The sequence below is a fragment of the Paractinoplanes polyasparticus genome, from assembly GCF_019710575.1.
GTDB lineage: Bacteria > Actinomycetota > Actinomycetes > Mycobacteriales > Micromonosporaceae > Actinoplanes > Actinoplanes polyasparticus.
Genome location: NZ_JAHWFK010000057.1, coordinates 1 through 54,377 on the forward strand (window position 1 = coordinate 1; position 54,377 = coordinate 54,377).

At 69.8% G+C, this 54,377-nt stretch carries 66 protein-coding genes (1 of these 66 running past the window's edge); 38 read left to right on the top strand and 28 right to left on the bottom strand.

All coding sequences use genetic code 11. The features are described from left to right. Both KXC43_RS42570 and KXC43_RS42575 read right to left on the bottom strand, forming a co-directional pair. The coding region (locus KXC43_RS42570) for an SPFH domain-containing protein (RefSeq protein ID WP_438870952.1) at positions 1–211 on the bottom strand (211 nt) is incomplete at its 3' end. A 74-nt stretch (positions 212–285) separates the two neighbouring features. Next, positions 286–741 (bottom strand): NfeD family protein, encoded by a 456-nt coding sequence (locus KXC43_RS42575; protein WP_221381967.1) that lies wholly within the window; start codon positions 739–741, stop codon positions 286–288. A gap of 597 nt (positions 742–1,338) precedes the next feature. Here KXC43_RS42575 and KXC43_RS42580 point away from each other — a divergent pair. The 3 genes from KXC43_RS42580 (at position 1,339) to KXC43_RS42590 (ending at position 4,570) form a co-directional block, all read left to right on the top strand. Beyond that, a complete protein-coding gene (locus KXC43_RS42580; RefSeq protein WP_221381968.1) occupies positions 1,339–2,292 on the top strand; it encodes a universal stress protein in 954 nt (317 codons plus the stop codon). Between the two features lie 134 nt (positions 2,293–2,426). Then, the gene (locus tag KXC43_RS42585; protein WP_221381969.1) at positions 2,427–3,560 is read left to right on the top strand and encodes a PP2C family protein-serine/threonine phosphatase; all 1,134 of its coding nucleotides are present in this window, start codon (positions 2,427–2,429) and stop codon (positions 3,558–3,560) included. Then, complete coding sequence (locus KXC43_RS42590; RefSeq protein ID WP_308129515.1) at positions 3,557–4,570, top strand: potassium channel family protein; 1,014 nt, start codon at positions 3,557–3,559, stop codon at positions 4,568–4,570. Before KXC43_RS42585 ends, KXC43_RS42590 begins: the two co-directional genes overlap by 4 nt. A 78-nt stretch (positions 4,571–4,648) precedes the next feature. On the opposite strand, the gene KXC43_RS42595 is transcribed toward KXC43_RS42590, so the two are convergent. Continuing rightward, positions 4,649–5,065, bottom strand: a complete 417-nt coding sequence (locus KXC43_RS42595; RefSeq protein ID WP_221381970.1) for a PRC-barrel domain-containing protein — start codon at positions 5,063–5,065, stop codon at positions 4,649–4,651. Between the two features lie 104 nt (positions 5,066–5,169). On the opposite strand from KXC43_RS42595, the gene KXC43_RS42600 reads away from it, so the two are divergent. The 4 genes from KXC43_RS42600 (at position 5,170) to KXC43_RS42615 (ending at position 9,233) form a co-directional block, all read left to right on the top strand. Continuing rightward, positions 5,170–5,850 carry a type 2 periplasmic-binding domain-containing protein gene (locus tag KXC43_RS42600; protein ID WP_221381971.1) on the top strand — a complete coding sequence of 227 codons (681 nt, stop codon included), beginning with the start codon at positions 5,170–5,172 and terminating at the stop codon, positions 5,848–5,850. A 652-nt stretch (positions 5,851–6,502) separates the two neighbouring features. Then, a complete protein-coding gene (locus KXC43_RS42605) occupies positions 6,503–7,786 on the top strand; it encodes a hypothetical protein (protein ID WP_221381972.1) in 1,284 nt (427 codons plus the stop codon). A gap of 39 nt (positions 7,787–7,825) precedes the next feature. Then, positions 7,826–8,476: a DUF6461 domain-containing protein gene (locus KXC43_RS42610; protein ID WP_221381973.1), complete on the top strand. Its 651-nt coding sequence runs from the start codon at positions 7,826–7,828 to the stop codon at positions 8,474–8,476. 598 nt (positions 8,477–9,074) lie between these two features. Continuing rightward, positions 9,075–9,233 (top strand): hypothetical protein, encoded by a 159-nt coding sequence (locus tag KXC43_RS42615; RefSeq protein WP_221381974.1) that lies wholly within the window; start codon positions 9,075–9,077, stop codon positions 9,231–9,233. Between the two features lie 810 nt (positions 9,234–10,043). On the opposite strand, the gene KXC43_RS42620 is transcribed toward KXC43_RS42615, so the two are convergent. Then, positions 10,044–10,334: an STAS domain-containing protein gene (locus tag KXC43_RS42620; protein WP_498370581.1), complete on the bottom strand. Its 291-nt coding sequence runs from the start codon at positions 10,332–10,334 to the stop codon at positions 10,044–10,046. Between the two features lie 62 nt (positions 10,335–10,396). On the opposite strand from KXC43_RS42620, the gene KXC43_RS42625 reads away from it, so the two are divergent. Then, positions 10,397–10,624: a hypothetical protein gene (locus KXC43_RS42625; RefSeq protein WP_221381976.1), complete on the top strand. Its 228-nt coding sequence runs from the start codon at positions 10,397–10,399 to the stop codon at positions 10,622–10,624. Between the two features lie 100 nt (positions 10,625–10,724). Here the strand turns inward: KXC43_RS42625 and KXC43_RS42630 are convergent, their stop codons facing one another. The 7 genes from KXC43_RS42630 to KXC43_RS42660 form a co-directional block, all read right to left on the bottom strand. After that, positions 10,725–10,994 carry a GlsB/YeaQ/YmgE family stress response membrane protein gene (locus KXC43_RS42630; RefSeq protein ID WP_221381977.1) on the bottom strand — a complete coding sequence of 90 codons (270 nt, stop codon included), beginning with the start codon at positions 10,992–10,994 and terminating at the stop codon, positions 10,725–10,727. Positions 10,995–11,162: 168 nt separating this feature from the next. Next, entirely contained in the window at positions 11,163–12,131 is a 969-nt protein-coding gene (locus KXC43_RS42635) for an alpha/beta fold hydrolase (RefSeq protein WP_221381978.1), read from the bottom strand. An 80-nt stretch (positions 12,132–12,211) separates the two neighbouring features. Beyond that, positions 12,212–12,385, bottom strand: coding sequence for a CsbD family protein (locus KXC43_RS42640; RefSeq protein WP_221381979.1), 174 nt, complete (start codon positions 12,383–12,385; stop codon positions 12,212–12,214). A gap of 90 nt (positions 12,386–12,475) precedes the next feature. Beyond that, entirely contained in the window at positions 12,476–13,792 is a 1,317-nt protein-coding gene (locus KXC43_RS42645; protein WP_221381980.1) for a hemolysin family protein, read from the bottom strand. Positions 13,793–13,841: 49 nt separating this feature from the next. After that, a complete protein-coding gene (locus tag KXC43_RS42650) occupies positions 13,842–14,000 on the bottom strand; it encodes a hypothetical protein (protein ID WP_221381981.1) in 159 nt (52 codons plus the stop codon). Positions 14,001–14,039: 39 nt separating this feature from the next. Further along, on the bottom strand, positions 14,040–14,318 hold the full coding sequence (locus KXC43_RS42655; protein WP_221381982.1) for a GlsB/YeaQ/YmgE family stress response membrane protein: 279 nt from the start codon (positions 14,316–14,318) through the stop codon (positions 14,040–14,042). A gap of 45 nt (positions 14,319–14,363) precedes the next feature. Then, entirely contained in the window at positions 14,364–14,693 is a 330-nt protein-coding gene (locus KXC43_RS42660) for an STAS domain-containing protein (protein ID WP_221381983.1), read from the bottom strand. A 143-nt stretch (positions 14,694–14,836) separates the two neighbouring features. Between KXC43_RS42660 and KXC43_RS42665 the strand changes: the two genes are divergently transcribed. The 3 genes from KXC43_RS42665 to KXC43_RS42675 are packed head-to-tail and all read left to right on the top strand — an operon-like array spanning position 14,837 to position 17,426. Next, positions 14,837–15,514, top strand: a complete 678-nt coding sequence (locus KXC43_RS42665) for a response regulator transcription factor (RefSeq protein ID WP_221381984.1) — start codon at positions 14,837–14,839, stop codon at positions 15,512–15,514. Continuing rightward, positions 15,511–16,863, top strand: coding sequence for a HAMP domain-containing sensor histidine kinase (locus KXC43_RS42670; RefSeq protein ID WP_221381985.1), 1,353 nt, complete (start codon positions 15,511–15,513; stop codon positions 16,861–16,863). Before KXC43_RS42665 ends, KXC43_RS42670 begins: the two co-directional genes overlap by 4 nt. Next, positions 16,860–17,426: a GerMN domain-containing protein gene (locus KXC43_RS42675; RefSeq protein WP_221381986.1), complete on the top strand. Its 567-nt coding sequence runs from the start codon at positions 16,860–16,862 to the stop codon at positions 17,424–17,426. Before KXC43_RS42670 ends, KXC43_RS42675 begins: the two co-directional genes overlap by 4 nt. Before the next feature lie 665 nt (positions 17,427–18,091). Here KXC43_RS42675 and KXC43_RS42680 read toward each other — a convergent pair. Together KXC43_RS42680 and KXC43_RS42685 are read right to left on the bottom strand one after the other, a co-directional pair. Beyond that, positions 18,092–18,733, bottom strand: coding sequence for a DUF7002 family protein (locus tag KXC43_RS42680; protein ID WP_221381987.1), 642 nt, complete (start codon positions 18,731–18,733; stop codon positions 18,092–18,094). Between the two features lie 584 nt (positions 18,734–19,317). Further along, positions 19,318–19,842 carry a TetR/AcrR family transcriptional regulator gene (locus KXC43_RS42685; RefSeq protein ID WP_221381988.1) on the bottom strand — a complete coding sequence of 175 codons (525 nt, stop codon included), beginning with the start codon at positions 19,840–19,842 and terminating at the stop codon, positions 19,318–19,320. Positions 19,843–19,979: 137 nt separating this feature from the next. Here KXC43_RS42685 and KXC43_RS42690 point away from each other — a divergent pair, with 137 nt between their 5' ends. Beyond that, positions 19,980–20,351: a nuclear transport factor 2 family protein gene (locus KXC43_RS42690; RefSeq protein ID WP_221381989.1), complete on the top strand. Its 372-nt coding sequence runs from the start codon at positions 19,980–19,982 to the stop codon at positions 20,349–20,351. Here the strand turns inward: KXC43_RS42690 and KXC43_RS42695 are convergent. The 3 genes from KXC43_RS42695 to KXC43_RS42705 form a co-directional block, all read right to left on the bottom strand. After that, positions 20,340–20,594 carry a DUF1800 family protein gene (locus tag KXC43_RS42695; RefSeq protein ID WP_308129516.1) on the bottom strand — a complete coding sequence of 85 codons (255 nt, stop codon included), beginning with the start codon at positions 20,592–20,594 and terminating at the stop codon, positions 20,340–20,342. The genes KXC43_RS42690 and KXC43_RS42695 overlap by 12 nt on opposite strands. Continuing rightward, the gene (locus KXC43_RS42700) at positions 20,533–21,294 is read right to left on the bottom strand and encodes a tyrosine-type recombinase/integrase (RefSeq protein ID WP_221381990.1); all 762 of its coding nucleotides are present in this window, start codon (positions 21,292–21,294) and stop codon (positions 20,533–20,535) included. The genes KXC43_RS42695 and KXC43_RS42700 overlap by 62 nt, the downstream gene beginning before the upstream one ends. A 93-nt stretch (positions 21,295–21,387) precedes the next feature. Next, the gene (locus KXC43_RS42705; protein WP_221381991.1) at positions 21,388–21,621 is read right to left on the bottom strand and encodes a hypothetical protein; all 234 of its coding nucleotides are present in this window, start codon (positions 21,619–21,621) and stop codon (positions 21,388–21,390) included. 18 nt (positions 21,622–21,639) lie between these two features. Between KXC43_RS42705 and KXC43_RS42710 the strand changes: the two genes are divergently transcribed. The 3 genes from KXC43_RS42710 to KXC43_RS42720 all read left to right on the top strand — a co-directional run bounded on the left by KXC43_RS42710 (position 21,640) and on the right by KXC43_RS42720 (position 22,654). Then, complete coding sequence (locus KXC43_RS42710) at positions 21,640–21,855, top strand: hypothetical protein (RefSeq protein WP_221381992.1); 216 nt, start codon at positions 21,640–21,642, stop codon at positions 21,853–21,855. 379 nt (positions 21,856–22,234) lie between these two features. Then, complete coding sequence (locus KXC43_RS42715) at positions 22,235–22,486, top strand: RNA polymerase sigma factor (RefSeq protein WP_221381993.1); 252 nt, start codon at positions 22,235–22,237, stop codon at positions 22,484–22,486. 3 nt (positions 22,487–22,489) lie between these two features. Continuing rightward, the gene (locus KXC43_RS42720; protein WP_221381994.1) at positions 22,490–22,654 is read left to right on the top strand and encodes a hypothetical protein; all 165 of its coding nucleotides are present in this window, start codon (positions 22,490–22,492) and stop codon (positions 22,652–22,654) included. A 302-nt stretch (positions 22,655–22,956) separates the two neighbouring features. Here KXC43_RS42720 and KXC43_RS53390 read toward each other — a convergent pair whose 3' ends face one another. After that, a complete protein-coding gene (locus KXC43_RS53390; RefSeq protein WP_221382066.1) occupies positions 22,957–23,217 on the bottom strand; it encodes a CU044_2847 family protein in 261 nt (86 codons plus the stop codon). Positions 23,218–23,368: 151 nt separating this feature from the next. Here KXC43_RS53390 and KXC43_RS42730 point away from each other — a divergent pair, with 151 nt between their 5' ends. Next, positions 23,369–24,460 carry an IS630 family transposase gene (locus KXC43_RS42730; RefSeq protein ID WP_308129517.1) on the top strand — a complete coding sequence of 364 codons (1,092 nt, stop codon included), beginning with the start codon at positions 23,369–23,371 and terminating at the stop codon, positions 24,458–24,460. 374 nt (positions 24,461–24,834) lie between these two features. Here KXC43_RS42730 and KXC43_RS42735 read toward each other — a convergent pair whose 3' ends face one another. Continuing rightward, entirely contained in the window at positions 24,835–26,193 is a 1,359-nt protein-coding gene (locus KXC43_RS42735; RefSeq protein ID WP_221381995.1) for an AbiJ-related protein, read from the bottom strand. Between the two features lie 113 nt (positions 26,194–26,306). On the opposite strand from KXC43_RS42735, the gene KXC43_RS42740 reads away from it, so the two are divergent. Then, complete coding sequence (locus KXC43_RS42740; RefSeq protein WP_221381996.1) at positions 26,307–26,537, top strand: hypothetical protein; 231 nt, start codon at positions 26,307–26,309, stop codon at positions 26,535–26,537. A 54-nt stretch (positions 26,538–26,591) separates the two neighbouring features. Beyond that, the gene (locus KXC43_RS42745) at positions 26,592–27,305 is read left to right on the top strand and encodes a hypothetical protein (protein ID WP_221381997.1); all 714 of its coding nucleotides are present in this window, start codon (positions 26,592–26,594) and stop codon (positions 27,303–27,305) included. A gap of 27 nt (positions 27,306–27,332) precedes the next feature. Here the strand turns inward: KXC43_RS42745 and KXC43_RS42750 are convergent, their stop codons facing one another. Then, on the bottom strand, positions 27,333–28,040 hold the full coding sequence (locus tag KXC43_RS42750; RefSeq protein ID WP_221381998.1) for a hypothetical protein: 708 nt from the start codon (positions 28,038–28,040) through the stop codon (positions 27,333–27,335). A 553-nt stretch (positions 28,041–28,593) separates the two neighbouring features. Beyond that, positions 28,594–29,418, bottom strand: coding sequence for a His-Xaa-Ser system radical SAM maturase HxsC (gene hxsC, locus KXC43_RS42755; protein ID WP_221381999.1), 825 nt, complete (start codon positions 29,416–29,418; stop codon positions 28,594–28,596). A gap of 171 nt (positions 29,419–29,589) precedes the next feature. Here hxsC and KXC43_RS42760 point away from each other — a divergent pair, with 171 nt between their 5' ends. Further along, positions 29,590–29,799, top strand: a complete 210-nt coding sequence (locus tag KXC43_RS42760) for a hypothetical protein (protein ID WP_221382000.1) — start codon at positions 29,590–29,592, stop codon at positions 29,797–29,799. Between the two features lie 256 nt (positions 29,800–30,055). Here the strand turns inward: KXC43_RS42760 and KXC43_RS53005 are convergent, their stop codons facing one another. From KXC43_RS53005 to KXC43_RS42800, 8 genes are all read right to left on the bottom strand, one after another. Continuing rightward, a complete protein-coding gene (locus KXC43_RS53005) occupies positions 30,056–30,745 on the bottom strand; it encodes a TIGR02391 family protein (RefSeq protein WP_308129519.1) in 690 nt (229 codons plus the stop codon). Next, complete coding sequence (locus KXC43_RS42770) at positions 30,742–31,560, bottom strand: sugar-binding domain-containing protein (protein ID WP_221382001.1); 819 nt, start codon at positions 31,558–31,560, stop codon at positions 30,742–30,744. The genes KXC43_RS53005 and KXC43_RS42770 overlap by 4 nt, the downstream gene beginning before the upstream one ends. A gap of 77 nt (positions 31,561–31,637) precedes the next feature. Further along, complete coding sequence (locus KXC43_RS42775; RefSeq protein WP_255645788.1) at positions 31,638–32,402, bottom strand: class F sortase; 765 nt, start codon at positions 32,400–32,402, stop codon at positions 31,638–31,640. Then, complete coding sequence (locus KXC43_RS42780; protein ID WP_221382002.1) at positions 32,402–32,887, bottom strand: hypothetical protein; 486 nt, start codon at positions 32,885–32,887, stop codon at positions 32,402–32,404. Before KXC43_RS42780 ends, KXC43_RS42775 begins: the two co-directional genes overlap by 1 nt. A 60-nt stretch (positions 32,888–32,947) precedes the next feature. Next, positions 32,948–33,154 (bottom strand): hypothetical protein, encoded by a 207-nt coding sequence (locus KXC43_RS42785; protein WP_221382003.1) that lies wholly within the window; start codon positions 33,152–33,154, stop codon positions 32,948–32,950. Between the two features lie 30 nt (positions 33,155–33,184). Then, the gene (locus KXC43_RS42790; RefSeq protein ID WP_221382004.1) at positions 33,185–34,321 is read right to left on the bottom strand and encodes a hypothetical protein; all 1,137 of its coding nucleotides are present in this window, start codon (positions 34,319–34,321) and stop codon (positions 33,185–33,187) included. A gap of 31 nt (positions 34,322–34,352) precedes the next feature. Continuing rightward, on the bottom strand, positions 34,353–34,871 hold the full coding sequence (locus KXC43_RS42795) for a hypothetical protein (RefSeq protein ID WP_221382005.1): 519 nt from the start codon (positions 34,869–34,871) through the stop codon (positions 34,353–34,355). A 5-nt stretch (positions 34,872–34,876) separates the two neighbouring features. Beyond that, the gene (locus KXC43_RS42800; RefSeq protein ID WP_221382006.1) at positions 34,877–35,662 is read right to left on the bottom strand and encodes a tyrosinase family protein; all 786 of its coding nucleotides are present in this window, start codon (positions 35,660–35,662) and stop codon (positions 34,877–34,879) included. A 126-nt stretch (positions 35,663–35,788) separates the two neighbouring features. Here KXC43_RS42800 and KXC43_RS42805 point away from each other — a divergent pair, with 126 nt between their 5' ends. The 19 genes in view from KXC43_RS42805 to KXC43_RS42895 are tightly spaced (at most 47 nt apart) and all read left to right on the top strand, a layout consistent with a single transcriptional unit that may run on beyond the window. Further along, complete coding sequence (locus KXC43_RS42805; protein ID WP_221382007.1) at positions 35,789–36,385, top strand: Pvc16 family protein; 597 nt, start codon at positions 35,789–35,791, stop codon at positions 36,383–36,385. Beyond that, positions 36,382–37,125 (top strand): hypothetical protein, encoded by a 744-nt coding sequence (locus tag KXC43_RS42810; RefSeq protein WP_221382008.1) that lies wholly within the window; start codon positions 36,382–36,384, stop codon positions 37,123–37,125. The genes KXC43_RS42805 and KXC43_RS42810 overlap by 4 nt, the downstream gene beginning before the upstream one ends. Before the next feature lie 47 nt (positions 37,126–37,172). Then, positions 37,173–38,759: a phage tail sheath family protein gene (locus KXC43_RS42815; RefSeq protein ID WP_221382009.1), complete on the top strand. Its 1,587-nt coding sequence runs from the start codon at positions 37,173–37,175 to the stop codon at positions 38,757–38,759. 19 nt (positions 38,760–38,778) lie between these two features. Then, entirely contained in the window at positions 38,779–39,216 is a 438-nt protein-coding gene (locus KXC43_RS42820; RefSeq protein ID WP_221382010.1) for a phage tail protein, read from the top strand. Beyond that, positions 39,213–40,736, top strand: a complete 1,524-nt coding sequence (locus KXC43_RS42825; RefSeq protein WP_221382011.1) for a phage tail sheath family protein — start codon at positions 39,213–39,215, stop codon at positions 40,734–40,736. The genes KXC43_RS42820 and KXC43_RS42825 overlap by 4 nt, the downstream gene beginning before the upstream one ends. Continuing rightward, positions 40,720–41,160, top strand: coding sequence for a phage tail protein (locus KXC43_RS42830; protein ID WP_221382012.1), 441 nt, complete (start codon positions 40,720–40,722; stop codon positions 41,158–41,160). The genes KXC43_RS42825 and KXC43_RS42830 overlap by 17 nt, the downstream gene beginning before the upstream one ends. Positions 41,161–41,163: 3 nt before the next feature. After that, the gene (locus tag KXC43_RS42835) at positions 41,164–41,364 is read left to right on the top strand and encodes a hypothetical protein (protein WP_221382013.1); all 201 of its coding nucleotides are present in this window, start codon (positions 41,164–41,166) and stop codon (positions 41,362–41,364) included. A gap of 1 nt (position 41,365) precedes the next feature. Then, on the top strand, positions 41,366–42,049 hold the full coding sequence (locus KXC43_RS42840; RefSeq protein ID WP_221382014.1) for a CIS tube protein: 684 nt from the start codon (positions 41,366–41,368) through the stop codon (positions 42,047–42,049). Then, a complete protein-coding gene (locus tag KXC43_RS42845) occupies positions 42,046–43,131 on the top strand; it encodes a phage late control D family protein (protein ID WP_221382015.1) in 1,086 nt (361 codons plus the stop codon). Before KXC43_RS42840 ends, KXC43_RS42845 begins: the two co-directional genes overlap by 4 nt. 1 nt (position 43,132) lies before the next feature. Further along, the gene (locus KXC43_RS42850; RefSeq protein WP_221382016.1) at positions 43,133–43,705 is read left to right on the top strand and encodes a phage baseplate assembly protein V; all 573 of its coding nucleotides are present in this window, start codon (positions 43,133–43,135) and stop codon (positions 43,703–43,705) included. A 9-nt stretch (positions 43,706–43,714) separates the two neighbouring features. After that, positions 43,715–44,110 carry a PAAR domain-containing protein gene (locus tag KXC43_RS42855; protein WP_221382017.1) on the top strand — a complete coding sequence of 132 codons (396 nt, stop codon included), beginning with the start codon at positions 43,715–43,717 and terminating at the stop codon, positions 44,108–44,110. 5 nt (positions 44,111–44,115) lie between these two features. Then, a complete protein-coding gene (locus KXC43_RS42860) occupies positions 44,116–44,529 on the top strand; it encodes a GPW/gp25 family protein (RefSeq protein ID WP_221382018.1) in 414 nt (137 codons plus the stop codon). Further along, positions 44,519–46,426 (top strand): putative baseplate assembly protein, encoded by a 1,908-nt coding sequence (locus KXC43_RS42865; protein WP_221382019.1) that lies wholly within the window; start codon positions 44,519–44,521, stop codon positions 46,424–46,426. The genes KXC43_RS42860 and KXC43_RS42865 overlap by 11 nt, the downstream gene beginning before the upstream one ends. After that, positions 46,423–48,393 carry a phage tail protein gene (locus KXC43_RS42870; protein WP_221382020.1) on the top strand — a complete coding sequence of 657 codons (1,971 nt, stop codon included), beginning with the start codon at positions 46,423–46,425 and terminating at the stop codon, positions 48,391–48,393. Before KXC43_RS42865 ends, KXC43_RS42870 begins: the two co-directional genes overlap by 4 nt. A gap of 19 nt (positions 48,394–48,412) precedes the next feature. Next, complete coding sequence (locus KXC43_RS42875; RefSeq protein ID WP_221382021.1) at positions 48,413–49,594, top strand: hypothetical protein; 1,182 nt, start codon at positions 48,413–48,415, stop codon at positions 49,592–49,594. Beyond that, a complete protein-coding gene (locus KXC43_RS42880) occupies positions 49,591–50,976 on the top strand; it encodes a helix-hairpin-helix domain-containing protein (RefSeq protein WP_221382022.1) in 1,386 nt (461 codons plus the stop codon). The genes KXC43_RS42875 and KXC43_RS42880 overlap by 4 nt, the downstream gene beginning before the upstream one ends. Then, complete coding sequence (locus KXC43_RS42885; RefSeq protein WP_221382023.1) at positions 50,973–51,998, top strand: hypothetical protein; 1,026 nt, start codon at positions 50,973–50,975, stop codon at positions 51,996–51,998. The genes KXC43_RS42880 and KXC43_RS42885 overlap by 4 nt, the downstream gene beginning before the upstream one ends. Next, a complete protein-coding gene (locus KXC43_RS42890; RefSeq protein WP_221382024.1) occupies positions 51,995–53,101 on the top strand; it encodes a hypothetical protein in 1,107 nt (368 codons plus the stop codon). The genes KXC43_RS42885 and KXC43_RS42890 overlap by 4 nt, the downstream gene beginning before the upstream one ends. Then, a protein-coding gene (locus KXC43_RS42895; RefSeq protein ID WP_221382025.1) for a serine/threonine-protein kinase crosses the window boundary here: on the top strand, positions 53,101–54,377 show its 5' portion. It continues 508 nt past the right edge of the window; the window shows 1,277 of its 1,785 coding nt (coding positions 1–1,277); it begins with the start codon at positions 53,101–53,103; the stop codon falls past the right edge of the window. Before KXC43_RS42890 ends, KXC43_RS42895 begins: the two co-directional genes overlap by 1 nt.

Below are 54,377 nucleotides of genomic sequence, written 5' to 3' on the forward strand. Positions count from 1 at the left end.
CCAGGTTGTCGGAGGTGATCACCGGCTGCGGCGGGAACGAGACGACCTGCTCGCGCATGTCGACCTTGCTGCGCACCTTGTCGACGAACGGCACCAGCAGGTTCAGACCGGGGCTGAGGGTTTTTCGGTAACGTCCCAGGCGCTCCAGGACGTCCATTCGCTGCTGCGGCACGATTCTGATGGTCTTGATCAGAACGATGACAGCGAACATGACGAGAAGAGCGACAAGGCTACCGACGATCGCATCCATGGTGCGTACTCCTCCGTACGTCGAATAACAGTGCACTACTGCTGACGATCGGCTGAGCCCAGCAGATCATCGCGCCACACCAATGCGGTGCCCTGGTTCAGATCGACGACGCTGACCCGCTCGCCAGGAGGGTATGAGCCGGAGCCTTCGAGAGCCCGCGCCTGCCAGAACTCACCGCCGACCTTCACCATGCCGCGATCGGCATTCACGTGTTCCACCACGACGGCCGAAGCGCCCTGTATCGGTTCTGTGCCCAGGCCGTCCGGACCCGGCCGGCGTAGGTGGCGACGCAGCACCGGTCGCAGCGCCACGACAGTCGCAGCCGACACCCCGACAAAAACGCCCGCTTGCAGCGGTACGGGCGCGCCGAGGGCAGCAGCCGCAGCCGCGGCGACCGCGCCGGCCGAGAACATGATCAAGAAAAGGGTGGCCGTGAAAATTTCCGCGACGGCCAGAACCGTACCCAGAATAATCCACAAAATCACGTCCATGATTCGATACTTGCACGGCTCCGCAGATTCGGCCATGAGAGTTTGCTGAGGATGACGGACAAAGCCAACGACGTCTTGTTGTCATATAAAAGTCATCATTTCGTGCACCGTCCGACATTATTTTCATAAACCCGATCGTGCTTGCCCGCCGCAGCCTCTCGCCCGCGATCGGATACGAACGCTGTCCGATCCGGCACGCCCCGGACTCGGCACCGATCCACCGTGGAACAGGCACCGCTAGCTTTCCCGGTGCCAAGATAACCGTGCTCGGAGAGCCTCAGTCCTGAATGAAAGAAGATCCCGGCGCTGTTCATACCAGCACCGTTGATGCGAACTGGTGTCTGTGTGCGATTCCTGCAGAATAATCGGAAAGAAACCGGCACATGGCTGGGGGCGATACGTCCGTGAAAAGCCGATCAAGTGGCCGCGTCGGCCTTTGTCACACGATGAAGATGCCGCCGAAGGCTTTCCGCCATGTGCCGGGTGATTACTTGAACCAGACCAGTTCGGGTGAACAGCGTCGGCGGGATCGACTGGGAACCACGTCGACGTGGCATGCCACCGGGCCACCCATTAACCGTCTCTGAGGGAGTCGCTATGCCGGACGTTCAGCCGCAGACACGCCGGACCGCCGGCTTGCACGGCCCCGCTACGGTCGTCGTCGGCGTGGATGGCACCGACGGCGCCATCACCGCCGTGCGCTGGGCGGCAACCCATGCCCGGGCAACCGGCGCCCGGTTGCAACTCATCGAGGCTGTCAAGGAGTCGGTGAGCGCGACGATCACCCTGCCCGCGCCGGTGAGCTTCACGGGCGTCGCCCCCCGCTCCAGGGCACGTCCCGGCGGGCGCGCGCTGGCGCTGGCCACCGCGGAGGCCCGCCTGTTCGCCCCGAACGTCGAGATTTCCGGCCGCATCGAGCTGGGCGGCGGCGCAGACGTACTGGTCGCCGCATCGGCCGGCGCGGACTTGCTGGTCGTCGGCTCGCGGGGTCCGGGCCGGCTGTCCGGATCACTGGCCGGTTCGGTCGGTATGCGGGTAGCGACGCAGGCGCACTGCCCCACCGCAGTGATCTGCGGCGACGGTGACGCCAACGGACCGGTGGTGGTGGCGGTCGACGGGTCGCAGACTTCGATACCGGCCCTGCGATTCGCCTTCGCCGAGGCAGCCCGCCGGCGCGCGGGCCTGATCGCCGTGCACGCCTGGACGCCGCCGGTCATACCGATCGGGGCCGGACAGTCCATCGTCCACCCGATGGCCACTGATCCGGTTCGTACCGAGCTACGCCGGGCCGCCGGACGACTGGTGACCAGCGTGATGGCGCCGTGGCGCTCCGCGTTCCCGCACGTCGACGTCGTCGAACTGGTGCTGGAGAACTCAGCCGAGGTGGGCTTGCCGCACAGCACAGCGGGCGCAGTCCTGGCGGTTGTCGGCTCGCGCGGACGTGGCCGGCTTTCGAGCCTTCTGTTCGGCTCGACGAGCCAGGCGATGCTGAGCGGGGCCGACTGCCCGGTGGTCGTGGTCCGCGAGGCGCGCGCATCGAACGACTCGTGACGATCGTGCCCGCTCGGCCGTTCTCAACGCGATCCAGTACGGACCGGCGATGGAAGAACCGGGCTCGTCAGGCTTGGAGGTACGGGCCCGCCCGATGGCGAGGTCTGCCGTTGGCATTGACATTCGTGGCGACGGTGGGCGCCGTCGACCTCGTGTTCCGGTCACGGGCGGTGTTCATGGGCTTTCTGGCGTTGGCGCCGCTGTTCGCGGCTGCCGGGGAAAGCGCTCGCCGGACAGCTTTCGTGGCTCTGACCGCTTCGGTGGTCGCGGTATCAGCCGGGCTGGTGAACGGCATCTTCGGCAGTGTCGATCACCTGTTGCGGGTGGCGGTCGTGATCACCGTCGGCGTGGTCGCGGTGTACGTGGCCCGGGCCCGTGACTCACGGGAACAGCGGTTGCGGCAGCTGACTGCAATCGCCCAGGCCACTCAACGTGCGGTGCTGCGTACAGTCCCCGGCCAGATCGGTGACGTGGCGTTTGCCACGCGATATCTGTCGGCGTACGAGACCGCCGAGGTGGGCGGCGACTTCTACGAGGTTGTCGCCACGCCGTACGGCGTTCGGGCACTGCTCGGTGACGTCTGCGGCAAAGGGCTGGGCGGCGTGCGGCTGACTGCCACGCTCAACGGCGCCTTCCGCCAGTCCGCCGCTCAGCGGCGTGATCTGTCGCAGGTCGCCGTGGACCTGGATCGGGCCGTCGCTCAGGACGGTGATCGCACTGACGCCGGCGGGTTGAAATTCGCGACCGCGGTCCTGGTCGAATTCCGCGCCAAGGAGGTGGTGACGATCAACTGCGGCCACCTGTCGCCGATACTGTGTCGGCGTGACGGTGGCGTCCGGCTGCTGCACCCGAGTTGCCGTCACGTACCTCTCGGTCTCGGCTTAACTGTGCCGCCGCCCGTGCCGGACTGCCACACCTGGCAACCCGGCGACCGGTTGTTCCTTTACACCGATGGCCTGATCGAAGCCCGCGACGGCGAGGGCCAGTTCCTGCAAACGCGGCAGATCTATCCGCACCTGTCGGCGGAGAGCCGTGATACCTGCCTGGACGGTGTCCTCATCGAACTGCTCGAGCACACCGGGGGGCGTACCGGGGACGACGCGGCGCTGTTGCTCGCCGAGTACCGACCGGACGTAGCCGCGCATACTGCTCCGATGGCGTCCCCGTCAGGCATCACTGTGGACATACGCCGAGTCAGTGAGCGGCTCGTCGATACTGCCTCTGGAGGATTTGGTGCCGAGACGGTGACCGATACGGTGCGCGAGTGAACGGCGAGACGGACCGGGACGACGGTCGTGTTATCCTGCCCCTTCGGCGGCCCGGCCCTGTGCGCACCATGGCGATCCGCCTCGGGCTTGCGTTCGCCGCTGTAGTGACCATGAGCGTGACCGTGCTGCTCGACCGTGATGGGTACACCGACAACCATGACGGACAGGTCTCGTTCCTCGACGCCTTGTATTACGCGACGGTGAGCCTGTCCACCACCGGCTACGGCGACATCGTCCCGGTCTCGGACACGGCACGGTGGGTGAACGTCGCCGTGATCATGCCATTGCGGGTCTTCTTTCTCGTCCTACTGGTCGGCACCACCTTCGAGGTGCTCACCGCTCGTACTCGCCGACAATGGAAACTGAGCCGTTGGAGGGAAAAGTTGCGCGGGCACACGGTCGTCGTCGGATATGGCAACAAGGGCCGAGCCGCCGTCAAGGCGCTATGCGAGGGCGCCGACACAGAGCCGAGATTCGTCATCATCGACAGCGTGGCGACGATGGCCGAGGAGGCACGAGACGACGGCCATGCCGCAGTCGTCGGCGACGCCACCCGGGCAATGATCCTCAAGCACGCGGGCGTGGACAGCGCCACCCGCATCATCGTTGCGGCAGACCGGGACGACACGGCCGCACTCGTCACCTTGAGCGTTCGTCAGCTGAACCGCGATGCCGTTATCGCCGTCGCGGTCCGCGCCTCGGAGAACGTGCCACTGCTCCGGCAGAGCGGGGCCACGACAGTCATCACCTCTTCGGAGGCTGCCGGGCGTCTGCTGGGCCTCGCCGCCCAGAGCCCGGCCACCGGGGATGTGATCGGTGACCTGCTGATCCAGGGCCACGGCCTGCACCTCATCGACCGGCCGGCCCGACCGGAGGAGGTCGGATCCTCCCCCGCGGAGTGTGAGGACATGGTGCTTGCCGTGGTGCGAACGGGAAAGCTGGTGCGCTATGACCAGATCGGCGCCTTCGCTGCGGACGACCGACTGATCCAGGTACGGGCCCGCGCCTGACGACACGCGGCAGGGCAGGGAACTCGACCGCCCCGTGCGCGCACGCGCCGCCACCGGCGCCTCGCCCCTCGCCGCTGGTCAGCGGAAGATCCGGCCGTTGCGGGCGGCGGAGCCTGGGCCTCGGTAGGGGGTAGTCGCGTAATACTCGTACAGCTCGGAGAAGTGCTTGTCCCCGTCGATCAGGTCGGGGTCGTATCCCGGAGCGCCGGCGATCTGCACGCGAGATCGATCGATGATGACCTCGTCCTGCGTCCCGCGTTCCACCATGTTCGCGGGTACGTACAACGGCGTCGCTCCGACGCCGAAGAGTCCGCCGTGCTCGACCCGCAGCAGCCGCACCTTCTGCTGCTCCGGATCAATCAGCAGATCCTCGACCTTGCCGATCTCGTGACCGTCCTGGTCGACGACCTTGCGTCCGCGAATGTCCTGGCGGGGATCGAGCAAGAGATGACTGCTGTCGCTCAGTCGCGTCAAGGTGCCGAACTCTGAAGTCATGGTGATCTCCCTTTCCGCGGCCGGCGTACGCCCGGGGCTTCCCGATACGACCTCAAGAGTTGACCGCAGTCTCGACAATCGATCCGCTACTCCATGACAGCTGGATGACAACCCTGCGCCGGCTCCGCGGTGGACTGCTCCGCCGGCCACAGGGCATGTCTCGGTGCGATCCCGCCGAAGGGACGCTACGAACCTCATCCGCCTTCGGCGTCGCGGCCTCTCGGTTCCTGCGGCGCGTCGGTCGCCTGGCCGCCACGCCGTTGGTCCCTTTGAGGCTCCTGCAGGAGGAGACACTGCTGCTCTTCCCCCGCCAGCTTGCGCCCGCCTACTACGACGAGATCGTCGCCGCCTGCCAGCAAGCGGGCTTCTCACCCGACGTCCGTGCCTTCGACGAGCCACCCGTCAGCGCCTGGCTCGCTCGCCTCTCCAGCGGACGTGAGGTCGGGCTGGCCCCGTCGGCATTCGCAGAACACGCAGCACGAGCCGGCACCGAAATCGTGCGGCGCGATGTAACCGGGCCGTCCATCATGGCCAAGCTCTCGTTGACGTGGGCTTCGAACGATCCATCGCCGGCCATGGCGTGCGTCTTGGCCTCAGCCCGGCAGTGTGTGCCGTGCAGCAGATCACCGCGCTGGCCGCCCCACGACGGTCGGACGCACCGTTATCAGCTGTCCGGGCTGCTCGTCTGCGCGGTGTACGGGCGCCGGCCGGGGGTATGGGGTGAACGCGCGGCCGGGGTACCGCTGCTGGAACGGACACACCACAAGGCTGGCTATGAATTCTGACTGAGTGCGCACATCGAGGTCTCCACCCTGCGCAACGTCGGGTCACGAACCACCGGAACGGCAAGTTCGAGATTGTCGACTTCAACGACAACGCGTCAGTGGTCTGCTGAAGAGCGTCTCTCGGACCCCGGTCTGGTCCAGAGCAACGGCCTGCTCGGGCAGGAGAATGAAGTGCTGCCCCGGCCCCGGCGTACCTGCCCGCCACGACGACCCAAAGTTCGGCTACCGGTTCCTGGCCGAAAAAGCCCGCGCAGCCGGACAGCCGATGGTCGAACGCACCGCCGGCAACGCCCTGCACAACGTCGCAGCGCATGCACGGCTTGAACGTGCTACCCGCAGCCGCCGAGTCGAGCGGTCATCCGTCGGGGTCCTACCCTGGATGATGCCTCAAAGGCGGAACCGGGACACGACGCTGCTCAGCTCGACCGCCATCCGCGCCAGCCCGGCCGTTGCCTGCTGAGTCTCGGCGACGCCCTGGTTGGTGGCCCGAGCGGCCTGGGCAACGCCGGCGCATGTGACCTTCTCCTCAAGAGATTGAAGGTCATCGATGTTAATTTAAGGGCACGGAGGCTTCACCAATACGTTTCGTCGGCTGACGTGAGTCCTGAACGGACTGCGCCTCCGCGCGCCGGCCGAACGGGAAGGTGCCGTGTTGTTCAAGCGTCCTTTCTACGCCGCCACCATGACCGTCGCCGCGCTCACGATGGCGGCAACCGCCGTCCCCGCCTCGGCGGCCGCCGCCGAGTCCACCCACGGCCGGCTGATCACCACCGTCACACCTGAGCGCGCGAGCACGCCGGAGCCGATCACCACCGCGGTCCGCACCCTGGGCGCACAGCAGTGCACACCCACCCCCGCCGGGTCGCGGGAACGCCGAGCCGGCGGCGTGGCCTTCTGCGTCCGTTCCAGCAACGACACCGCAACCGCGTGGACGACGGCGAAAGCCGCAGCAGGCGACGCGCTCACCTGCTCGGTGACCGGCTCGAACCAGATGCGCTACCAGCGGTTCGAATCCTGCCTGAAGATCACCGTCTCCGGCACGCTGGTCAACTCCAACGGGACCCCGATCGGCACCGCCACGCTCAACTTCGTCAACAGCGTCACCCTCAACGCCACCTCCACGGCCTTCGACCAGCAAATAACCGCGACCGTGTCCAACACGACAGGCTCGGTCAGCCAGGTCGCGGTCAGCCTCACCGCGTCCTGCACCTCGGCCTGCAGAACCACCAAAGCGAACCCATGGACCGGTACCGCCCTGCTCAGCCGCGGACAATCCGCCACCGGCACCGTTTCGCACGCCGAAACCCTCGCCAAGAACACCCAGGACAGCTTCCGGTTGCGCTACAACGCATTCATCACCGTGCCCAACGCCATCCCCGCCCAGCCGACAGCCTCCTGGGACGGCACCATCGACATCCGCTGCGACAACGCCGTCACCGCCTCCCCCGGCTGCGTCTACCCCACCGCCATCCCCGACCTTCAACTGTCAGCCGGCACCTACAACGCAGCCGCCATCACCTACCTGTGGGCGCAGCTCTACCTTCCCGACAGCTGGGGCGCCGACACCCCGCTACGCCGGCTCGCCAGCGACTCCGCGGCCAACACCAACCGCAGCAGAACCTGCGAAGACGGCACCTTCATCCACCTGCCCGACCCGCCCATCGTGGACGACTCCTGCGACGAGTTCCCCTTCGCCAAAACCTACGAGGGCGGCACCCTAGGCAGCTTCTGCGCGGACATCGCACCCATCCTCGAAGACGGTCAGTGGCAGATCTACGAAGCCAACCCCAACAAGCCCGTCACCGGCAACGAACCCTGCGTCCGCGGCCACGTCAACCTCGACGACAACGAGGCCGCCGGTGGCGAGCTCGGCCGCTTCACCCAACGGGTCCGGCTGCTCGACCTCGACAAGTACACCCTGACCATCACCACCTGAACCCTCGAACCACCCACACCCAGCCGCTACCCTGGCACCGTGGACAACGACTGGGCCTGGGCGACACACGACGACAACCCCGGATTCTGTCTCACCTTCGTCCGGGACCGGGACCCCGCCACCGTGGCTCACCTGCTCGGTGGCGGGCCCCCGCAATCCATGACCCGTGAGGACGCCACCCACACCTATCCCCTCACTCTGCCCGGCAGCGTCCTGCGCCTGGGCGCCACCGAGACCTGGACGTACTGCTATGAGGACCGCGCCCCCACAGCCTCCCGCAAGGCCCTGCGGGAACGGTTGTCCGACGGCACCGACGTCGTGCAGGTCGTCAAGAGCGGCGACGGCATGACCATCGCCCGCCGCCTGAACAACGGCCGCACCCTCGAACAATTCGAACCAGGACCCACCGCCGCGCCCCGCGGCGACCATCCCGCGATCCTGCTCGAACTGGTCAACCGTGCCCTCACCGACCGGCCACACACCGGCAGGCTGGCCGCCGCGCTGCATGCCGCCGGCGAATACGTCGGCGCGGTCGTCACCCGGCAAGACCTCGACGGCCCCCTACCGACCTCCTACAGCACCCACCCACCCCACCCCACCCCACCACCGTCCACCCCCGCCCCGGCAGGCCTCGGACGACGCCTCGCCACCATCGCCATCCCCGGCCAACCCGGCGACCACACCACCTGAACGCCCTGCACACCGCCGGATGACTCCGTTGCGCCGCTCTGAGGCTCGTCGGTGCCGCGGCCGTCGGGTTCGGTGTCGCGGCTGTCGTGCCCGGTGCCCTCCTCCTCGCGCCGGTGAGCGTCGCGGGACAATGTTCCCACCACGCACCCACATACGGGTGAATCGGACCGAGCAATCACCGGTGGCCGTACACCGTGTCGGGTTCGAGTTCGTGCTCACGAGCCAGCACTCAGCCCTCGTGGACGTTTTGCAGGCTGTCACCCAGCCGCGGTTTTCGGATGCTGCCGGCACAACCGGCCGTACTCGGCCTTCGCCGCCGCCTCCGTCACGAAGCCGGACGGCCGTGCTTGCATCCGGATCCCGCCGTGGTCGCGGCCCGTTTCCAGCCGGAAGCCAAACAACCGTCACCGAATCTTGAGATCGCACCGGTATGGGACATGACTCGGCCCTCGGCGCCAGTCATGGCTCCAGATCGGCCACCGGCGACGATCTGTCTGGTACGGGCCGGTTGTCACGCGATTGTGCATGTTCCGGGGCATGCTTGCCACCCGGGACGGCCACGCTGAAACGGTCCATCATTTCCAGAAGGGAGTCTCTCGTGCGCACACTGCTCGTATGCCTGGCGGCTGCCGGACTGGCGACAGCCGTTGCCGGCGCGCTGATCCCGGTCGGATGGATGATTCTCGTCGGCGCCGCTGCGGTCATCGTGGCAGCAGGGATGGCCGCGCTGAACGCTCCGCTGTGGCGGCGGCGATGACGACCGCCTGTTTCCGTGCCTGCGGCAGTGGGCGTCGCTGTACTCGCCATCGTCGCGTGACCTCGGCGACGACATCTACCTCTACGTAGCACCGGAGGCGGCCGATCGTCTGTACGACAAGGCGCTCTGTACCCGCCGGAGCGAGGTGAGACGGGCGCTGTCGCCCTGGACGAGGCCACTGCTGACACCGCATATTGCCGGGGCATTCTCCGAGGGCTCAGGCGGAGATCGGGCACTGGATCTTGCCGGGGACTCCACACAGAGCCGGGAATCCGCACCTAGAAATGACAGCCAGCCCGGCAAGGGCCGGTAGATCAGATCTTCCAGGACCATTCCCCCAGCTAGCCCGGACCGGCGGCGCCGTCCATGGCGATGCCGCAAGGACGAACAGAGGAGCCAGTCTGCCTTGAGGCCCGCACTGATAAGGGCGACGATCACGCCGATCTCTGAAGGTCGCACAACCGTGCCGTTACGGCGCGACCGAACGACAGTGCAGGTGCGGCTACTGACCATGCCGCCCGAGATCGCGTGGACGGCTGGCCCGCCGCGGCTTTGACCGTGCAACTCGAGCGGCTGAACGGCACTCTCGAAGGCCAGGACTTCGACAGCTACCAACGCTAACGCCTGTGTTCCGGCCCGGCTGGAGGGGTGAGGTGCTGGCCAGGCGGTGGAGCGGCTGATCCATGAGGCAGCCCTCGTCGCCTCGACCCGGTCATTGGTCGTACCGACGGCACAACCGGGCCGCCCCGATCGGCATGGCGGCGACCGACGTTGCCGGCGTGGATGGTCCGCCTTCGCGGCCGGATCACGTCAGGCCGGCGCGGCACACTTGTGAGACAAGTCAAGGACGGCTTGCTCTCGGTCGCGGAACACCGGAAAGGCGCGTTCGAGACCGGCGCCGGCCAAAGTGCGCCACACCTTCGCCGGAGGTGCCAGCAGGCACAGTCTGCGTCCTCGGCGGCCGGCCAGCCTGTCCGCTTCGATCAGCGCGCCGAGGGAGGCCGCGTCGATCATGCTCACATCAGCGAGGTCGATGAGGACATCGACGCCTCGCGTGACGCCCGACAAGACACAGTCCTCCAGTGCCAGCTGGAACTTCAGTTCGAGGGTAAGGAACCGGCCCCCGGGTTCGGTTGCACCGGAACGACCCGTTCCGTACGCCGGTGCCGCACCGACACCACAAGGAACTGCTCGAAGCGGTCACGACGCCGACGAAGATGACGATCGCGCCTGCCGATTTCACCAGGCGGACCATGAGGTCGACGGCGCGCGACATCCCCTGGCTGAACTTGATCCATGCCGATCCGCGTGCCCCGCCCGGCCCGGCCAAACCCATTCGCGGGGCACCCTCGGCGGCCTCAGCGGTGACGAAGATGCCCACGCCGAGCTGAAACGCACGATCGGTCAGTCTCAAGTGGACCGCAAACCGCCAGCATTCTCGCCTGCACCTATCGCTCTCTCGTCGGGTGCAGGGGCAAGAATACGGCGGTATCAAGCCCGGCTTCGGCCTTTGGCGCCCGCAACGATGGCCACGCCGGCAGCGGCGACACCGATCTGGAGGGCGAGTTCGATCCAGTCGATGCCCGGGGTCTCGGCGACTCCGATGGCGCTGGCGAGCAGAGTACCGATGAACGCTGCGACGACGCCGATGAGCAGGGTCAGCCAGATCGGAATGTTCTGTTTACCGGGGACGACCAGGCGGCCCAGTGCGCCGATGATCAGGCCGATGATGATGGCGGAGATGATGCCGGAGATTTCCACGTTGACTACTCCTTGTATGCACGAATTTTGATGTATGCGACCGCTTTCCACTGGATTGGCTGGGCCAAACCTTGCAGGTCGACGATTGGATGTTCTGTCATTCGTTTGTCATATCTATACGGCTCTGCTCGCGTGTTGCTCGCATGCAAAGGTTGCACGTCGGCGGTGTCAGGCCGTGCTCGCTAGCGGCGGTGCGGCTGTGGGCTCGGCCACGTGGTGAACCCATCGGGCCACGTGATCGGCGACGTCGCCGCTGTTGGTCATCGGCAGCATGTGTCCTGCCCCAGGGAGGGTTTGCAGGTGGCTGTCGGGAAGTCGTGAGAGCAGGGTGAGTGCGGCGGGTTCGCTGACCTGCTTGTCGTGGTCGCCGTGCAATATCAGGGCGGGGACGTGAAGGTGTGGAGCGAGGCGGGATCCGTCGTCGCTGACGCTGGCCAGGGCGGTGCGGGCGAGCACATCGGGGTCGGTGGACAGGAACTCGCGGCACGCCTCGCGCACTGCCGGGGCGGGGTCGTCAGGGGTGAAGACTGTCCGCCGGGCTACCGCGCCGGTCAGGCGTTCGGCTGCTCGCAGCTGGATTGCTCCGCGTGCGGCCAGTTGCAGTGTCAGCAGCCACAGTCGGCGTACGGCGCTCCGCAGAAGTTTCGGCAGGCGGTGGCCGGGCAGGCCGGGCGCTGTGTGCCGCGAGCCCGCCGAGCCGGCGAAGACGACCGCGCCGATGCGGTCCAGGCGCTGCTGGGCGCGGGCGAGAATGATCTGCCCGCCCAGACTGTGTCCGACCAGGACGGCCTGTTCGTCGTGGCGGACGGTCGCGGCCAGGACGGCGTCGAGGTCGGCGGCCTGGGCCGGAACCTCGTAGTCGTTGGTTGGCGATGGTGCGCTGCGGCCGTGACCGCGAAGGTCGTAGGCGACCACCCGGTGCGCTGCGGCGAGCCGGTCGATCACCGGTTTCCAGGATCGGGTGGACAGGCCCAGGCCGTGCACCAACACGACCACGGGGGCGTTCGCGGGTCCCTTCGCGCTCACGAACAGCATGGTCCCGTCAGCGCCGATCACGTATCGCTCGTCCGTCGACGCCTCGGTGGTGGTGTGAGCGCGGGAAGAGCCGGACGGGCTCGTGCTAGGTGCTGTGGTCATGGTGTTCTCACTGTCTGTCGCTGCGGACGGAACCGGCCGGGGAGCCGCCGAACCTGCTGACGGCTCCCCGCATGGTGTGGTCAGGACTTGAAGGCGTCCTTGATGTTCTCGCCGGCCTGCTTGACGTTGGCGCCTGCCTGGTCGGTCTTGCCTTCGGCTTGCAGGTCCTTGTCGTCGGTGGCCTTGCCGGCGCCTTCCTTGACCTTGCCGGTTGCTTCTTCGGAGGCGTTCTTGATCTTGTCGTCGATACCCATCGTGTTCTCCTTCTCTTCGGTGGATGCGTGCTTGGGGATGGTTGGTCGTGCGGCCGCTCTGCGCCCGTGTGGGTTGCGAGCCCCGTGGCCCTATGCTGACGCCGGCTGCACCACGGGGTTCTGTGCATCGTCGGCGGGATAATCCGTGTGGGGGCGGAGCCGGATCTTGGTGATGGCGTGGCCGGTGACCTCGACGACCTGCGCGGTGTGCGCGCCGAGGTCGACTTGCTCACCGGGGGTGGTGGGGATGTGGCCGAGGCGGGCCAGGACCAGCCCGGCGATGGTGGTGTAGTCGCCGTCGGGTTCCTCGTCGAGGTCGACGCCGATGTCGGGCAGGTCGTGCAGGGGGAACGCGCCGGTCAGCAGCATCGCACCGTCGGGCTCGTGCGCGACGGCTTGCACATCGCGGTCGGTCTCGTCGTAGATTTCACCGACGACCTCCTCGACGAGGTCCTCCATGGTGACGATGCCGTCCACGGCGCCGCGTTCGTCGACGACCAGGGCGAACTGCTGGTGCTGCTGGCGCATCTGCCGCAGCGCGTCGGAGACCTTCAGCGTTTCCGGTACGAACAGCGGCGGGTTGGTGTGCTCACCGACCGTGCCGTCGGCGTTGACGAGGTCGCGTAGGTGCACGACGCCGACAACGTCGTCGAGGCCGACCGGTCCGGTCACCGGGGCGCGGGAATGCCCGGAGGCGATGAGTGTGCGTAGAGCGTCAGCGGTGGGCAGGGCGGCGCCAAGGTGGGTCACGTCGCGGCGCGGGACCAGGATCTCGCGCATGATCCGGTCGGCGATCTCAAAGGCGCCGCTGATGATGGTGCGCTGCTCGGCGGAGAAGCCGCCCTGGGTGGCGACCATGTCGCGGATTTCCTCGGTGCTGACCTCTTCGCGGGCGGCGTGCGGGTCGCCGCCGGTGAGCCGCACGACCAGGTCGGTGGACTTACCGAGCAGCCACACCGCGGGCCGGGACACGGTGGCGAGCATGTTCAGCGGGCGGGCGACGAGCAGTGCCCACCCTTCGGCTCGTTGCATGGCGATGCGTTTGGGTGCCAGCTCGCCCAGCACGAGGGTGATGTACGCCAGAACGATGGTGACCAGCACGACGGCGACGGGTTCGGCGGCGGAGCCGAGGAAGCTCAGCGGACCGATCAATGGTTCGGCCAGCGATACTGCCGCGGCGGCCGACGCCAGGAACCCGGCCAGGGTGATGCCGATCTGGATGGTGGCGAGGTACCGGTTCGGGTCGCGGGCGAGTTTGGCCAGGACCTGCCCGCCGCGCGAGGCGCGTTCCAGGCGTTGCAGCTGGCTGTCGCGCAGGGTGACCAGGGCCATCTCGCTGCCGGCGAACGCGGCGTTGATCAGCACCAGGATCAGCACCAGCGCCAGTTGTAACCCGTAGCCGGACATGCAGACTCACCTTTCGATTGAACGTTCACAGGCATGGCATGGCCAAGTGCTACTGCATAGCGCGGCGGGCGTGCACCACACCGAGGACGGCAGCCGCGACGAGCGCGACCAGTCCGATGATCAGCAGCCATTGGACGGCTTCGATGATGATGCCGAGCAGGATGAGCACGAGGGCGACGACGCCGACGGCGATCAGCAGTGCGCGCATGGGTGGCACCTCCACAGTGCGGTGGGACAGGGGGTGGGCTCAGCGCACCCCGGGCGTGCGGCGGCGTCCGGCGGTGCCGGCGACGACTGCCACTCCCAGAGCGGCCAAGCCGATCTGGATCAGCAGGGTGAGCAGGCTGAACCCGGAGGTGTCGATGCCGGCGGCGCGGGCGAGGATGGTGCCCAGCAGGGCTGCCACCACACCGATGGCCATGGTCAGCCAGACCGGGATGTTCTGCTTACCCGGAACGACCAAGCGCCCCAACGCGCCGACGAGCAATCCGACGATCAGCGCGGTGATGATTCCCGAAACAGTCATGGTCTACCTTTCCTTAGTCGTTTCTTCAGGCCGGTGCGTCTTCCTCTATCGGGCCTGCACCTCAACCGTCAGGACGTCGTCCACGCGGGTGAGGTGCAGGACGCGACGCACCAGCGGACAGGCCGATCGCAGCAGCAACTGCCCGCCGCCCTGGCAGGCCCGGCGATGCGTGGCCAGCAGCAGGTTGACGCCCACCGCGTCGAGGAACGGGCAGCCGGCCAGGTCCACGACCAGCCGTGTCGGGCGTAACCTCACCGCAGAGTCGAGTACGGCGCCGATCTCGCCCACGGATGCCAGGTCAAGGTCCTGCTCGATCCGGACGTGCACCACTGGGATCACCCCGCCGCCGGCCGCCGATATCACCGCTGTCGGCATCTCGCCACCTCCCGTCTCGCTTGCTACGAGGCTGCTCGGGCGGTGTGGCGGTCTCTGCCCGCACTTGTGTCAGTTCCGTGTCGACCTCGGTTAAGGCCATATGCCGGCGAGTGTTTCGACGCGGAGCGGGCAATGATGCGTGCATGAGCGCAGTGCTGGTGATCGAGGACGACGACGGGATCCGTGTGTCATTGATGCTGGCATTGGAAGACGAGGGATACACGGTGCGGGGGGCGGGCACCGGTGAGGACGGGTTGCACGCCCAGCGTTCTCAGCCGGCCGACACGGTTCTGGTCGACCTGATGCTGCCTGGGGTGGACGGGTTCGAGGTGATCCGGCAGCTGCGCCGTGACGACGACGTGCCGATTGTCGTGGTCAGCGCCCGCGACGACACCCATGACATCGTGGCCGCGCTGGAAGCCGGCGCCGACGACTACGTCACCAAGCCCGTCGCAGTAAAGGAATTGTCGGCGCGGCTGCGGGCCCTGCGCCGGCGCTCGCGTACCACGCTGGCCGAGCCGATCCCGGCCCTGCTGTTCGGCGACCTGGAGATCGTCCCGGAGGCGGGCGAAGTCCGGTTGGGCGGCAACGCGGTCGCATTAACCCGCACCGAGTTCCGGCTGTTGTGTGAGCTGGCCGAGCACCCGGGCCGGGTGCTGTCCCGCCAGCAGCTGCTGCAGCAGGTATGGGAGTACGACTTCGGCGACGAACGCATCGTCGATGTGCACGTCGGCCGGCTCCGCCACAAGATCGAACCCGATCCGCGCAACCCCCGGCATCTGGTCACTGTCCGTGGCCTCGGCTACAAAATGCAACGATGAAACGGGCTGGTCTGCGCACCCGGGTGACCGCCGGCTTCGCCGCCGGTGCGCTGGCACTGTCGGCGGCGATGGCGCTGGTGTCCTACCAGCTGACCCGCGACATGCTCATCGAGCAACGCGAACGCACCCTCGCCCGGGCCGCCACCTCGGACGCCGCCGTCGTCCGCACCGGCCTCGACAGCGACCAACCCGACATCGCGCAAGCACTGCGCGCCCTCGACACCGGCGAGAATCGGCAGGCGGTACTGCACAGCGGCGGCACCTGGTACGCCGTCGAAGCCGGCGTCGACGTCGAGACCGCCATCCCGCAAACCCTGCAGGACTTCAGCCAGCCCGGCCGCGCCGGGATGCAAAGAATCCACACCGACGGCCGACCCGCCCTGGTAGTCGCGGTACCACTGTCGGCGTCGACCACGTTCTACGAGATCGGCTCCCTCACCGAACTCGAATCCACCCTGTACCTGCTCGCTCTCAGCCTCACCGTCGCAGCGATCATGACCGCAGCGGCCGGGGCGGCGCTGGGCTGGTACACGACCCGCCACGCCCTGCAACCGCTCGCGGCGGTCGCCGCCGCCGCCGAATCCATCACCGCCGGCGGCTACGGCACCCGCCTCGACCCCACCACTGAACCTGACCTCGAACGGCTCACCGCCTCGTTCAACCACATGGTCGACGAAATGTCGCAACGCCTGCAACACGACCGGCGCTTCGCCGCCGACGTCAGTCACGAACTGCGTTCTCCCCTGCAGACCCTGTCCGCGGCCACCAGCGTCCTGACCCGCCGCCGCGAACACCTCGACACGCGCACCGCGACCGCCGCCGACCTCGTCGCCACCCAGGTCACCCGCTTCCAGGCCCTCGTCACCGATCTGCTCGAACTTGCCCGAAGTGACCAGCCCGCCGAACGCGCCCCGACCGACATCGCCGCCCTGGCCCGCCAGGCCTGCCGTACCCGTGACCTGCCCGACAGCCTCGTCACCGTCGACGCCGGCGTCGACACCACCTGGCACATCGACCGGCGACGCATCACCCAACTGCTCGGCAACCTGATCGACAACGCCGTCCGGTACGCCGGCGCACCCACCGCCGTACGCGTCAGCGCCACCGCCACCACGTGCTACCTGGACGTCGACGACCGAGGCCCTGGCATCACCGACGACGAAAAGCAGGTCATCTTCGGCCGGTTCGTCCGCGGACGCAGCGCCGCACGGGCTACCACCGACGGCACCGGCCTCGGGCTGGCCCTTGTCACCCAACACGCCCACGCCCATGGCGGGCGCGTCTTCGTGCACGACCGACCCGGCGGCGGCACCCGGTTTCGCGTCGAACTCCCCCGGTGCACCCCATGAACCGCCGCCTCGCCGCGCTGACCACCACCATCGCCCTGCTGCTGGCAGCCTGCGGTCTACCCGCAGAACAGACACCGCGCGAGCTACCTCCATCGCGGGGGCTGTCCGACCCCATAGAACCGGCCGAACCCCCGCGGCCTGAAGGCACCGTCGCACAGCCCGTCTACTTCGTACGCAATGACAAACTCGTCGCCGTGATCCGCCGAACCCGCACACCCACGACCGTCGACGACCTGCGTCAGGCCCTGCAGGCCGGCCCAACCGAAGCTGAAGAAGACACCGATATCAGCAGCGCCCTGACCGGCTCGATCACCATTACCGGCATCCGTATCACCGACACCACCGCCACCGTCGAGGTGATCGACAGCCTCACCGACACCAACCGCACCGACGAGATCCTCGCCTTCGGCCAGATCGTCTGCACCCTCACCAGCCAGCCCGACATCACCGACGTCACATTCCTGCGCAACGGCCAACCACTCGACATCCCCAGCGGAGACGGATCGCTGTCCGAACAACCAGCCACGGCCGAGGACTACAAGACCCTCATCGCACCGGCATAGACCATGACGCACACCCTCGGCAGTGTGAAACGGAGGGCGTCCGGATCACGACAGGCAAGGACACGTCTCTTTGACGGCCAGTTGCTCGGCCTGCGGACCGCGCAAACCGCCAGATGCGCCGATATCCACGCCACCGCGACCGGCTATCTCCCACCCAGCAACATCATCGATCACCCTGCGAGAAAGCCTTGGCAAGCCACGGGGTCTGAGTCGAAGAACTCCTGACCCGGATAACAACCACCTGCGCGAACGAGTCCGCCGCGCACCCGGAAGCCGATATCCATTGACCCCCACACAAGATTGGATCGAGCATGACTATGGCCAGCGGCACCGCCGCGGTCATCATCGGAGCCGAACGGATCCGGCGGTCCGGGGCCAAGGTCGAGTACATGGTGTGCGCCGGAGCGCGCCATCAGCGTGGGCGAGCTGTTCGGACGCGGCTCGCCGGACTTCGACTTCGACGGCGCGTGGCGGGCTGTGCAGCCGAAGGACGCACTGACACTGATCTACACCGTGGGGCCGGCGCTACAACGGGCCTTCGCGTACCTCGTCTTCGCCGTCGCCGCATTCGTCGTCGTTCAGGCGATCACCAACCCGTTGTGTGCGTGCCGCTGGACTGCCGGACGGACACAACACCATCCTGTGAGCGGGAGAAGGTGCCGGACTCAGCCGGCGGCGCCTTCGATCTCGTCGGTCAGGTCGAGAATGTCAGCGACGGCGTCCAGCACGGTGACCTCCACCAAGGCGCCGTCGCGGCCGTGCCGGCGGCGATATTCGTCGTAGGGGTAATCGGCGATCGGCAGCCAGGATCGGTGCCCACGCATGGGATGGTTTTTCTGCGTCACTGCCCCGGAGTTGAGCCGGCAGAGTTCGATTCGTGGGCCGTGCCGCTCGACGAGGGCGCGGGTGTCGACGTGGAGGACGACTTGGTCCTCGGTGCGGTACTCCTTCGCTCGGCGGAGCCGGTCCAGTCGCTCGGGGCTGGCCCAGAAGAAGACCCGGGAATTGATCGCGGCCAAGTATTCAGCCAGCGAGGAGTCGCGATCGATCTTCTCCGCGAGGAATTTCATCGGCTTCTGATCGCGGATCACGGCCGGCGGCATGCCGGGTGCGCGCAGGACGGTCGATCGCCGGCGGGGTGCGCGCAGGAGTCGGTCACGCTCGGCGGCGTCGAGGCCGAACAGGTCGATCAGTCGCTGTGTGGACAGCAGGCCGTGCCGCTGCACCGACGGCCATGCGGTCGCCGACATCGTGTGGAAGACCCGCGGATGGCGCGCGATCAGTTGCTCGACTTCCATGCCGGCCATGATGCCGGAAGCCCGCCCGTGCGGGCCACACGGGGAACGCCGACACCGAGGTCGCGTTCACGACGGACCGCACGTCCCGGCGGAGAGAAACAGGGCCGTCGGCGCCTCGCCCGCAGCACCGCCGACCTGGAGACTGCCGTCGTCGCCGCTCAGGTCTAAGCGGACGTTTGCAACGCCCGCGACAGCGGCGCCGACGGGACACGGACCTTCTTTCCTGAACGGCAACCGGATCAACGGCTCGCTCCAAAAACTGATCACCGCCGTGGAACGGGCGGCCGGTCCCCCGGCTGGGCCAAGACCGACCGGCTGACCGCATCGCGCCCCCCGATCGCTGCGGCCACCCGGGAGCGGTGAGGCCGCCGCACCGTCGGGAAAACGGCATCCCGGCTTCCGGCGTAGGGCAACGTGTCTTGTCCGGGTTGCGACCCGACAACTGGAACAACGTCATGGTGGACGACGTCATTCAAGTCCTCAGCCGCGTGCCCGCGCCCCGCACGGATCTCACCGACATCGACGTTCACGACCCGCACTTGAGCTGGAACCAAATGCTCCCGAAAATGCGCACAGCGTCCGGTACGGGCCGGTCACTCCGCCGCTCGACATACTCTGAGCGCGCTTTCCCGAAATGCCACGCGGGCTTGGTCCTGCGTCATCCGGCCGGCGATGACCTCCTGACCTGCGGCGTGGCCGAGGCCGATGATCGCCGCGAGGTACCAGGTGGTGGTCATCGCGCGGTCGAACTCGCCATGTTGGCGCCCCCGCTCGAGGAGCCTGATCAGTCCGCCCGTTATCGGTTCGTGGCGCTCCTGCTCGTCGCCGTCCGGCACCACAATCGCCGGCGTGAGCAACACCGGGTAGCGCTCCACCAGCGACCAGCTTGCGTCGACCCAACGTCCCAGCGCTTCGGCGGCGCTGCCGCTGTCGAGATCGAGGTCGCCGAGCCCGCGAGCGACCTCAGCGGTGATGTGCCGCGTCACCGCGCGCAGCAACGCGTCGCGGGAGGAGTAGTGCGCGTAGATCGTCTGGCGGGAGACGCCGGCGGCCGCGGCGATCTCGTCCATCGACGCGTCGGGCTGCCGGCCCAGCAGCGCGACAGCGGCGTCCAGCACTGCGGCGACGCTACGCCGCGCGTCGGCACGCTGCCGCCGCCTCGGCTCCTGTAGTTCAGACACGGTTGTCAAATTTACCGGAGGGCTCTAAATTTGACAGAACTGTCAGAGCTACGTCGCCCGATGGGGAACTGGGCATGAATGTCACCGTCGCCACCTACCTCACCCGATATCCGCAAGAAGTCACCTTCGGCGAGCACGACGCAGCAACGGTATTCGACCGCTACCACACGCCGGACTTCGTCATGTGCAACAACGGCGTCCCGCTCGACCGGGACAAGTTGCTCGCGCACGTGCGGCCGGCCCGTAAGCGTGCCAAGAGCGTTCGCGTCGAGGTGCACGAGACTCTCAGCACGGCCGACCGGGTAGCCGCGCGGTACACCCTGACCGCGGAGATGGCCACAGGAAACACGATCACCACCGAGATCTACATGTTCGGCCGGCTCTCGGCGGACGGACGACTCCAGCACATCGACCAGATCACCCGCGACGTGCCGTCACCACGATGACCCGGCTGCTGCCGTCACCGGTCGGGCCGTCACTGCCGGCCTCGCGCCGAGCCCGAGCGTGAACAGTTCCATCACCTCGCGGGCCAGGTTCTCGTTGGGCGCCTTCCGGGTGTTCTTCTGCCCGTCCAGCCAGATGATCAGGGCGGGGTCACGCAGCATCGCCCGGACGAGCGGTCCGGTGTCACCGGTGCCGTAACGCCGGAACGTCGCCTGCTGGGCGAGCATCAGGTGGGCCGAGCGCACCTTGCGGACGCTGGTCGCCCAGTGCCCGTGCCAGAAGAACATGAGCTTCTCGGGTCGTCAGCGGCCGGCCGTTGCGGTAACGCAACATCTGATCTTCTGGCTGGTGGGCGCCGCGGGTCTGGGCGTGGTCGAGCAAGTAGTCGGCGAGGTCGAGGCTGACCGGCTGCCAGCGCAGTGTTCCGCCTTTCTCACGGAGCCGGATCAGGGCGCATACAGCGTCGAGGTCGCACAGGCGCAGGGCGAGGGCGCCGCCGCGCCGGCACGCGGTCTCGGTGTGCAGGCGCAGCAGCAGCGCGTCCAAGGCGGTGTCGTTGCCGCTGGTGCGGACCACCGTGTGGATCTCGGCCAGCTTCGAGGCGGTGAGGGCGCGGCGGGGGCTGGGCAGCCGGCGGGGTTTGGCGACGCGGTGCGCGGGGCTGGCCTCGGCGGGCAGGTAGCCGTCGGCGATGGCCCGGTTGAAGAGCGCGCGGGCGGCCGCGACGGCATCTTCGCCGGCGTGCCGGCCACCGCGGCCGTTACGCCGGGGTACCGCGCGGGCGGCGTCGTGTTTGAAGGCTTCGACGTCGGTGGCCCGGATGTCGTCCAGGGGCCGGTCGCCCCAGACGGCGGCCATCCGTCGCCAGTGGTTGCCGTAGGTGCGGTGGGCGCCCGGACCGGCGGCGGCTTCGACCCGGGCCACATATTCAATGACAGTCGGCATGCGGGCGGTGCGGCGGGCGGCGTCGAACTCGGCGGCGCTGACGCCCAGCGGCCAGGGCCCGGCCGATCCGGTCGACGCGGTTCGGGTCGGCGGTCATGGTTGATCGGCGCCCGTGGCGAGGTAGTGGGCGGCGAGCAGGCCGGTGAGCAAGGCCGGCGGGTGCACGATCAGCACCTGCCGGCGGGGCACGGCGACGATCGCAACGCGGGTGTCGCGGTGCAGTCCGGCGCTGGTCCGGGCCGGGGCCGGCACGGCGATCTCGCCGCGAGTGCCGACAGCAAACTGGCCGGCGGATACGGCGGTGAACTGCACGACCTGCTCGGCCACCTCAAGGCGGAGTGACTGGTGAGGCGTCTAGTGCAGGGCGGCCATGACGGTGCGGCTGGTGAACCGGCCGGAGGCGTCCAGGCGGGCCAGGTCCAGCACCAGCAGCTCACCGTCCGCGGGCGGTTGCGGTGCCCGGACAGCCGGGGTGAGCAGTGGGACGATCGGGCGGGACCGCCGGCGCGCGGGCGGGATCAGCGCCTCGACCGCGAGTTCGAGGCGACCTCGGGAATCTGACGGGGCCTACCCGTTCATGTCCTTCACAGTCGGCACCGCAGGCGCACAACTGAGGGGCAAGCGGAAGGTCAGATCGCCCGGTGGGCCTCACGGTTTCGGTCATTACCGGCGGGTGACACCAATTAGGCCGCGTCCCGCCTGCGCCGAATCTTGGTGGGATTCCACCAAGATCGGTGTCCGGAGGGGGACATGAATCCCCATGCACCTGACTCCCGAGGACCGGACGCGGCGAATTGTCCGTTCCAGCCTCCACCGATCGCACCAGCGGATACCCATTGGTGGGTGAGCATGTAGGAGGTGAGCACTGGCATGCAGTAGACGCCCCATTCTCGCGCTGTATCGGACTTGGAGCCGATGCAGGCGTGAACGCGAGAGTGAGATGCGTACCGCGCCGCGCGATGCCTGGGTCCAGACGTTCGACGCCAATGAAGACGTAGACAAGGTCCTCTACCTGCTTGAGGAATTGCCGCCGGCTCAGCGCGAGGTGCTCGTCATGGCCGAAGAGGGGATCCCCGACAAGGAAATCGCCGCGATCATTGGAAAGAAGGAGGCGACGGTGCGCTCCACCCTGCGGCATGCCCGCGAGAAGGTGACGAACGCGCTGAACCTTAAACGACCAGGAAGGAGGTAAACCATGGACCGTTATACGGACCTTGACCGTCTGATGGACCGTGCGTCCAAGGCCGCCCTCGAGTCCCTGGACGCCAAGGTCGACGTCCAGCAGCGGCTCCGCCAGCTGTTCGAACGGGCCGGCTTGGACCCTGAGCGGGCCGACATCCAGCGACCCGGCTCCATCTGACCTGCCTCGCCGAACTTCAGGCGTTACCGCCCAGCGCGAACCGCGACCTGGTCCACGAGTACGCCGCTGTCGAAGACGAGGTTGAGGCGACCTTCCAGAACGGCACCAGCGCCCGGGCGATCAGTGCCGATGCTAACCGGCTGGGCCCGCGTCCGCGTGATGGCAACACCTGAGCTTGTGCCTTTGCCATCACGGGCGACTACGGGGGCAACCGCGCCGCGCCGCGCTACTCCGAACCCTATGACCTACCGGGCTCGTGAGGATCTCGGCCAGCCACGTCGACAGCTCGTCAGGCAAGAGTCTCAGCCGGATGGTGGCGGTGGGGTTCGTCGCCAGGTGAGGTTGATCTTAAAGTTGGCGGTGGATCCGAGAGCAGCGATGAAGGCCGTCCCGGTCTGCGAGGTCAATTGGATGGCGAACTCGACGGTGACTTCATCCGGAGCGTGAGCCAGACCGGTGAGGTTAGCGAGCAGCGCGTCGGCGGCCGGCCCACGTTGCTGACGGCCTGGTCGAACGTTTCGGTCAGCCGCTGCGGGGTCTGGTCCTGGCGTTGTTCGCGCCAGCCGCGGGTGACGACCTCGCCAGCGTCGCCGGTATCGGTGCTATCGACTTGGACTAGTGCCCCGTCTTTGAACGTTGGCCGTGTAATCCGTCGGTTCTGGCGACGTTTCGGGCAGGCTGTCCCTGTCGCTGTTGTGTGGGAGGTGGTGCCGGGTGGGCCGACGCCCGGAAGTGTTCGTGCGAGCGCTGTCGATGGCCGAAGGTCAGCGGCTGCAGAAGATCACGCGGACCGCGAAACATCCGGTCAAGCTGCGGCGGGCGATCGTCGTTCTGATGTCGGCCCAGGGCCAGCCGGCACCTGACATCGCGCATCTGCTCAAGGCCACCGACGACTACGTCCGTGATGTGATCCACGCGTTCAACGAACGGGGGTTCGACGCGCTGGACCCAAAATGGAGCGGGGGCACACCGAACAAGATCAGTGAACAGACCCGAGACTGGATCTGCGTGATCGCCCGGTGTGACCCCCGATTCCTGGGCCGGCCGTTCTCCGGCTGGTCGCTTTCCAAGCTGCGCGACTACCTGATCGAGGCCGGGCACGTCGAGACGATCAGCATCGAGACCGTCCGGCGGATCCTGCATGAACGCGGCGTCACCTGGCAGACGTCGAAGACCTGGAAAGCCAGCAACGACCCCGACTTCACGTCGAAGATGCGAACGATCCTCGACCTCTACGACCACCCACCGGCCGGCGGCCGGGTCGTCTGCGTCGACGAGTTCGGGCCGCTGAACCTGCAACCCCGGCCCGGCAAAGCCTGGAAACCGCAAGGCCAACCGGTCCGGCTCCGGGCGACCTACCACCGCGACGCAGGTGTCCGGCACATGATCGCCAGCCTCGACCTGGCCACCGGGAAGATCCACTACCGGATCCGGGATCGCAAACGCTCGGGCGAGTTCCTCGACTTCCTCAAAAGCCTGCGCCGCCGCTGGCCAGACCAGACACTGCACCTGATCCTGGACAACTTCTCCCCGCACAAACACCCCACCGTCCGGGCCTGGTGCCAGGCCAACCAGGTTGAGCTGGTGTTCCTGCCGACCTACAGCTCCTGGCTGAACTGGATCGAAGCCGAGTTCGCCGCTCTGCGCTACTTCGCCCTCAACGGCACCGACCACCGCTCCCACGCTGAGCAAGACACCGCGATCGGTGACTACATCCGCTGGCACAACCAGCGCGCCCGACCAAAGACCGGATACGCCACCAACTCAAAGATCCGCCACCCCGATTACCCATTCAAGGCCGCGTGACGAGGCACTAGCTGGCTCTGCCATCCACAGCGGGAACGCCTGATCGCTCGCCGCAACGGTCATTGTCCCCGATCGACGGGGAACATGCGGCGGGTGCGACGGAGGAAGCCAGAATTGGCTTCCGCTACCACCATTTACTTGTTGAGGGCTTTTGTTGCGTGGAGATCCGACAAGGTCGCCGCAACCGGCAATACGGACGTCTAGGTCGACCGCGATGAGCGCTGAACGGGACTGCTGGCCGGGGTTGCAGATCCGCCGGCGATTAAGAGCCGAGCCAGAAGCCGAGTACCTATCGGGTGGGCGCCGCGCCGAGCTCGGTACGGATCACCCGCTGATGCGCGATGCTGTTGGCCTCCGCCGTTCATCGCCCAGGTTTAGAGGTGGTAGCTGTGGAACAGGTCGGCGAAAAAGGCGGCGAGCATTGGCCTGGCCCGCGCTTTGTCGCTCAGTTCAGCTGCACCGAAGCGAAAGACGTCGTAGCGGGCGAGCCTGAGGTCACGGTCGGCGTGCATGGTCGTGGCGTACACGGTGGGATCGGCGCGCGTGCCGGTCGCATAGTGCTGTTTGCCGTCGACTTCCAGCACGATGCGATGGCCGCGGGGCAGCAGCATGAGAAAGTCCATCCACAGGTTGGCCATCGCTTCGGCGCCGCGTTCTTTGAGCAGCAGCGGGTCCCAGTGCAGCCAGACCTCGGGCAGCAAGGCCGGCAGGTCGTAGACGCGGTCCCCGTGGATCTCGTGGTAGAGCTCGAACAGATGGTGCTGCGGGGGTGAGAAAGCGGGCAGGCTCCGGGTTAGCCGCTGCCACAGAGTCCGTTTCGCCTCGTCTGCGCCGAACCCCCGGGTTTCCTGCCACCAGGCTTCGAGGTCTCGCCAACGCAGTCCGTCGGCTGGAGCGATCCGCCGCTCGTACATGAGGATCCGATCGTCGCGGACGTTTTCGATCTTGTTCTCGAGCAGGTCGCTGATGCGTAAGTCCGGTTTTCCCACCGAGGCGAAGAACAGATTCTTGATGAGACCACTGTGCGCTCGGGTTTGCATCAGATCGAAGACCGGGTAGCCGTCGCGTTCGCCGGTTTCGCTCAGCCGCAGCCCGGCTCGTTCCAGGTGCCGGTTGATCGACTCCGCGATGGTGTGCTGTGCGGGCTCGTCGAGTAGCACGTCCCCGGAAACGAGACCCTCAAGGAACCGGGCGAACCGCTTGTTGAGCGCGTCGAACGCGCCGAGCTTCTCGAACAGGTCCTCTGCCGTCCAGTCGCCCGGGTTGCGCCTCACGTGCTGGTCGATCTGCCCGCCGATACTCGTGTCGTTGGCGAACATTCCGCCGAATGGATCGACGCCCAGGTCCCACAGTTCGCTCAACATCTCCTTGAGGTGCTCGTAGCCGGGCAGGTACAGCTGCAGGTCGAGGTCGCGGGCGATCTCGCGGCGGAGGCGTTTAGGAATGTCGGGGGCTGGTTCGGCGGCCCACAGCGTGTCCTGCAGGGCGTTGCGGAGGTCCGGTCGCTCTCCGCGGTCGAGGATCTGCTGCGCGATCTCCGGAAGCCGGTGGTCGGGCGTGGCCGCGACGCTGGCGGCTGCCGTCTTCGACTTGGTGTCGCCCTCGGGCGGATCGGGCAGACCCACGCTGGCGAGTCCTTCGACAACGTCTTGGACACGACCGCTGTGAGCGATTCTGTCGGCGGCAACTTCGATCAGTCCGCGCAGCTTGTCCAGGTCATAGCTGCTCCCCATCGGACAATCCTGCCAGAGGGAGACGCGACGACCGCCGCACTCCTTTTATCGACGGTATTCGGGGCGGCCAGGCTCGGCGACTCCATCGCCGCCTACTCGCCGCCCGGCTGCCGGTGCTCGCCAGCGCCCTGCACCGAGGACTCGACCGGGCGTTAGCCACCAAGAACGTCCTTCTACCCGACACGGTGCTGCAGAAGCCGTCCAGGTCGCTCCTCTATCGGACCATCGAGAAATGGCGGCTCGCGACCCGATTCGACGACCTCGTCCGCGACCTGAGCCGGGCGCTGTGGCGGCTGGCCGACCCCGAGACTTGGGACCTGCGAGTTCGTGTAGGTAGCCCCTAGATCACGGCTGGTAGCCTCGCCTGCAGACTGGGCCGAGATCGACCGGGGAATCGAATGAGCTGGTGGGAGCTATACCGGGCTTTCAAGCCGGACGACATCGACCTCGTGTCTTCGAGAAACACACCCGGCTCGTTCCGTGGGTATTTTCTGGGCGACAACGGGATCTTGGGACAAGCCGAGTTTTCGAAGGTCGATCTGCGCAAAGTGCTAGCAATCGGAGCGCCTATTCTCCTTGCAACAGGCTTCATTGGCGGGGTCGCTGCCGCCCCTCGTATAAGACGCTGGTGGGGCGACGAAGCGCTTCCCGCCGCCCGGACGGGGTGGAAGTGGATCACGCGCCAGGATCAGGTTGCTGCTCCTGGCGTTCCGACTGCGGCCGCTGAGGCCTTTTGCCGGGAGGTTGACGTCGCGCTGGAAGGCAGTCGAGCCAGCATCAGCAGCGCGGAATCTCAGCAGTATCTCCTCGAGATTCTGATGGCGGCGGCGATCATCGCCGACAGGATGCGGACCCTGTCCAACGCGGACGTCGAAGACGACGCCAGTCTTCCCGAACTGAAGATCGCGATGCAGAAGCTCACCGCTCGCGAAGTCACAAACACCATTAACCAGATGCTCACGGCAGAGGTCTCGATCCTCGACAACGAGACCTCTGAGCTATTCGCCAAGATCTTCGGTGGTGGTCATGTCGTGGACGGCGAGTATGTGCCGCTGACGAACGACAAGATCAAGGATGTGTTGAGCCTCGATTCCCCGAGGGACGACTCCTAGATCCTGGTCACGGCAGGTAGGTGGCCCCTATCCGGGCTCACGCCAGACGGTCTTGGCGTAACGCTGGGCGGGCTTGGCGGCGAGGCCGAACATCGCGGCGATGTGCAGCGGGTCACCGTTGGCGGCTCGCGCTTCCTCCAGAATGCGATCTTCGCGGAGTTGGGCCGCGGTGGCGGGCAGGCCGTCGAATAGGCTGGTGAGCCAGTAGGTGCTGACCGGTCCGCGTTCGTGGGCCGTGCGGCGCGTCAGCAGGAGATGCTGGTTTCCGGTGTCTGGCCAGCGCTGATGCCGGTAGTTCAGGTAGGCGGCCAGCGCTGCGGCGGTGAACGGGTCCAGGCACCGTCGAGCGGTTCCCAGGTCAATGCGCTTGTCAGGTAGATCGATCTGTTCGAGCGTCAGGGTGCGGACTTGATGTGGGCATAAGGCATGGACGCCGACGAGCGCCACCACGGTCTGCAGGTTTGGGGCATTCTTGGCCGCGTCGCCGATGGCTTGTAGCGCTTCGCCGGTCAACGCGGCCGGGGTGCTCGGGTTGGCGCTGCCGATGTGAATCCGTGTAAGTGGATTGGCGAGTACCCGGCGCTGGGCCTTGAGGACGCCGAACAGGTCGCGCAAGGCGTGAGCGTCGGAGGTCCGGTGTTTGCGGTCGTCGAGCGCTTTGAGCCTCGGGCGAACAACAAGCAGAACCGAGGACTGGTCTACCTCTTCAAGCTCGATCGCGAGTACCTCGTTCACGCGACAGCGACCGCAGACAATGGAAACTTGCACACCACATGCACTGTCACTCCTCTAGGCTCACCCGATGGCGAGTGGAAGGTCTGGGTAGAGGATTGGACCCCGGATCGTAAGGAATCTGCCTGGCGAAAGCTACGGCTCGACTTCTGGCCGCCGCAGGCAGACGAGGGCCGCGCACAGCCATGGTGGTGCCGCTGCGGACGACCGAACTATCCCGGCGAGGGAACGGCACATTGGGACGTCAGTCTTAATGTAGTGCCGAGGCTTCCTCCGAGGGTGATTGCATTGCGCTAACAGCTTCCGGCCATCAGTGGGGATCAGGCGCCGGCACATCCGCTCGTATCGCTGGTTTCAGCTCTCAGGGCCCTAACCGCTGCGGGTGGCGTTACCGTCGGATTCGCTTGGGCACCGTATGACCTCCTACGGGGACAGGCCGGAGAACCGCTACTGGTTGGGCCGGTTCCAGTACCTCTGCCAGCGCATGGCATCGAACGATGCATCGAGGTTCACCGGCTCGCTGATGCAGTAGACGGCGCGGCGGACCGGCCCGAGGTCATCGGGTAGATCCCGCGTGGTTGCATGAGCGGCTGTACGAGCCGGTGGTGCCGATCGACCAGCAGGTCCTCGTCGGCTGGCTCGCTTCAATTCGACTGCGCAGCCAGCGGCTTAATGTGCTCGCTGCGGCGGTCCCGGGAAGAGACGAAGAACCCCCACATTCGGAACGCAACCCGCAGGGTTCACAGGCGGGTAGGTACTCGTTCTTCCAGTCGCTGATCGAGCGCACCGCCAGCGGACGGACCTGCCGCTCCAGCACGCAGAGCGGGTGGTTGTAGATCTGGGTGCGCACCCGAGCGTGCCGCAGCAGCAGCGCCGCCTCGGCCAGCTCGGCGCGATAGTCGTACGGGTCGACCCAGACATCGTCCAGGTTGGCCTGGGCCAAGCCAGTGACCTCCAGGCCCATCAGCGCCACCTTCTCGACGAACGGCAAGTTGCGCGCAACGAACTCAGCGATCTCGATAATTGCCGGCGCGGTGTGCTTCTGCAGGACCACGCGGATCTCGATGCGCTGGCCCCGCTCGCCGAGCCGCAGGATCCCGGTGACCGTCTCGTCGAAGGCTCCGTCGGCCTGGACTACGAAGTCGTGGCGGCCGGGCTCCGGGCCGAACAACGGGATCCCGACCATCAGCCGGGGATTGCCGACCGCGGCATAGCGCTCAGCGAATGCGGCGTCGGCGAAGCGCCGGCCGTTGGACAGCATGTGCACCGCGGTGTCGGGCAGACGCGAGCGGATCAGGGCAAGCAGCTCGAGGAGCCCGTCGCCGTATAGGGTCGGCTCGCCGCCGGTGAGCCCGAGCTGCGAGGTGCTGGCCGGCAGCATGCGGACCAGCTCGCCCGCCCGGACCAGCGCATCCCGGCCAATCCGCCTCCGCGGAAGCCGAAGCCGACCCAGGCGCCTCCCCGGCCGTCAGTGTCGCTGACCGCACCCGGTAAGCCGCGTACCACCCCGGCTATCAGAATCGCCGAACGGCCGCCGCACGGCATCGGCCCCGTGCTGATCGAACGCCTCGCTGCCGCCGGCTTCCACACGTACGCCGACTACACCGGCCACCGAATACATCGACAGGGCACCCGAGACACGGTGCGTCTGATCCGATCGGACGGCTCGGCCGTACAGGTGGCCGGGATCGGTCCCGACAAAGCCATCGCCCTGGACGTCTGGCTCTCGTCCATCCGCCAGGACCGCCCGGGACGCGCCTGAAGCGGCGGCCGCGCACCGAGAGTGCTCGGCGTCAAGCAGGTGAGCGCCGCCACGACCGACCAGAGCGCCAACAACCCGCCGACGACGCACCAAGCTGACCCGCCCGGTCAAATGGCCGCGCCGAGCCACCATTGTTGGAGAACGGCAGGGGCAGAGCCAATCTGACCGGAGGCGCACCGCGCTGCTTCGAGGGGAGCAGACCAGGGTGATCAGCGCGGGTGACCGACGGGAGCGCCACCGATGGAATGTTCTGACGTTATATGGTGGGAATTACTCGGGTGCCATCGAGGCGGCGGTGCACGAACGACAGCATGGAGAACAGGTCGAGGGCGTCCGCTTCGGTCAGATTCCAGAGTCCGGTCGCGCGGGTGGTGTGCGCCGGCGGATTGCGGAATGTGCCGAAGATGCCTTTGATGAGATTAACGAAGCCGTTTTGCTCGCTGGTGTCGGAGACACTTTGGTACCCGTTGATATGCATGAGTGTCGTACCGATCCTGGGCAGAAGACAGGCCTCGACGAGGGCGTTGCCGTCGGTGTTGAGGCCGCACATCTGGCGTAGTCGCTGTGCTACTCCTTTGGTGGCCTCGAAGACGGCGTGGAACAGCGACTGACGGATGAGTTCTTCGTCGCAGTAGCGGATGACTGCGGGGTGTACTCCTCGGCGGTTCAGTTCGTAGCGGAGGCGGCCGGCGGTCGTCGTCGGTTCCTTGTTCGTCGGTGGACAGTGGCGCGGCTTCCCATATGGGAGCCGTGCGGTCGGTGTGCGGGAGGGCTCGCGGGTCGATGCCTCGGCGTCGTAGCGCCGCCCAGACCGGGCGTAGGGCGGCTTCGGGGTCGGTGAGGTAGCCGCTGTGTTTGATCCGGATGAATTGCCAGCCGGCGCGTTCGAGTTCGCGGTCGCGCTGGAGCCGTTCCCGTATGTGTTAGGGGGTGGTGGGCCGGTCAGGGGTTACGCATTCGACCGCGAGGCGGCCGTTGTCGCCGATGATGACGAGGTCGATGGTGGAGCCGCTGATCGGGTATTGGGCTCTGACGGCGTAGTTGCTCTTCGTCTACGGCGACCTTGGCCGGATTCTTGATCAGCGCGGTCAGGGTGGCGTCGCCGGTCATCGTGGTCACGGCGCGGCCGCTCGCGTCGAGCAGCGTCCCCTTGGTCTGCGCCCCGCCGGTCTTCTGGACGGCGACGCGCAGGTTCGCATCGCAATAGTCGGCGTCCAGATCGGTGGTGATATAAGCGTCTTGCAGCCGCTCCTCGTTCGTCCGGTAGAGCCACACGTCGCGGAAGATGCCGGAGTAGCGCCACTGGTCGACGTCCTCGATGTAGGCGCCGCTGCCCCACCGGTGCACCTGCACGGCGATCGTGTTGCGGCCGGGCTTCAGCCGCTCGGTGATGTCGGACTCGGCCGGGGTGTAGCCGCCCTGGTCGTAGCCGGTGTAGCCGCCGTTGACCCAGACCAGGTAGTTGCTCGTCACGCCTTCGAAGCGCAGGAACACCCGGCCGCCGGACCAGCTCGCGGGCAGGTCGAAGGTTTTTACGTACGCGCCGGTGGGGTTGACGTCGCGCGGCACCTTCGGCGGGTCGTCCGGGGCGATGTCGGACGGGATGTTGCGGAACATCGGATGGTCGATGAAGTCCGGCTGCCACGTGTGCGGCACGCTCGCGGTGGGCCAGCCCGCCGTCGCGGCCCCGCCCGCACGGAAGGCGACCGGCACGCCGCCCGGCTTGTCGAAGATCTTCAGTTGCCAAGAGAACCACGACACCGGGGCGCCCCTCCGTCAATTTCGAAGACAATCGATTTCCGTATGGGGTGTCAACAGCGGGACGCAAGATGATCGGATCAGGGATGCCACAGCTCGCCGAAGACGATGACATTGCCGCGGTAACGGTGGCGCTCGCGATCGAAATGGCCGCCGCAGGTGACCAGGCGGAGAACCGGACGGTCGGCGGGGCCGTAGACGGCGTTCGTCGGGAACTCGTCCTTGGGCACGGTGACCACCCGGCTGACGGCGAACCTGACCACCTCGCCGTCGGCCCGGCGGACCGCGATCGCATCGCCGGGCAGCAGCTCCCGCAGGCCGAAGAACACGGCCGGGCCGTCGCCGGCCGAGTCCACATGCCCGAGGATCACCGCCGAGCCGGTCTCCCCCGGGCTGGCCAGCGGCCGGTACCAGGCGGCGGGCGCGTCGTCGGACAGCGGCGGCACTTCAACCGTGCCGTCGGGCCGGCGACCGACGGCCGTCAGCGCGGTCTCGACACCAATGGCCGGGATGCTCAGATGAACCGGCGCCGACCGTGGCCACGCGGTCCGCGCCGGCCGGGCGGGGCGGGACGGCCTTTCGGGCCGCACCCGACTGGGCGCGGGCACCGCCGTGCCCGGTGGCCGCGCGTCTGGCCGCCACATCTCGGGTCGCCGCACGTCCGGCCGCCACGCCTCCGGTTGCCGTGCCTCGGGTTGCCGCGCATCCGACGGCCGCGCCTCCGACTGCCGCGCGTCCGGTCGCCGCACCTCCGCCGCGGCGGGGCGCAGGGCGGCGACCACCATGACGGCGCCGCCGAGGGCCAGCACCGCGGCCGTGAGCCTGCGGGCGGTGCCGGGCCGCATCAGCGGGCGCGGCGGCGAACCGGCAGCAGCACGAGCACCAACGCCGCGAGCAGGGCGGCTGCTCCGGCCGCGAGCAGGGCGACGGACGGCGACCCGGCCGCGGTGCTGCCGCCACCCAGCTCCGGCGCCCCGCTGGGGATCGGCGCCACGCTGGTCGACTCGCTCGGCTGCGGGTTGCCGGACGGCGGGTTGTCCGACGGAGGCTGGGTGTCCGGAGGCGGGCTGTCGGGCGGGACAACCGGCGGGGACACCGTGGTCGGGGGCACCGTCGTCGGGGGCACCGTCGTCGGCGGGGCGACCTGACTCGTCGTGATGGACGGGGTTGGTGTTCCGCCCGCGTCGTCCGGCGTGTCCGACGGCTGGCAGAAGGCGAACAGCAACAAGGCCAGAAGGATGATCAGCACCGCCAGCACGATGACGACGATCCGTCGCCGCGGGTTGGACGAGGACGGTGGAGGCGCTGACGAGGTGGGACCGTACGACAAAAGAACCTCCTTGTTCCGCCGCTGTCGGCTACGCGTTGTCGACGAGCCGCGCCGCCCCCATCAGCGGGCCGAATCCTGGAGCAGGACCTCGGCGGTGTCACGGATCATCCGGCAGGTGTCGTCCGGGTCGGCCGCGACCAGCCGCCGTTCCTGGGTGCGGTTACGCACGTCCGGGTTGATCAGCACGCTGATGAGCAACCGGCCGCGCTCGACCCGCATCGTGACCACGCACACCGCCGTACGCGATATGTCGCTTGCCCGATCCATCTCGTGCCCTCCGCAGGTCGCCGGTGGCGGTCAGCTCGCCGTCTTCTTCTCCAGCAGCGTCGCGGTGGCCAAGGTCTCGGACACGACGTTCTTGCGGAGCCAGTCGCAGCGGTCCTGGCGGGCCTTCTCCTTGCATTCCTCGTATTTCTTGTCCCCGACCAGCTCGACGAGCTTGCGCCGGCCCTCCAGCGAGCAGATCAGCCCGCGGCACAGGCAGTTCTGGAACTCGTTCTGATCAGCGAACCGGCCGGTGATCCGTACGCGCGCCCATTCGGCCTCCCGGGCCTGGACGTACCAGCGTTTCGGGTCCTTGACCTCGGCCTTCATCGCGGTAGTCAGGTCGTCGATCAGCTTCTGCACCGCCTGGACGTTGTCGCCCAGCGCCTTCGGCTCGTTGACCAGCACGTCGTCGAAGTACTTCTCGACCTTCTCGACCCGGGCCCGCAGGTCGGCGATGCGGTCGGTGGTCCAGTCGCCGCCGAAACCGCAGTCGTCGGGCACGCCGCAGCCGCTGTCGTCCGGGCATTCGGCGATGCAGTCCATGACCTGCCCGAACGCGTCGTCGAGCCGCTTCGTGACGTCGGTGTTGAGGTGGATCTGGCAGAGCAGCTCGGCGATGACCTCCTTCTGCTTCTCGGCGGCGGCCTCGGCGGTGACGCGGGCGACGTCGTACAACCCGCGCGTGGTGTCGAACGCGGTCTGCCGCCTGGCCCGGGCCTCGGCGCTGGCCTTCCACTCCTCGGCCCGGGCGGCGTCGGCCTGCGCCTGGCATGTGATGTCGTCGATCGCCTCGGTGTCGCAGTCCGACGACGGCGGGCACTTCTTCGCCGGCGGGGTCGGATCCGGAGTCGGAGTGGGGGTGGGGGTCGGAGTCGGCTCGGGGTAGCCGGGGGCCGACGGGGGCGCGGGGTAACCCGGTGCCGGATCCGGGGTCGGGGTGGGGCCCGGAGCTGGATATCCGGGTGTCGGATCCGGGGTCGGGGTGGGGCCCGGCGACGGGTATCCGGGCGTCGGATCCGGTGTCGGGGCCGGATACTTCGGGTCGGGCGGGCCGTAGCTCTGGCCCTGGGCCCGCGATGTGGGAGCCGGGGTCGGCGCGGACTGCGGCTCATACCGGCGCGGCCCGCTGCCGTAACGCGGATCAGGGGCGGAGGACGAGCTGGTCATCGGTCCTTCTCTCTGTGAATCGGTCGGCGAGTCATCCGTCGGCCAGGTCCGGTGGGGTGCGGTATGTCTGCAGGTCGACGCTCTGGAACCGAAACAGCTCCGGATCCGGCGCCCGGTCCGCACGTCGCGGCGGCCGCCCGATCGGCAGCAGGGTCACCGTGGTGAGTCCCGCGCCGGCGCCGAGCAGGCGGCGCAGCGGCTCGGTGACGGTCAGGAACGTGGTCAGCGGCGTGAGCTGGTGCGGCGGGCGCAGGTCGGTCGGGTCGAGGCTAAGCTCGGGCACGTCGCAGTGGCCGAGGTCGCCGAAGCAGCCGCCGTGGCCGAACACGTGGATCCGGCCCGCGTACCCGGCCGCCGGCTCGCGCGGGGTGTCCATCGCGACGTCGACCCGGTTGAGGAAGACCCGGACCTCGTACGAGGAACCGGCGTGGTCGACCCCCGCGAAGACCAGGTCGGCGCGGGTGAAGCTGTCGCCGGCCCCGGCATAGGCGAGCGCGACGATCCGGGCCGTGCCGGCGTCGTTCAGGGTGGTTTCGTCGTAGGCGGTCACGGCGCTCACCCGGCCGTCTCGACGGCGTAGCCGTAGCCCAGGGCGGCCAGGTCGAGCGTCTGCGCCACGGTCATCGGAAACGGCGGCAACGCCCGGCCGAGCAGGGCCGGGGGCGGCGGTTTGCCGTACCGGCCGATCTGCCACAGGTACCAGACCCGGTCGATCATCGCGTGGTGCGCCCAGAACAGCGGGTCATACGCGGCCACCGAGATCAGCGTCATCGCCCCGCCCACCCACACGTGCACGTTGGAGTGGATGCCCTCGAGCAGCAGCGACAGGTCGGTGAAGGTCGGCGCGACCAGGGCCCGCCGGATCGTGTCGGCGCGAGGCAGCTCGTCCGGCGGGTCCGGGTCCCGCAGGGTCCACGGCGGGTCGCCGTCGCTGAGCGCGCCCGCGTTGCGCGGGTCGGCCCGGAACCGGCCCAGGTCGTCCGGGCTCAACGGGACCGGCCCGGTCGCCAGCGGGTTGCGGTTCGACCAGGCCGCGGTCCGCCGGAATAGGGCCGGCACCCCCTCGGCGTGGGACCGGTCCGTCGTCCAGTCCCACCAAACCAGGTTGGCCGACGGCTCCAGGTCCCGCAGCGCCCGCTCGAAGTAGTACAGGTACGCCCGGTGCCAGGGCAGGAACAGCTGGGAGTCGTGCGCGCACCAGCTCGGCAGCGGCAACCCGTGCAGCCCGGCGAAGTACGCGTGCCCGCGTTCGTCGCGGATGCCGTACGCCCGGGCGAACGCCGAGCGCAGCGCGGCCGCCTCGGCGCCGCCGAGCGTTCCGGCTTCCTTACGCAGACCCATGAGCGTCCCTCCGCGGATCGGACGGACAGCAGCGTGCCCGGCCGCGCGTCGCATCGGCGTCACCTTCGTGGCCGTCTCACGGCCGTGTGACGAGGGCGTGACGGGCCGCGCGGACAGTCGTCAGCCATGAGCAGTTACCGGGTCTTGGCGGTCGCGAGCGAAGGCTTGCGCCGTCTGCTGTGGACGTCGATCGCCGCCGACCCGATCACCCGGCCGCTGGTGGCCACCGAGGACGCGATCGTGTTCCTGAACCCGGCCGAGACGGCGCAGGACTCGGCGCGCCGGATGTCGTTGTGGCTCTACCACGTGAGCGAGGACGAGCACCTGAAGAACGCCGCGCCGGTCCGCCGGGCCGACGGCTCGGTGCAGATGACGCCGCTCGCGCTGGACCTCTACTACCTGCTCACCCCGTTCGCGGCCTCCGGCGAGGCGAACCACCTGTTGCTCGGCAAGGCGATGCAGACGTTTCACGACACCGGGACCGCGCGGATCACCGACGGCAACCCGGACGGCGTCAACGAGCAGCTGCGGATCACCCTGTTCCGGCGGTCGCTGGACGAGATCTCCCAGGTGTGGCAGGCGCTGCGGGAGCCGTACCGGCTGAGCGTCTGTTATCAGGTGAAGGTCACCCGGCTCGACTCGGCCCGCACCGAGACGGCCGTGCCGGTGGTCGAGGTGGGCGGGGCCTGGACGCCCGATCCGGGCCTGGTGGCGGCGCGATGACGGCGGGACCGGCCGCCGCCGACCGCCGCGTGCACCGTCCGGCGGCGGTGTTCGACGTCCGCGACGTCTACCGCGAGCGGCAGAACGCCGACGGGGTGGCCGCGGTCCCGGCCGGTCCGGTCCGGTTCGCCGTACGGGCCGTGGTCGCCCCGTCTGGCCGGATCGAACCGGTGGGCTGGGAGCTGCGCACGGGGCGCACCCGGTCGGGTTTTGCCACCTTCGCCGACCAGATCGTCGACGCCGGGCCGCCCCTCGTGATCCGGCGGCTGCCCCGCTCGACCGGCGTGGTCGAGGTCCGGGCCACCTGTCCCGGGTTCCAGGCGGCCGTGGTGAGCTTCGTGCCCGGCCAGGGGCAGCCCACCCGGGTCGACCTGACGCCGGGCATCGGCTATCCGTTCGAGCGGATCACCGTACGCCCCGGCCGCTCCGGACCGTCCCTGCTGCGCGGCGCCGTGCTCGATCCCGACGGGCGCGGCCTGGCCGGGCTGACCGTCACCGTCGACAGCGCGCTCTACACATACCGCACCGAAGACGACGGCGCCTGGGTCAACGTGCTGCCCGACCCGCTGCCCGCCCCGCACGTCGCCGTCACCGTCGCCGTCCCGGCCGGCCGCACCGGGCAACTGGACCCGGCGTCCGGGCCGGGCTGGCAACCGGCCGGACGCGACTTCACAGTGACCGTCGCCGTCGTCGAGGGCGGCGCCGTCCCCGTTCCCGAACTCCGGCTGCGGATCGTCTGAGGAGGCCGCCGCGATGACCCTGCCCGTACGACCACTTTGGAGCGCTCATGCCTGAATACCTCGCCCCCGGCGTCTACACCGAGGAGATCGCCACCGGCCCGGTGCCGATCGAGGGCGTCAGCACCAGCACCGCGGGCATGGCCGGGCTGACCGACCGCGGCCCGGAGACGGTCCGGCTGATCACCAGCGCCCGGGAGTTCACCCGCTGGTTCGGCAACCCGGTCGGTCCCGACGTGTCCTACCTCTCGTATGCGGTGCAGGGCTTCTTCGACAACGGTGGCCGTCGGCTGTTCGTGACCCGGGTGACCCGTTCGGACGCGGTGCTGTCGAGTCTCGTCCTGCCCGGCGAGGGCGCGGGTCTGGCGCTGATCGCGATCGGCCCCGGCAACCTCAACAACCGCCTGTTCGCCCGGGTGATCGAGGCGAGCCGGCGCGACGCGGCCGATCCGACCCGGGCCGACTCGACCCGGTTCCGGCTCCAGCTCGTCGTCTACGCCGCGGCGCAGCAGACCGTCGACCCGTTCGCCACGCCGGACCCGACCCGGCCCCGGCCGCCGGACCCGGATCTGGTGGAGGACTTCGACGACCTGTCGGCCGACCCGGCCTCCCCCGACTACGTGCTGACCGCCTTGCAGAACTCGTGCCTGGTCGCCGCGACCGTCGCGCCCGGCCGCCCGGCTCGAGGGGGCTGGACGGCCTTCGACGGCGGCGCGGACGGCGTCGCGCCGCTGACGCTGGCCGAGTTCCGGGGCGCCGAGACCCCGCCGCGGGGCATCGACGGGCTGGGCCAGATCGACGAGATCTCGCTGCTCTGCATGCCGGACGAGGTGAACGGTGCGATCGACGGCGGGGTCCGCGACGGCATCCGCACCGCGCTGGTGACGCAGTGCGAGGAGCTGCGCGACCGGTTCGCCGTGCTCCAGGTGGACGGCCGGCAGGGCGACGCGAGCCGGATTAGTCCGCCGCTGACCACCTCGTACGCGGCCATCTACTACCCATGGCTGCGGGTGCTCGACCCGAGCGGCACCGACACCCTGCTCGTCCCGCCGGGCGGGCACATCACCGGCATCTACGCCGGGACCGACATCGCCCGGGGTGTGCACAAGGCCCCGGCCAACGTCGACATCCGTGGCATCGTGCTACGGGATCTGCCCGGCGACCGCAAGCCGCTCGAGTTCATCGTCAACAAGCGCCAGCAGGACATCCTGAACCCCCGGGGAATCAACGTGTGCCGCGACTTCCGGGGTGACCGCCGCGGCATCCGGGTCTGGGGCGCGCGGACGCTGTCGGCCGACGCCCAGTGGAAGTACGTGAACGTCCGGCGGCTGTTCATCTTCGTCGAGGAGTCGGTCGACGAAGGCGTGCAGTGGGTGGTGTTCGAGCCCAACAACGAGGCCACGTGGGACCGGGTCCGGCGCAGCATCGCCAACTTCCTGACCAGCGTGTGGCGCAGCGGGGCGCTGATGGGCACCCGCCCCGAGGAGGCGTTCTTCGTGCGCTGCGACCGCACCACCATGAGCCAGCAGGAGATCGACACCGGGCAGCTCGTCTGCTACATCGGCCTGGCCGCGGTCCGGCCGGCCGAGTTCGTCATCCTGCGCTACAGCCACAAGACCTCCGAGACGGTCGCTTGAGCACGCAAAGGAGCGCATCATGCCCGCAACCGGTGACCGCGACGACCCGTACTCCGCCTTCAACTTCATCGTCGAGATCGACGGCGTCATCGTCGGCGGTTTCGCCGAGGCCGGCGGCCTGACCGCCGAGCAGGAGATCATCGAGTACCGCAACGGCAACGAGGACATCACCGTCCGCAAGCTGCCCGGCAAGGCGAAATACACCAACATCACGCTCAAGCGCGGCTACACCCAGTCCCGCGAGCTGTGGGAGTGGCGCAAGCTCGTCATCACCGGCCGGACCCAGCGCAAGTCCGGGACCATCCAGCTGCTCGACGAGGCCAGGCAGCCCGCGCTGCAGTGGACCTTCCGCGAGGGCTGGCCGTCCAAGTGGGAGGGCCCGGCGCTGAACGCGAAGAACAACGACGTCGCCATCGAGTCGCTCGAGATCGCCCACGAGGGGATCGTGCTCGAATGACCGCGCCCGGCGGGTCGTCACCACTGCTGCGGGGCCGGGCCACCGGCCGCGCGCCGGTCGGGCCGGTGCTCACCGCGCCCTGGGTGGCCGTGGAGTGGGCGGGCCCGCTGTTCCGCCCCGCGCTGGGCGCCGGGGGCGACATCGCCGGGTTCGTCGGCGCGGCCGTCCGGGGGCCGGTGGGCCGCCCGCAACGGCTGGCCGCGGCGGCCGAGTTCGACGCGCTGTTCGGCCCGCCGCCGCCCGGTGGCCGGCTGACGCACGCGGTGCACGGCTTCTTCGGCAACGGCGGCCGCACCTGCTGGGTGGTCCGCACCGCGCGGGACTCCCGGTCGGCCACCGCGACCACGACGGACGGCCCGCGGATCAGGTTCACCGCCCGCAGCCCGGGCCGCTGGGCCGACGGTCTGACGGTCACGCTGCGGCCGACCGGCGGGCCACGCTTCACCCTGTCGCTGGCCGCCGCCGACGGCCGGACCGAGGTGTGGCGCGACCAGACCGTGGGCACGCTGCCGGAGCGTTTCGGGGCCGAGGCCTCGTCGGCGGTCACCGTGTCGGCGCTGGTGTCGGCCGAGGTGCTCGAGGGGGCGGACCGGCCGCCGGTGGCGTTCCGGGTCACGCTCGGCGGCGGGGACGACGGCACGGTCACGACGGCCGGTCTGGTCGCCGGGGCCGGGCTGTTCGACGACATCGAGGAGATCGGGCTGGTCGCCCTGCCCGACCTGGTCGACCCCGACCCGGACGCGGTCGCCGACGCGCAGGCCGCGCTGACTGCCGCCTGCGAGGCCCGCGGCGACCGGATCGCTTTGCTGCACCACCCGGACCCGGACGCCGACGTCGACGCCGTCACCGCGTGGCGCGACCGGTTCCACTCCCCCTTCGCCGCGCTGCACTGGCCGTGGCTGCGGATCCCCGACCCGGCCCGATCGGGCGAGGTGATCGCGGTCCCGCCGTGCGGCCACGTGGCCGGGGTGATCGCCCGCTGCGACCTTGCCGTCGGGCCGTGGAAACCGCCGGCCAACGAGATCGTGGCCGGGGTGGTCGGGCTGACCGTGCCGGTCGACGACGACCGCCACGGGCGGGTCAACGCGGCGAGCGTCAACGCGATCCGCGCGATGCCCGGCCGCGGCATCCGGGTCATGGGCGACCGCACCACCAGCCGGGAGGCCCGCTGGCGCTACCTGCACGCGCGCCGGCTGGTCAGCGCGGTCGAGCGCGCGCTGGCGGCCGAGGCCGCGTGGCTGGTGTTCGAGCCGGACGCGGAGGCGCTGCGCACCGACCTGGACCGGCTGATCCGGCAGTACCTGGACGATCTGTGGCGCGCCGGCGGCCTGGCCGGCGCGACCGCCGCCGAGGCGTACGAGGTGACCATCGACCCGGCCGGCGCGGACGAGGGCCGGCTGGTCGCCACGATCGGGCTGCGGCCCCCGGCGCCGGCCGAGTTCGTGGTGATCCGGATCGACCTGGCCGGGGCGGACACGCGGACCGGCGGGGACGGAGGCGACCGTGGCCGAGACCGGTAGCCGGGCCGACCCGTTCGTCGCGTTCCGGTTCGAGGTGCGCATCGACGACCTGCCGGTGGGCGGGTTCTCCGACTGCGGCGGGCTGACGGCCGAGACCGAGTTCCTCGACTTCGCCGAGGGCGGCCTCAACGAGTTCGTGCACAAGCTCCCGGGCCGCAGCCGACAGCAGAATCTGGTCCTCAAGCGTGGCATCGTCGACCGGTCGCTCTGGGACTGGCACGCCGACCTGGTGCACGGCCTGGTCCGGTTCCGCAGCGGCACCGTGCTCGTGCACGACGCCTCCGGCGCCCGGGCCGACTTGCGGTTCGAGTTCCGGCGGGCCCTGCCGGTGAAGTGGACCGGTCCCGAGCTGTCGGCCGCCGGCAACGCGGTCGCCGTGGAGACCCTGGAACTGGCCCACCACGGCCTGGATCGGCGGGACTGAGCCATGCCCCTGCACATCGGTTCGATCAACGCCGACGTCACCGTGTACGACGGCGACCTGCCGCTGAGCGAACGTCAGCTGCGCCAGCTGGCCGAGGCCGTGCTGCGGGTGCTGGCCGCCCGCGAGCGCGACCAGAGGCGCAGCCGCGCGGCCACCACCATTCGGCCCGGCGCTTTGTGCTCCACCGACTGTGGGGGTGAGTGACGTGGCGCTGACGCACGCGCTGGTCGAGATCCTCGACGCCGAGGCCGTCGATCCCGCCCGCGGCCTGCTCCGGGTCATCCCGGTCGAGTTCAACCCGGCCGAATACACGCTGACCAAGGGCGCCCAGATCGCCGAGATCGCCATTCCCGGCCTGGACGCCCCGGTGCTCCAGTTCATCCGCGGCCAGTCCGAGACGCTCAAGCTGGAGCTTTTCTTCGACACCACCGCGGCCGGGCTCGGGGCCACCGCGGCCGACGTCCGCACGCTGACCAACAGCTTTTACCAGCTCGTGAAGATCCAGCCCAAGACGCACGCCCCGCCGCGGATCCGGCTCACCTGGGGCGCCGGACTGTCGTTCAAGGCGATCGTCGAGTCCGTCGACCAGAAGTTCACGCTGTTCTCCCCGGCCGGCCTGCCCCTGCGGGCCACCTTGACCGTCGCGCTGCGCGAATACAAGACGCTGGAGGAGCAGCTCGCCGAGCTGAACCTGCAGTCGCCGGATCACACCAAGACGCGCGCGGTGGCCGAGGGCGAGACGTTCGCGCTGATCGCCGCGGCCGAGTACGGCGACCCGCGGCTCTGGCGCCGGATCGCCGACGCCAACCCGGCCGTCGAGGACCCGATGGCCCCGCCGGTGGGCTTCCCGCTGGTGGTGCCGAGCGTGCCGGCGGGCGGTGCGGGATGACCGCCCCGATCGTCACGTCGATCGCCACCAAGGGCGACTTCTACGTGCCCGCGTTCGAGTTGCGGATGCGGGGCCGGCCCGCCGCCCCGGACGTGATCCGCGACGTGATCTCGGTTTCGTACAAGGACAGCCTGACCGATGTCGACAACTTCGACGTGGTCATCAACAACTGGGACGCGGCGAACCGGTCGTTCAAGTACGCCGACGACACCCGGTTCGACCCGGGCACCGAGATCGAGCTGTGGATGGGCTATCGCGGCGGCCACGGGCTGGAAAAGATGATCACCGGTGAGATCACCTCGCTACGGCCGTCGTTCCCGTCCGCCGGTCAGCCGACGCTGACCGTCAGCGGGCTCAACCTGCTGCACCGGCTGCGCAAGGAAGAGCGGTCGGAGACGTACCTCGACCGGACGGACTCGGAGATCGCCGAGGCGGTCGGGCGGCGGCTCGGGATCGAGGTCGACACCAAGCCGCAGCGGGAGCCGCGGCACGCCTATCTGTTGCAGAACAACGCGTACGACATTGTGTTCCTGTTGCAACGGGCGCGGGCCAACGGGTACGACCTGTTCGTCACCCAGAACGACCATCTGTTCTTCGGCCCGTCGACCGAGGTTCCCCGGCCCACGTACGAGCTGGTCTACGGCGGCTCCCTGATCGAGTTCCAGCCCGAGCTGACCACCGCCCACCAGGTCGGCGAGGTGGTCGTCCGCGGGTGGGACCCGATCCGCAAGCAGAAGATCGAATACAAGGCGAAACCGGGGGAGCTGGCCACCGACGTCCTGGGCGCGCGCAAGTCGTACGAGCAGCGCAAGGAGATCGTCGCCGACCGCGTCGTGGAGAGCCCGGCCGAGGCCAAGCGGCTCGCCGTCGAGATCCTCCAGCGCATCGCCAAGGGCCTGGTCACCGCGACCGGCTCGACCGTCGGCCTGCCCAGGCTGCGGGCCGGCGGCGTCATCGAGGTCGGCGGGCTGGGCCGGCGGTTCACCGGCCGGTATTTCGTCACCGACACCACGCACGCGATCGGCGACGGCGGCTACACCACCCAGTTCGGCTGCCGGCGCGAAGAGGTCAAGGGGAACTGACATGGCGGAGCACTCGATGGTGGTGGCGGTGGTCGAGGACCTGGACGACCCGGAGAAGCTGGGCCGGGTCCGGGTCAAGCTGCCGCACCTGGACGACAAGCTGTCCAACTGGGCGCGCGTCGTGTCGGCCGGGGCGGGCAAGTGCCGCGGCGCGTTCTTCCGGCCCGAGCGCGGCGACGAGGTGGTGGTCGGGTTCGAGAAGGACGACCCGCGCCGGCCGTACGTGCTGGGCGGGGTCTGGAGCGTGCCCGACCCGCCCCCGCCGGACCAGAACGCGACCGACAACAACCTGCGCCAGATCGTCACGCGCAGCGGACACGTCCTGCGGTTCGACGACACCGATCGGGCCGAACGCATCGAGCTGATCGCGGCCGGCGGCAAACAGCAGGTGGTGCTCGACCCGGCCAACGGGCGGATCGAGGTGACCGCCACCGACGGCGACGTGATCGTCGACGCGGCCGGGGACGTCACCGTCAAGAGCGGCGGCGACCTGCGCGTGACCGCGACCGGCGACATCCGGATCGAGGCGAGCGGCCGGCTCACGCTGCGCGGCTCGTCCGTGGACATCAACTAGGAGGCCGTCATGGGCTTGCCCGCCGCGAAGCAGGGCGACCGGGTGGTGGCGACCGACCTGCACATCATCCAGCCGCCCGGCGCGCCGCCACCACCACCGACACCAGTCCCGCACGCGTTCAGCGGCCCGCTCACCGAGGGTCTGAGCACCACCGTACGGATCGAGGGCCGCGCGGCCGCCACCACCGGCTCGGTCGCCACCAACACCCCGCCGCACGTCCCTTCGGGCGGCACGTTCGTCAACCCGCCGGACAACCGGGGCACGATCACCGCCGGCAGCTCGACGGTCCGGATCAACGGCAAGGCCGCCGCCCGGTCCGGCGACGCCGCACGCACCTGCGCCGATCCGGCGCCCAACCCGGCCGCCCGGGTCGTCGCGTCCGGCACGGTCCGGATCGGCGGGTGACCGGTATGACGTCCCCCGAATTCCTGGGTCGTGGCTGGGCGTTCCCGATCGACGGCCCGCCCCGCTACGCCGAGGGCGCGGAGAAGATCGCGATGAGCATTCGGCTGATCCTGAGCACGGCCAAGGGCGAACGGCCCATGCGGCCCGGTTTCGGCGCGGGCATCCACGACCAAGTGTTCGCGGCCGACAGCGCGGCCCTGCGCGGCGTGCTGGCGGCCGACGTCCGTGACGCGCTGACCCGCTGGGAGCCGCGCGTGGACGTGCTCGTCGTCGACGTGGAGGCGGCGGACACCGACCCGAGCCGGCTGCTGATCTCGATCTCGTGCCGGATCAGGGCCAACAACGCGGCGCTCAACATCGTTTACCCGTACGTCCTGAACGAGGGTGTCGGCCTGGGTGGTGGCGACCGTGTCCGCTGACCCGCCCGACCTGGACGACCGCACTTTCGACGAGATCCGCGAGGAGCTGCTGCGGCGGATCCCCCGGTACGCCCCGGAGTGGACCGACTGGAACGACTCCGACCCTGGCGTGACGCTGATCGAGCTGTTCGCCTGGCTGACCGAGACGATCGGGTACCGACTCAACCGCACCCCCGAGCGCAGCCTGCTCACGTTCCTAGACGTGCTGGGCATCGCGCCGGAGGCGGCCGCGCCGGCCACCGCGGATCTGACGTTCATCGTCCGCGACGGCGAGACCCGGCCGATCCTGGTCCCGGCGGGCGCCCGGGTCGACTCGTCGGCGTCCACCGATGACGGCCCGGTGGTGTTCGAGACCGGCGAGGCGGTCGAGCTGATCCCGTTACGGCTGCGCAGTCTCCAGGTGGCCGGGCCGTCGGGCTTCCACGTGATCGCGAGCGACGAGGCGGCGTACGGGGAATTCCGGCCCTTTGGTTTCACCCCGGCCCGCGGCAACGCGCTCTATCTCGGCTTCGGCCCGGCCGAGGGACCGGTCGGCTTCCCCGAGCAGATCGCGCTGCTGGTCGACCCGAAACCCGGCCGGGACACGCCGGCGACCGGGGTCCGCACGCAGTGGGAGTTCCGTTCCAGCGCCGTCGATCCCCGTTGGACGCCGCTCGCGCTGTACGACGACGGCTCGCGGGGCTTCACCCGGCGGGGCTACCTGCGTATCGACGGGCCGCCGGCCAGCGCCGCTGTGGCCGGGATCGGTCACGAGGAGCGCCCGATGCACTGGATCCGCTGCCGGCTCGACGCCGGCAATTATCCGGCCGGGATGGAGCCGGTGGTCGAGCTGATCCGGTACAACACCGTGCCCGCGCAGAGCCTGACGACGGTGACCGCCGAACGCGCCGGGATCAGCGACGGCAGCACCTCCCAGGTGATCCGGCTGCGGAACCGCCCGGTGCTGCCGGACCCGGGCTCGGTCACGGTCGACGTCGTGCCGGCCAACGCCGACGGTCCCGGGCCGGACACCCTCTGGACCGTGGTGCGGAGCCTGGCGACGTCCGGGCGGCAGGACCGGCACCTGGAGCTGGACGCAGCGCGCGGCGAGCTGCGCTTCGGCGACGGGCGCACCGGCCAGGTCCCGATCGCCGGGTTCGAGGTGCTGGTCAGCTACCGGTACGGCGGCACCGCGCTGGCCAACGTCCCGGCCAGCGGCATCACCGGCTTGCAGACCGCGCCGCCCGGCGTCGAATCGGTCACCAACCTGCGGGCCGCCACCGGCGGGCGCGACGAGGAGACCGCCGACGATCTGCGCCGCAACGCCGGCTCGCGGCTGCGCACCCGGGAACGGGCGGTCACCGCGGCCGACTACCGGGAGCTGGCCCGCAAGGTGGGCGGCGTGGCCGACGCGGTCGCGATCGGGCAGCGGCACCCGGACTACCCGGGCACCCCGATCCCCGGCTGCGTCCTGGTGGCCGTGCTGGTCCGCGCGGACGACCGCCCGCCGGTGGCCTCGCCCGAGCTGCTGGACGCCGTCCGCGCCGCGCTGGACCCGGTGCGCCCGATCGGGACCGAGCTGAACGTGCGCGGCGCGCGGTTCGTCGAGGTGACGGTCACGGTGGTGGTCGAGGCCGACCCGTACGCCGCCACCGGCGCGGTGAAGGCCGAGATCCTCGAGCGGATCAACCGGGCGCTCACCCCGGACGGCGCCAACTTCGGGCGGCCGTTTTTCCCCACCTCGCTGTTCGGCGTCATCCAGCAGACCGCCGGGGTGGTCGGCGTACGGTCCCTGCAGGTCGACATCCCGGGCCGGTCCGGCCTGGACCTCTCGGCGGCCGTTGAGATCGATCCCGACCAGCTCGTGGCGCCCGGCCGCGAGCACGACGTGACGATCCGGCCCGGCGGCGCGCGATGAGCGCGGCGATCGTGGTGCCCGGCTCCCGCTGGTACGGCCGCGGCTGGCTGCCCTGGCCGACCGGCACGGCGAACGACGTCGTGGTGGCCGGCGGCGGGCTGGCGTTGCCGGAACTGCCCGGCGGAGCGCCGCCGGAGGGCTTCCTGGCGGCCGGGCCCGGGCGTTTGTGGCTGCTGGACCGGCCCCACGTGCGGCTGCGCCGGTTCGACGCGGTCGGCGGGCGGTTCCGCACCGAGCCGGGCTGGGGCGCGGACGGCTGGGACGACCGGCGGTTCGGGCCGCGCGCCACGATCGCCGCGGCCGGCGACGACCTGGCCGTGGCCGACCCGGACTCCCACCGCGTGGTCGTGCTGAACGCCCGGACCCGTACGGTCCGGCTCCGCTTCGACCTGGGCCACCGGCGCCCGCGGGCGGTCGCGGCAGCCGGCAACGTGCTGCTCCTGCTGGACGATCGCGGCGTCGCGTACGCCGGATTCCGCTCGCTCGGGCGGCCGCCGGCGGCCCTGGGCACCGAATGGCGACGGATCGCCGCCGACACCGAGGGCCGCGTCTGCCTCCTCGCCGAGGACGGGACGGTCGTCCGGCACACCGGCGGCACGTGGGAGGCCGCCGACGACGCCGTGTTCCCGGACCCGGTGGTGCCGGTCGACCACGCCGGCCGGTTCCGCGTCCCGGCCCGCTTCCGGCTCGCCGGGGCCGACGCCTCCACCCGGTACGACGCCACCGGCCACGAAAGTCCCGTCGACCCTGGCGAGCCGCCCGGCCCGCCCCGCCACCCCGCCTCCGGCCTCTGGACCAGCGCCCCGGTGGACAGCCGGATCCTGGGCTGCCGGTGGCACCGGCTCACGGCCGCCGGCCCGGTGCCGCCGGGCTGCTCGATCGTCCTGCGCACATACGCCGACGACCTCGGCGCCGACGTGCCCCGGGACGGCTGGAGCCGCCCGCACGTCATCACCGGGCCGGCCCAACCCCGCACCGACGCCGACTCGGCGGTCGACGCCGACTACGCGGTGCTCGCCGGGCGCGGCCGGTATCTGCGGATCCAGATCGAGCTGACCGGCGACGGCTGGGCCACCCCGGTGCTGGGCAGCCTGCTGGTCGAGCCGGAGACGCCGTCGCTGGACCAATTCCTGCCGGCCATCTACCGCGCGGAGGAGCAGACCACCGGCTTCCTGCACCGGTTCCTGGCCCTGTTCGGCGCCGAGCTGGACGCGCTCGAGCAGCGGATCCGGACGCTGCCGACCCGGTTCTCCCCCACCTCGGCGCCGGACCGGCTGCTGGACGAGCTGGCCGCCGAACTGGGCGTGCCCCTGGAACGCGGCGGGACCGCGGCTCAGCGCCGGGCCATGCTGGCCGCCGTCCCGCGCGCCTACTCGCGGCGCGGCACCCCGGCCGCGATCCGCACCCTGCTGCGCACCCACCTGGAGGCCGCGCTCGGCCGGACGCTGCCAGAGGGCATCCCGGCCCTCGTCGAGGGTTTCCGGGAGCGCCCGTCGGCCACCCTCGGGCACACCCGACTGCCCGCCGGGCCCGGCCTGTGGAGCGACTCGGTGGTGGACCGGCCTCGCCTCGGCAACCCCGGCCGTCACGACCGGATCACCCTCGTCTCGGTGGGCGACGCGATCACCGACCGGTTCCGGGTGCACGCTCACCGGTTCCGGGTTGTCGTGCCGCGCCCGCTGCTGGCCGACGCCGAGGCCCGCGAGCGGTTCGAACGCCTCGTCGAGGCCGAGAAGCCGGCGCACGTCGGGCACGAGCTCACCCTGATCGACCCGCGCGCCGTCGTCGGCGTGCAGGGGGTGCTCGGGGTCGACACGTACCTGGGTGACCGGCCGCCCGCCCGCCTGGCCGCGCCCGGCGATCCCGGACCGCCGCTCGGCGCCGGGCTGCGCCTGGACACCGGCCGCTCCCGCCCGCCGGCCGTCGGACGCGGCGCCCGCGCCGGCGGGCACACGGTCCTGATCTGAACTGCGAAGGAGGAAGCTGATGCGCCGAGCCACCGGCAGCGCCGCCACCTGGGCGGCCGCTTTTCCGACATCCCGGCTGCGGTGGTTCACCGGCCGGTTCCTGACCGCCCACGACCTCACCGCCGAGCAGGACTACCACGTGGGACGGCGGCGGATCCACCACCGGCTGCTGCACGGCTGGGGCGTCGTCTGCGGGTTCGAGGTCCGCCCGGACGGCCGGCCCGGCTGCGGCGATGTCGTCACGGTCTCCCCCGGCATCGCCCTGGACTGCCAGGGACGCGAGGTCGTCCGGTCCACGCCGGACAGCGTGCGCTGGGAAGCCACCCCGGAGCTGACCAGCGAGCAGGATCGGGTGGCGATCCTCTGCGTCCGCTACCACGAGTGCCTGGCCGACCCGCTCCCGGCGATCACCGGCGACTGCGCAGGGGCCGCCCCCGACGAGCCCGGCCGGGTGGTCGAGGGCGCCGCGTTCGAGCTGCACGTGCCGACCGGCGACCCGGACGATCCGTGGTCCGCGCTGCTGCACCCAAAGGCGGCGCCGGCCGACCACCGCTGCGGCGGCCCGGACTGCGTCGATCCGAACTGCCTCGAACCGGCATGCGACCTCGGCGACTGCGTGCCGATCGCGCTGCTCAGCCGCGGCCCGGACGGCACGGTGCGGGTGGACGTGGACGCCGACGGCGTGCCGCGCACGGTCCGCCGCGCGCTGCCGCCCCCGGCCGGCTACCTTACCCGCGTCGTCGGCACGAACTGGACGCACGGCGCCGACCGGCCGGTCTCCGACCTTGTCGCAGACGGCGGCGAACTGCGCATCCAGTTCGACCGCCCGCTGGCCGAGGGCGACGACACCGCGAGGGGGATCAACCCGTTCACGTTCGTCGTGGAGGTGGAGGACTCGACCGGCAACCGGGCCCGGGTCCCGTACGACTCCGACCACCCGCCCCGCCTGGACGACGAGGGCCGGGTCGCGGTGTTCACCATCGACCCGGACACGCTGCGGGTGTCGCGCCGCCGCGACGGCCAGCCCGGCATCGTCGGCGACGCCATCTTCGTGACCCTGTACGGCGATCTCGTCCACGACTGCCACGGCCGGCCGGTCGACGCCGACTTCTTCGGCTCGTTCCCCTCCGGCGACGGTGTCCGCGGCGGCGTCTTCCGCAGCTGGTTCCTCGTGACGGGCGCCAAGGAGGGATACAAGTGAACGTCGACCTGGAACGCCTGGAGCGCCCGCGGTTCAGCCGCGGGATGGTGCTGTCCGACAACGATCTGACCGCGCTCGTCGAGTGGACCCGCGGGCGGCTCGGCCTGCAGCGCTATCACGACGGCTGGGGTGTGGCGTGCGGCCTGGACGTGCGATGCGTCCCGGGCCGTCCCGGCACCGTTAAGATCCTTTCCGGGTACGGGGTGAGTCCGGCCGGCGCCGACCTGGTGGTGACCGCCCCGATCGAGACCGACCTGTCCCGCTGCGCCGAGCCGTGCCACGGCGATCTGCCGTCCCCTCCTCAGCCCTGCGGCGATGTCGTCGTCGATCTCTACCTCGACGCCGCCGAGTCCGACGCCGTGCCGGAGCTGCTGAAGAGCTGCGGGTGCGACGACGACCACGTCACGACCACCCGCGTCTGCGAGGGGGTCGCGGTGCGGTCCCGCGTGGTGCCGTGGGCCCCGGACATGCCCGACCCGCTGTTCGAGGCGGCCAAGGCGTGGCAGCTGAAATACCACGAGTGCCACGACGTGGTGCGCCGCTTCGTCGACGAGGGTGTCGCCTCGAGCGGCTCGTCCGGCATCGTCCACTGGCTGAGCCGGGAGGCCGGCGACGCGCCCTGCGACTGGCTGCCCCGGCTGAGGACCACGAACGAGCCGGACGCCGTGCAGGCTTTGCTGGATCTGGTCGTGTTCCGGCGGCACCGGCTCCTGCGTACGGGCTGTGAGGAGTGCACGACCGGCGAGGGCGTGCGGCTGGCCCGGATCTGGCTGCGGCGGTCCGACGACGCCGACGGCCGTCCGGGGTGCGCGGTCACGCTGATCGACGCGTACCCGCCGTACCGCCGGGAACTGGGGCCGACGCCGCCGCACCCGGTCGCACCGGGTCAAGTCGGCCTCACCTCGTACGTCTGGCAGCGCTGGGATCAGGTCCGGGCCCGCTGGCACGGCCTCACGGGGCAGGTGGACGCGACGATCTTCGACCCGGGGGAAACGGCCTCGGCACTGCTGACGCTTCTCGACGCCTCCGACCTGATCGCCTGGGAGCCGTCCGCCGATCCGCCGACGCCGATACTGGTGGCGACGCCATGCCTGGGAATCCGGGTGCTCGGATTCCACTCCGCGCCCCGGAAGGTCTTCGAGCCGTCGGCGGAGTCTCCGCCTTCACCCGAGCCTCCGCCTTCACCCGCTACCGAGCCGGGTCTGGAGGAAATTCGGGGCGTCGGGCCCAAGACGGCGGCCGCCCTGCGCGGGGTCGGCATCTCCACCCCGCGGGCGGTCGTGACGGCCTCCATCGAGCGCCTGAGCCCGCTGATGCCGCCGGCCACCGACCCGGCCGAGGTCCAGGAGGATGCTCAGCGGCTTCTCGGACGGCCGTCGTGAGCGAACGCGCCGACTTCCGGGAGGGCCGGCGGGTCCGGGTGGCCGACCTCAACCGCGAGTCGGCCGACCGGACCGCCGACCTGGACACCCACGTACGTCTGGCCCACCCCGGCCCGGGCATGTCCGGGGCCGGGATCGTCGCGCCGGACGGCACGACGTCGGCCGTGCTAGTGCCCGACGATCCCGGCCGCTCGGTGCGGCTCTCCACGCCGGGGGCGGTCGACGCCGTCGTACTCACCCCGGCCGGGCACCGGATGGCCGGCCCGCTCACGAGCACCGCGCCGGTCCAGGTCACCGGGGTGCTGCGGCTGACCCAGGCCGGGCCGCCGGCCGAGCGGGCCACGCCGTGGACGATCCGGCCGGTGGAGATCCGCGACGACGACAACCGCCTAATTGCCCGCGAGCTGCGCGTCGAGCTCGAGGCCCCGCCGGGCGCGTCGCTGTCGGCCAACCGGGTCGCGGTCCGGTTCGGCGACGCGTCGGTCCTGGAGGTCGACGCCGGAGGGGACGTCACGGTCGCCGGGGATCTCCACGTCGCCGGCACCGCCTCGGAGGGCCCGATCCCGGCCGACCCGACCGATCCCCGGTTCGCGGCCGCGATCACCGACACCGTCGCCGAACGCATCCTGGCCGTCGCCGACGGATCCGGAACCGGCGGGCTGGGCCTGACCGCCGAGGCCTCGGAGCTGTCCGACGCGGCGGCGACCCGGATCAACGCGCACGTCCATCCGGACCGTCAGATCAACCACTGGGGCGCGGCGATCGACGCCCGCCGCGGCGTCCAGCAGCAGCGGCTGTTCGTGCACCTCGGGCGGATGACCCCACCCGACAACACCGCGTTCCTGTCGGAGTACGCGGTGGTATGGGAGCCGCCGCTGGCGCCCGAGGAGCAGGCCGCCGTCACGGTCGCGGTGGTCGCGTTCGACTTCCGGGGCGAGCTGATGGCGCAACAGGTCACCGTGGCGGTCGTCGGCCCCCCGCCGCCCGAGGAGGAACCCCCACCCGAGGAGGAGCCGCTATGAGCCGCAGCGTGTTCGAGGACGGCCGGATCCTGCGAACCTCGGACTTCGTCGCCGACCAGGTCCAGCACCTGGCCGCGCACCGGACGCACAACCGCACCGCGCACTCGTGGGGGATCGTACGGGGGCTGGAGATCCTCGACTCCGACGGTGAGCAGGTGGTCCAGGACGGCCACGCGATCGACGGGTACGGGCGCGACGTCGTGCTCGACGTCCGCCGCACGCTCGACGTGCGCACGTTCCTGCTGCGCGGGATCGAGGCGATCGACGTCTGGCTGGTGTACGCGCAGGTCCCGTTGGCGTCCGGCGGCGACGGTCTCGACCGGATCCGGGACACGGCCGCGATCGAGCTGAGGCCCGCCTCCGACGCCGACCCGCGAACCCCGCCCGACGACGCCGCCGACAGCGGGCCCCTGCCACCGGACGACCCGGCCCGCCGCTGGCCGATCCTGCTCGGCCGGATCATCCTCGACCTGTTCAACCCGGACAAGCCGCCCGAGATCCGGATGGCCGGCCGCCCGTACGCCGGCCTCGTCGGGGCCAAGGTCACCGCCCCGACCGGCGACACCTGGCTCGACCTGGGCGCGACGACTGCGGGCACGCTGCGGATCGGTGTCCCCGGGCCGGACACCCAGGTCGAGGTGGACGCGGCCGGCGTCCACCTCGGACTTCCGCTGACCGTCAAGGGGGGTCTCGTGCTCCAGGGCGGGTCGGTCGCCGTCGTGCCCGAGGAATCGGATGCCACCCCGACGTCGGCGTCGGCATTGGCGGGCCCGGCCGCGCCGGTGACGCCGGAATGGTCGATCGGTCACGCCGCCGACGGGGTCGTCCACGAGCTGCGGGTGGCGCTGCCTCCGGGCGAGGCGGGCGTGTCCAACCGGCTGGTCGTCGGGGCCTGGCGCGACGGCGAGTTCACCCCCAGCCTGGTCGTCGATGAGCACGGCACGATGGTGATCGCCGGGAACCTGATCGTCCGGGGTCACCTCGAGGCCGCGTCGGTCCAGCAGGCCGAGCTCAGCGACCAGGCCAAGGCGTTCCTGGCCGGGATCCAGCCGAACAGCCTGCTCTCCCTGTTCGCCGCGCCGACGTTCAGTCCGATCAACTGATGGAGGCCACCGTCGGCGAGCTGAACCTGACCGCCCGCGTGGTCGGGGCCGAGCGGTCGCCGCGCGCCGAGGTGGCCGGGGTCCTCACCGGGGAACCCGCGCGGGATCGGATGCTGGCCGCGCTCGCGCCGTCGTTCGGCGGGGCCGAGGTGATCGTGGTGCGCGCGGTCTCCTGCCGTACGGTGATCGGCCTGGGCCGGCCCGGCGCGGCCGATGTCCTGCCCCGCGCGATCGCGTCGGCGGTGGCCACGATGCTGCGCGACCACCCGTTCGACGACGACTGGGTGGTCCGGTTCCGCGACCGTCCGGCGTATGTCGCCGCCTTCCTACGGGACGCCCTCGCCGGGCACGACAACCGCTGGTACTACGAGCCGTTCCGCCGCTACTGCCGCCCGGACTGGACGATCGACACGGCCACCCTGCTGGCCGATCACCACGCCGACCGTTGGCGTGTGCTGGCCGCCCTGCCCGGCCCGGCCGGCCTGGACGCGGTGCTGGCCCGCCTCGGCGACGACTTGCCCGCCCTGATCGGTGACGCCGCCCGCCCGGTCGCCGACCGCTGGCTGCCCCTGGTCCGGACGGCCGCGGCGATCGTCTCGGTCCCGCTCGAGCCACCCGAGCGGGAGCGGCTGGCGGCGGTCCTGGCGGCCGCGGAACCGCCACCGGACTGGCGGGACCGTCGCAGCCTCGGCCACGCGGTCGGCGCCGCGGTGCGGGCCCTGCTGCGCGACACCGATCCGGTGCCAGTGGTCCAGGACCACGACTGGTTCGACCACGACGCCTTCACGGCCGCGGTCCACGGCCGCGCTGTCCCCACCGCCGGTCCACCCACGGCGGCGACCCCGCGCGTCCAGCGACTGCGAGCCGACCTGACCACCGCCGCCGCCGACCCCGCTTTGCGTCTGAACTCGGCCGGGCCGGACGTCGCGGCCGACGTGGCGCGGGTGATGGCCACCCTGGTCCGGCACGCGCCCCGTTGGGCCGGGGACGAGCTGGCCGTCGACTACGTGGCGCACCTCCTGCGTCAGCCGGCAAAAACCACCGATTCCCTCGTACGATCCCTGCGCCGGACGGCCACGACGGCTCCCACGGCCCTCGACGAGCCCGTGCCCTCGGCCACCGCGGCCGGACTGCTGGTCCTGCGCGGACTGCTCGGCCTCGGCCTGACCACGTCGCTGCTTGCCCCGGTCGGCGGGGAGCCGTTGCTCTCCGCGGTGCTCCGGCGCTGGACCGGAAGCGGCCGCGGCGACGACCCGCTTCTCGACCTGATCGCCGA

Excerpts from the sequence above, each read along its gene's own strand:
- KXC43_RS42890 (WP_221382024.1), top strand. The coding sequence starts at position 51,995 with ATGAGCCGCAGCGTGTTCGAGGACGGCCGGATCCTGCGAACCTCGGAC.
- KXC43_RS42860 (WP_221382018.1), top strand. The coding sequence starts at position 44,116 with ATGACGTCCCCCGAATTCCTGGGTCGTGGCTGGGCGTTCCCGATCGAC.
- KXC43_RS42815 (WP_221382009.1), top strand. The coding sequence starts at position 37,173 with ATGCCTGAATACCTCGCCCCCGGCGTCTACACCGAGGAGATCGCCACC.
- KXC43_RS42745 (WP_221381997.1), top strand. The coding sequence starts at position 26,592 with ATGAGCTGGTGGGAGCTATACCGGGCTTTCAAGCCGGACGACATCGAC.
- KXC43_RS42580 (WP_221381968.1), top strand. The coding sequence starts at position 1,339 with ATGCCGGACGTTCAGCCGCAGACACGCCGGACCGCCGGCTTGCACGGC.
- KXC43_RS42845 (WP_221382015.1), top strand. The coding sequence starts at position 42,046 with ATGACCGCCCCGATCGTCACGTCGATCGCCACCAAGGGCGACTTCTAC.
- KXC43_RS42675 (WP_221381986.1), top strand. The coding sequence starts at position 16,860 with ATGAACCGCCGCCTCGCCGCGCTGACCACCACCATCGCCCTGCTGCTG.
- KXC43_RS42720 (WP_221381994.1), top strand. The coding sequence starts at position 22,490 with ATGGACCGTTATACGGACCTTGACCGTCTGATGGACCGTGCGTCCAAG.
- KXC43_RS42810 (WP_221382008.1), top strand. The coding sequence starts at position 36,382 with ATGACGGCGGGACCGGCCGCCGCCGACCGCCGCGTGCACCGTCCGGCG.
- KXC43_RS42600 (WP_221381971.1), top strand. The coding sequence starts at position 5,170 with ATGACAACCCTGCGCCGGCTCCGCGGTGGACTGCTCCGCCGGCCACAG.
- KXC43_RS42870 (WP_221382020.1), top strand. The coding sequence starts at position 46,423 with ATGAGCGCGGCGATCGTGGTGCCCGGCTCCCGCTGGTACGGCCGCGGC.
- KXC43_RS42800 (WP_221382006.1), bottom strand. The coding sequence starts at position 35,662 with ATGGGTCTGCGTAAGGAAGCCGGAACGCTCGGCGGCGCCGAGGCGGCC.
- KXC43_RS42850 (WP_221382016.1), top strand. The coding sequence starts at position 43,133 with ATGGCGGAGCACTCGATGGTGGTGGCGGTGGTCGAGGACCTGGACGAC.
- KXC43_RS42700 (WP_221381990.1), bottom strand. The coding sequence starts at position 21,294 with ATGCCGACTGTCATTGAATATGTGGCCCGGGTCGAAGCCGCCGCCGGT.
- KXC43_RS42735 (WP_221381995.1), bottom strand. The coding sequence starts at position 26,193 with ATGGGGAGCAGCTATGACCTGGACAAGCTGCGCGGACTGATCGAAGTT.
- KXC43_RS42635 (WP_221381978.1), bottom strand. The coding sequence starts at position 12,131 with ATGACCACAGCACCTAGCACGAGCCCGTCCGGCTCTTCCCGCGCTCAC.
- KXC43_RS42825 (WP_221382011.1), top strand. The coding sequence starts at position 39,213 with ATGACCGCGCCCGGCGGGTCGTCACCACTGCTGCGGGGCCGGGCCACC.
- KXC43_RS42785 (WP_221382003.1), bottom strand. The coding sequence starts at position 33,154 with ATGGATCGGGCAAGCGACATATCGCGTACGGCGGTGTGCGTGGTCACG.
- KXC43_RS42855 (WP_221382017.1), top strand. The coding sequence starts at position 43,715 with ATGGGCTTGCCCGCCGCGAAGCAGGGCGACCGGGTGGTGGCGACCGAC.
- KXC43_RS42595 (WP_221381970.1), bottom strand. The coding sequence starts at position 5,065 with ATGACTTCAGAGTTCGGCACCTTGACGCGACTGAGCGACAGCAGTCAT.
- KXC43_RS42575 (WP_221381967.1), bottom strand. The coding sequence starts at position 741 with ATGGACGTGATTTTGTGGATTATTCTGGGTACGGTTCTGGCCGTCGCG.
- KXC43_RS42680 (WP_221381987.1), bottom strand. The coding sequence starts at position 18,733 with ATGGCCGGCATGGAAGTCGAGCAACTGATCGCGCGCCATCCGCGGGTC.
- hxsC (WP_221381999.1), bottom strand. The coding sequence starts at position 29,418 with ATGCTGCCGGCCAGCACCTCGCAGCTCGGGCTCACCGGCGGCGAGCCG.
- KXC43_RS42790 (WP_221382004.1), bottom strand. The coding sequence starts at position 34,321 with ATGACCAGCTCGTCCTCCGCCCCTGATCCGCGTTACGGCAGCGGGCCG.
- KXC43_RS42645 (WP_221381980.1), bottom strand. The coding sequence starts at position 13,792 with ATGTCCGGCTACGGGTTACAACTGGCGCTGGTGCTGATCCTGGTGCTG.
- KXC43_RS42875 (WP_221382021.1), top strand. The coding sequence starts at position 48,413 with ATGCGCCGAGCCACCGGCAGCGCCGCCACCTGGGCGGCCGCTTTTCCG.
- KXC43_RS42655 (WP_221381982.1), bottom strand. The coding sequence starts at position 14,318 with ATGACTGTTTCGGGAATCATCACCGCGCTGATCGTCGGATTGCTCGTC.
- KXC43_RS42715 (WP_221381993.1), top strand. The coding sequence starts at position 22,235 with ATGCGTACCGCGCCGCGCGATGCCTGGGTCCAGACGTTCGACGCCAAT.
- KXC43_RS42670 (WP_221381985.1), top strand. The coding sequence starts at position 15,511 with ATGAAACGGGCTGGTCTGCGCACCCGGGTGACCGCCGGCTTCGCCGCC.
- KXC43_RS42820 (WP_221382010.1), top strand. The coding sequence starts at position 38,779 with ATGCCCGCAACCGGTGACCGCGACGACCCGTACTCCGCCTTCAACTTC.
- KXC43_RS42650 (WP_221381981.1), bottom strand. The coding sequence starts at position 14,000 with ATGCGCGCACTGCTGATCGCCGTCGGCGTCGTCGCCCTCGTGCTCATC.
- KXC43_RS42665 (WP_221381984.1), top strand. The coding sequence starts at position 14,837 with ATGAGCGCAGTGCTGGTGATCGAGGACGACGACGGGATCCGTGTGTCA.
- KXC43_RS42775 (WP_255645788.1), bottom strand. The coding sequence starts at position 32,402 with ATGCGGCCCGGCACCGCCCGCAGGCTCACGGCCGCGGTGCTGGCCCTC.
- KXC43_RS42660 (WP_221381983.1), bottom strand. The coding sequence starts at position 14,693 with ATGCCGACAGCGGTGATATCGGCGGCCGGCGGCGGGGTGATCCCAGTG.
- KXC43_RS42835 (WP_221382013.1), top strand. The coding sequence starts at position 41,164 with ATGCCCCTGCACATCGGTTCGATCAACGCCGACGTCACCGTGTACGAC.
- KXC43_RS42805 (WP_221382007.1), top strand. The coding sequence starts at position 35,789 with ATGAGCAGTTACCGGGTCTTGGCGGTCGCGAGCGAAGGCTTGCGCCGT.
- KXC43_RS42690 (WP_221381989.1), top strand. The coding sequence starts at position 19,980 with ATGAATGTCACCGTCGCCACCTACCTCACCCGATATCCGCAAGAAGTC.
- KXC43_RS42640 (WP_221381979.1), bottom strand. The coding sequence starts at position 12,385 with ATGGGTATCGACGACAAGATCAAGAACGCCTCCGAAGAAGCAACCGGC.